Origin of the sequence: Bradyrhizobium sp. CCH5-F6 (genome assembly GCF_001556045.1) — a bacterium.
Classification (GTDB): domain Bacteria; phylum Pseudomonadota; class Alphaproteobacteria; order Rhizobiales; family Xanthobacteraceae; genus Bradyrhizobium.
In genome coordinates this window covers 1-56,147 of record NZ_LSIC01000172.1, presented here as the reverse complement: position 1 = coordinate 56,147, position 56,147 = coordinate 1, and the positions used below count along the sequence as shown (strand labels likewise).

The 56,147-nt window shown below is 62.4% G+C and carries 57 protein-coding genes (1 of these 57 running past the window's edge); 30 read left to right on the top strand and 27 right to left on the bottom strand.

All coding sequences use genetic code 11. The annotated features are described in order from the left end of the window. Nucleotides 1-9, top strand: the end of a protein-coding gene (locus AX729_RS29055) for a hypothetical protein (RefSeq protein WP_061027612.1). 372 nt of this gene lie to the left of the window's left edge; 9 of the gene's 381 nt are visible here — the last part of the coding sequence; the start codon falls outside the window, past its left edge; the stop codon is at nt 7-9. A 152-nt stretch (nt 10-161) separates the two neighbouring features. On the opposite strand, the gene AX729_RS29050 is transcribed toward AX729_RS29055, so the two are convergent. The 3 genes from AX729_RS29050 to AX729_RS29040 form a co-directional block, all read right to left on the bottom strand. Then, a complete protein-coding gene (locus AX729_RS29050; protein ID WP_061027611.1) occupies nt 162-1,268 on the bottom strand; it encodes an RHE_PE00001 family protein in 1,107 nt (368 codons plus the stop codon). 396 nt (nt 1,269-1,664) lie between these two features. Next, the gene (locus AX729_RS29045; RefSeq protein ID WP_061027610.1) at nt 1,665-2,090 is read right to left on the bottom strand and encodes a type II toxin-antitoxin system VapC family toxin; all 426 of its coding nucleotides are present in this window, start codon (nt 2,088-2,090) and stop codon (nt 1,665-1,667) included. Then, entirely contained in the window at nt 2,087-2,344 is a 258-nt protein-coding gene (locus tag AX729_RS29040) for a FitA-like ribbon-helix-helix domain-containing protein (protein WP_061027623.1), read from the bottom strand. The genes AX729_RS29045 and AX729_RS29040 overlap by 4 nt, the downstream gene beginning before the upstream one ends. Nucleotides 2,345-2,582: 238 nt before the next feature. Here AX729_RS29040 and AX729_RS29035 point away from each other — a divergent pair, with 238 nt between their 5' ends. Continuing rightward, nucleotides 2,583-3,497, top strand: coding sequence for a recombinase family protein (locus AX729_RS29035; RefSeq protein ID WP_061027609.1), 915 nt, complete (start codon nt 2,583-2,585; stop codon nt 3,495-3,497). Between the two features lie 252 nt (nt 3,498-3,749). Here AX729_RS29035 and AX729_RS29030 read toward each other — a convergent pair whose 3' ends face one another. The 4 genes from AX729_RS29030 to repA all read right to left on the bottom strand — a co-directional run bounded on the left by AX729_RS29030 (nt 3,750) and on the right by repA (nt 8,647). Then, nucleotides 3,750-4,664, bottom strand: a complete 915-nt coding sequence (locus AX729_RS29030; RefSeq protein ID WP_061027608.1) for a DUF3991 and toprim domain-containing protein — start codon at nt 4,662-4,664, stop codon at nt 3,750-3,752. 192 nt (nt 4,665-4,856) lie between these two features. Continuing rightward, a complete protein-coding gene (gene repC, locus AX729_RS29025; RefSeq protein ID WP_245325440.1) occupies nt 4,857-6,128 on the bottom strand; it encodes a plasmid replication protein RepC in 1,272 nt (423 codons plus the stop codon). A 249-nt stretch (nt 6,129-6,377) separates the two neighbouring features. After that, nucleotides 6,378-7,427, bottom strand: a complete 1,050-nt coding sequence (gene repB, locus AX729_RS29020) for a plasmid partitioning protein RepB (protein ID WP_245325439.1) — start codon at nt 7,425-7,427, stop codon at nt 6,378-6,380. Further along, nucleotides 7,424-8,647 (bottom strand): plasmid partitioning protein RepA, encoded by a 1,224-nt coding sequence (repA, locus tag AX729_RS29015; protein ID WP_061027622.1) that lies wholly within the window; start codon nt 8,645-8,647, stop codon nt 7,424-7,426. Before repA ends, repB begins: the two co-directional genes overlap by 4 nt. A gap of 387 nt (nt 8,648-9,034) precedes the next feature. On the opposite strand from repA, the gene traI reads away from it, so the two are divergent. The 13 genes from traI to AX729_RS28955 all read left to right on the top strand — a co-directional run bounded on the left by traI (nt 9,035) and on the right by AX729_RS28955 (nt 19,964). Next, on the top strand, nt 9,035-9,658 hold the full coding sequence (gene traI / locus AX729_RS29010) for an acyl-homoserine-lactone synthase (protein WP_061027605.1): 624 nt from the start codon (nt 9,035-9,037) through the stop codon (nt 9,656-9,658). A 15-nt stretch (nt 9,659-9,673) separates the two neighbouring features. Then, nucleotides 9,674-10,642 carry a P-type conjugative transfer ATPase TrbB gene (gene trbB, locus AX729_RS29005; protein ID WP_061027604.1) on the top strand — a complete coding sequence of 323 codons (969 nt, stop codon included), beginning with the start codon at nt 9,674-9,676 and terminating at the stop codon, nt 10,640-10,642. After that, nucleotides 10,632-11,021: a TrbC/VirB2 family protein gene (locus tag AX729_RS29000; protein WP_061027603.1), complete on the top strand. Its 390-nt coding sequence runs from the start codon at nt 10,632-10,634 to the stop codon at nt 11,019-11,021. The genes trbB and AX729_RS29000 overlap by 11 nt, the downstream gene beginning before the upstream one ends. Next, nucleotides 11,014-11,313: a conjugal transfer protein TrbD gene (locus tag AX729_RS28995; protein ID WP_061027602.1), complete on the top strand. Its 300-nt coding sequence runs from the start codon at nt 11,014-11,016 to the stop codon at nt 11,311-11,313. The genes AX729_RS29000 and AX729_RS28995 overlap by 8 nt, the downstream gene beginning before the upstream one ends. 8 nt (nt 11,314-11,321) lie before the next feature. Then, nucleotides 11,322-13,781: a conjugal transfer protein TrbE gene (locus AX729_RS28990; protein WP_061027601.1), complete on the top strand. Its 2,460-nt coding sequence runs from the start codon at nt 11,322-11,324 to the stop codon at nt 13,779-13,781. Continuing rightward, nucleotides 13,747-14,562, top strand: a complete 816-nt coding sequence (gene trbJ, locus AX729_RS28985; RefSeq protein WP_061027600.1) for a P-type conjugative transfer protein TrbJ — start codon at nt 13,747-13,749, stop codon at nt 14,560-14,562. Before AX729_RS28990 ends, trbJ begins: the two co-directional genes overlap by 35 nt. Continuing rightward, complete coding sequence (gene trbK, locus AX729_RS38300; RefSeq protein ID WP_063817302.1) at nt 14,556-14,732, top strand: entry exclusion protein TrbK; 177 nt, start codon at nt 14,556-14,558, stop codon at nt 14,730-14,732. Before trbJ ends, trbK begins: the two co-directional genes overlap by 7 nt. Beyond that, nucleotides 14,726-15,901: a P-type conjugative transfer protein TrbL gene (gene trbL / locus AX729_RS28980; protein ID WP_082750792.1), complete on the top strand. Its 1,176-nt coding sequence runs from the start codon at nt 14,726-14,728 to the stop codon at nt 15,899-15,901. Before trbK ends, trbL begins: the two co-directional genes overlap by 7 nt. A gap of 14 nt (nt 15,902-15,915) precedes the next feature. Continuing rightward, nucleotides 15,916-16,581: a conjugal transfer protein TrbF gene (gene trbF, locus AX729_RS28975; protein WP_245325438.1), complete on the top strand. Its 666-nt coding sequence runs from the start codon at nt 15,916-15,918 to the stop codon at nt 16,579-16,581. Between the two features lie 17 nt (nt 16,582-16,598). Continuing rightward, nucleotides 16,599-17,429 carry a P-type conjugative transfer protein TrbG gene (trbG, locus tag AX729_RS28970; protein WP_082750791.1) on the top strand — a complete coding sequence of 277 codons (831 nt, stop codon included), beginning with the start codon at nt 16,599-16,601 and terminating at the stop codon, nt 17,427-17,429. A gap of 34 nt (nt 17,430-17,463) precedes the next feature. Further along, nucleotides 17,464-17,895 (top strand): conjugal transfer protein TrbH, encoded by a 432-nt coding sequence (gene trbH / locus AX729_RS28965; protein WP_061027598.1) that lies wholly within the window; start codon nt 17,464-17,466, stop codon nt 17,893-17,895. An 11-nt stretch (nt 17,896-17,906) separates the two neighbouring features. Next, entirely contained in the window at nt 17,907-19,211 is a 1,305-nt protein-coding gene (gene trbI, locus AX729_RS28960; protein ID WP_061027597.1) for an IncP-type conjugal transfer protein TrbI, read from the top strand. A 117-nt stretch (nt 19,212-19,328) separates the two neighbouring features. Then, complete coding sequence (locus tag AX729_RS28955) at nt 19,329-19,964, top strand: response regulator transcription factor (protein WP_061027596.1); 636 nt, start codon at nt 19,329-19,331, stop codon at nt 19,962-19,964. A 10-nt stretch (nt 19,965-19,974) separates the two neighbouring features. Here the strand turns inward: AX729_RS28955 and AX729_RS28950 are convergent, their stop codons facing one another. Then, entirely contained in the window at nt 19,975-21,762 is a 1,788-nt protein-coding gene (locus tag AX729_RS28950) for an ATP-binding protein (RefSeq protein ID WP_197433697.1), read from the bottom strand. 1,143 nt (nt 21,763-22,905) lie between these two features. Here AX729_RS28950 and AX729_RS28945 point away from each other — a divergent pair. The 3 genes from AX729_RS28945 to AX729_RS28935 are packed head-to-tail and all read left to right on the top strand — an operon-like array spanning nt 22,906 to nt 27,634. Further along, on the top strand, nt 22,906-23,463 hold the full coding sequence (locus tag AX729_RS28945) for a MotA/TolQ/ExbB proton channel family protein (RefSeq protein ID WP_197433696.1): 558 nt from the start codon (nt 22,906-22,908) through the stop codon (nt 23,461-23,463). Continuing rightward, nucleotides 23,460-25,244: a hypothetical protein gene (locus tag AX729_RS28940; protein WP_061027594.1), complete on the top strand. Its 1,785-nt coding sequence runs from the start codon at nt 23,460-23,462 to the stop codon at nt 25,242-25,244. Before AX729_RS28945 ends, AX729_RS28940 begins: the two co-directional genes overlap by 4 nt. Continuing rightward, nucleotides 25,241-27,634, top strand: a complete 2,394-nt coding sequence (locus tag AX729_RS28935; RefSeq protein ID WP_082770561.1) for a PDZ domain-containing protein — start codon at nt 25,241-25,243, stop codon at nt 27,632-27,634. Before AX729_RS28940 ends, AX729_RS28935 begins: the two co-directional genes overlap by 4 nt. An 8-nt stretch (nt 27,635-27,642) precedes the next feature. Here AX729_RS28935 and AX729_RS28930 read toward each other — a convergent pair whose 3' ends face one another. The 11 genes from AX729_RS28930 to AX729_RS28885 form a co-directional block, all read right to left on the bottom strand. Further along, the gene (locus tag AX729_RS28930) at nt 27,643-28,848 is read right to left on the bottom strand and encodes a hypothetical protein (RefSeq protein ID WP_061027592.1); all 1,206 of its coding nucleotides are present in this window, start codon (nt 28,846-28,848) and stop codon (nt 27,643-27,645) included. A 5-nt stretch (nt 28,849-28,853) separates the two neighbouring features. Further along, a complete protein-coding gene (locus AX729_RS40095; protein ID WP_156449114.1) occupies nt 28,854-29,048 on the bottom strand; it encodes a hypothetical protein in 195 nt (64 codons plus the stop codon). A gap of 1 nt (nt 29,049) precedes the next feature. Continuing rightward, nucleotides 29,050-30,147 carry a hypothetical protein gene (locus tag AX729_RS28925; protein ID WP_061027591.1) on the bottom strand — a complete coding sequence of 366 codons (1,098 nt, stop codon included), beginning with the start codon at nt 30,145-30,147 and terminating at the stop codon, nt 29,050-29,052. 136 nt (nt 30,148-30,283) lie between these two features. Next, complete coding sequence (locus AX729_RS28920; RefSeq protein ID WP_061027590.1) at nt 30,284-30,850, bottom strand: hypothetical protein; 567 nt, start codon at nt 30,848-30,850, stop codon at nt 30,284-30,286. A 29-nt stretch (nt 30,851-30,879) separates the two neighbouring features. After that, on the bottom strand, nt 30,880-31,182 hold the full coding sequence (locus tag AX729_RS28915) for a hypothetical protein (protein ID WP_061027589.1): 303 nt from the start codon (nt 31,180-31,182) through the stop codon (nt 30,880-30,882). A gap of 3 nt (nt 31,183-31,185) precedes the next feature. Continuing rightward, nucleotides 31,186-33,420 (bottom strand): hypothetical protein, encoded by a 2,235-nt coding sequence (locus AX729_RS28910; protein WP_061027588.1) that lies wholly within the window; start codon nt 33,418-33,420, stop codon nt 31,186-31,188. A 103-nt stretch (nt 33,421-33,523) separates the two neighbouring features. Then, the gene (locus tag AX729_RS28905; RefSeq protein ID WP_061027587.1) at nt 33,524-34,192 is read right to left on the bottom strand and encodes a hypothetical protein; all 669 of its coding nucleotides are present in this window, start codon (nt 34,190-34,192) and stop codon (nt 33,524-33,526) included. A 133-nt stretch (nt 34,193-34,325) separates the two neighbouring features. Next, nucleotides 34,326-34,787: a M23 family metallopeptidase gene (locus tag AX729_RS28900; RefSeq protein ID WP_061027586.1), complete on the bottom strand. Its 462-nt coding sequence runs from the start codon at nt 34,785-34,787 to the stop codon at nt 34,326-34,328. Beyond that, nucleotides 34,784-35,212, bottom strand: coding sequence for a hypothetical protein (locus tag AX729_RS28895; RefSeq protein WP_061027585.1), 429 nt, complete (start codon nt 35,210-35,212; stop codon nt 34,784-34,786). Before AX729_RS28895 ends, AX729_RS28900 begins: the two co-directional genes overlap by 4 nt. 111 nt (nt 35,213-35,323) lie before the next feature. Then, nucleotides 35,324-35,845: a DUF4189 domain-containing protein gene (locus AX729_RS28890; RefSeq protein ID WP_061027584.1), complete on the bottom strand. Its 522-nt coding sequence runs from the start codon at nt 35,843-35,845 to the stop codon at nt 35,324-35,326. A 123-nt stretch (nt 35,846-35,968) separates the two neighbouring features. Then, nucleotides 35,969-36,739 (bottom strand): hypothetical protein, encoded by a 771-nt coding sequence (locus AX729_RS28885; protein ID WP_061027583.1) that lies wholly within the window; start codon nt 36,737-36,739, stop codon nt 35,969-35,971. 68 nt (nt 36,740-36,807) lie between these two features. Between AX729_RS28885 and AX729_RS28880 the strand changes: the two genes are divergently transcribed. From AX729_RS28880 to AX729_RS28870, 3 genes are all read left to right on the top strand, one after another. After that, nucleotides 36,808-37,182, top strand: coding sequence for a helix-turn-helix domain-containing protein (locus tag AX729_RS28880; protein WP_061027582.1), 375 nt, complete (start codon nt 36,808-36,810; stop codon nt 37,180-37,182). 44 nt (nt 37,183-37,226) lie between these two features. Further along, on the top strand, nt 37,227-38,705 hold the full coding sequence (locus AX729_RS28875; protein ID WP_061027581.1) for a VIT domain-containing protein: 1,479 nt from the start codon (nt 37,227-37,229) through the stop codon (nt 38,703-38,705). Nucleotides 38,706-38,890: 185 nt separating this feature from the next. Then, nucleotides 38,891-39,262, top strand: coding sequence for a hypothetical protein (locus AX729_RS28870; protein WP_061027580.1), 372 nt, complete (start codon nt 38,891-38,893; stop codon nt 39,260-39,262). Between the two features lie 337 nt (nt 39,263-39,599). Here AX729_RS28870 and AX729_RS28865 read toward each other — a convergent pair whose 3' ends face one another. From AX729_RS28865 to AX729_RS28855, 3 genes are all read right to left on the bottom strand, one after another. After that, nucleotides 39,600-39,923, bottom strand: a complete 324-nt coding sequence (locus tag AX729_RS28865; protein WP_061027579.1) for a hypothetical protein — start codon at nt 39,921-39,923, stop codon at nt 39,600-39,602. A 603-nt stretch (nt 39,924-40,526) separates the two neighbouring features. Further along, on the bottom strand, nt 40,527-41,270 hold the full coding sequence (locus AX729_RS28860) for a hypothetical protein (RefSeq protein WP_156451634.1): 744 nt from the start codon (nt 41,268-41,270) through the stop codon (nt 40,527-40,529). 14 nt (nt 41,271-41,284) lie between these two features. Continuing rightward, nucleotides 41,285-41,752, bottom strand: a complete 468-nt coding sequence (locus AX729_RS28855) for a hypothetical protein (protein ID WP_061027577.1) — start codon at nt 41,750-41,752, stop codon at nt 41,285-41,287. 889 nt (nt 41,753-42,641) lie between these two features. Between AX729_RS28855 and traR the strand changes: the two genes are divergently transcribed. Then, on the top strand, nt 42,642-43,382 hold the full coding sequence (gene traR, locus AX729_RS28850; RefSeq protein WP_245325437.1) for an autoinducer-binding transcriptional regulator TraR: 741 nt from the start codon (nt 42,642-42,644) through the stop codon (nt 43,380-43,382). Nucleotides 43,383-43,389: 7 nt separating this feature from the next. On the opposite strand, the gene AX729_RS28845 is transcribed toward traR, so the two are convergent. Further along, on the bottom strand, nt 43,390-43,704 hold the full coding sequence (locus AX729_RS28845) for a transcriptional repressor TraM (protein ID WP_063817304.1): 315 nt from the start codon (nt 43,702-43,704) through the stop codon (nt 43,390-43,392). 391 nt (nt 43,705-44,095) lie between these two features. Here AX729_RS28845 and AX729_RS28840 point away from each other — a divergent pair, with 391 nt between their 5' ends. From AX729_RS28840 to AX729_RS28830, 3 genes are all read left to right on the top strand, one after another. After that, nucleotides 44,096-44,329 (top strand): helix-turn-helix domain-containing protein, encoded by a 234-nt coding sequence (locus AX729_RS28840; protein ID WP_061027574.1) that lies wholly within the window; start codon nt 44,096-44,098, stop codon nt 44,327-44,329. Continuing rightward, nucleotides 44,326-45,585: a type II toxin-antitoxin system HipA family toxin gene (locus AX729_RS28835; protein WP_061027573.1), complete on the top strand. Its 1,260-nt coding sequence runs from the start codon at nt 44,326-44,328 to the stop codon at nt 45,583-45,585. The genes AX729_RS28840 and AX729_RS28835 overlap by 4 nt, the downstream gene beginning before the upstream one ends. A 191-nt stretch (nt 45,586-45,776) precedes the next feature. Then, nucleotides 45,777-46,031, top strand: coding sequence for a type II toxin-antitoxin system Phd/YefM family antitoxin (locus tag AX729_RS28830; protein ID WP_061027572.1), 255 nt, complete (start codon nt 45,777-45,779; stop codon nt 46,029-46,031). A gap of 475 nt (nt 46,032-46,506) precedes the next feature. Here the strand turns inward: AX729_RS28830 and AX729_RS28825 are convergent, their stop codons facing one another. The 4 genes from AX729_RS28825 to traA form a co-directional block, all read right to left on the bottom strand. Further along, nucleotides 46,507-47,130 carry a TraH family protein gene (locus tag AX729_RS28825; protein ID WP_061027571.1) on the bottom strand — a complete coding sequence of 208 codons (624 nt, stop codon included), beginning with the start codon at nt 47,128-47,130 and terminating at the stop codon, nt 46,507-46,509. 14 nt (nt 47,131-47,144) lie between these two features. Next, nucleotides 47,145-48,377: a conjugal transfer protein TraB gene (locus AX729_RS28820; RefSeq protein WP_082750797.1), complete on the bottom strand. Its 1,233-nt coding sequence runs from the start codon at nt 48,375-48,377 to the stop codon at nt 47,145-47,147. Next, nucleotides 48,298-48,786, bottom strand: coding sequence for a conjugative transfer signal peptidase TraF (gene traF, locus AX729_RS28815; RefSeq protein ID WP_061027570.1), 489 nt, complete (start codon nt 48,784-48,786; stop codon nt 48,298-48,300). The genes AX729_RS28820 and traF overlap by 80 nt, the downstream gene beginning before the upstream one ends. Nucleotides 48,787-48,893: 107 nt before the next feature. Continuing rightward, the gene (gene traA, locus AX729_RS28810; protein ID WP_061027569.1) at nt 48,894-52,487 is read right to left on the bottom strand and encodes a Ti-type conjugative transfer relaxase TraA; all 3,594 of its coding nucleotides are present in this window, start codon (nt 52,485-52,487) and stop codon (nt 48,894-48,896) included. A gap of 277 nt (nt 52,488-52,764) precedes the next feature. Here traA and traC point away from each other — a divergent pair, with 277 nt between their 5' ends. From traC to AX729_RS28785, 5 genes are all read left to right on the top strand, one after another. Next, nucleotides 52,765-53,064, top strand: coding sequence for a conjugal transfer protein TraC (traC, locus tag AX729_RS28805; protein WP_061027616.1), 300 nt, complete (start codon nt 52,765-52,767; stop codon nt 53,062-53,064). A 4-nt stretch (nt 53,065-53,068) separates the two neighbouring features. Further along, nucleotides 53,069-53,284 (top strand): type IV conjugative transfer system coupling protein TraD, encoded by a 216-nt coding sequence (gene traD / locus AX729_RS28800; RefSeq protein ID WP_061027568.1) that lies wholly within the window; start codon nt 53,069-53,071, stop codon nt 53,282-53,284. Further along, the gene (gene traG, locus AX729_RS28795; protein ID WP_061027567.1) at nt 53,271-55,193 is read left to right on the top strand and encodes a Ti-type conjugative transfer system protein TraG; all 1,923 of its coding nucleotides are present in this window, start codon (nt 53,271-53,273) and stop codon (nt 55,191-55,193) included. Before traD ends, traG begins: the two co-directional genes overlap by 14 nt. Further along, nucleotides 55,193-55,711, top strand: coding sequence for a thermonuclease family protein (locus AX729_RS28790; protein WP_197433695.1), 519 nt, complete (start codon nt 55,193-55,195; stop codon nt 55,709-55,711). Before traG ends, AX729_RS28790 begins: the two co-directional genes overlap by 1 nt. Nucleotides 55,712-55,866: 155 nt before the next feature. After that, nucleotides 55,867-56,127 carry a WGR domain-containing protein gene (locus tag AX729_RS28785; RefSeq protein ID WP_061027566.1) on the top strand — a complete coding sequence of 87 codons (261 nt, stop codon included), beginning with the start codon at nt 55,867-55,869 and terminating at the stop codon, nt 56,125-56,127. The last annotated feature ends 20 nt before the right edge of the window (nt 56,128-56,147 follow it).

Sequence of the window (56,147 nt, the reverse complement as noted above, 5' to 3'; positions counted from 1 at the left end):
AGCCCCTGACGTTCGCCCACGCGCTTGAAAAAGATGCGTCAAAGCCCAGCAGACCCAGAAGTCCTTTAACGACGCTTAAATGCAACATATGAAATAAGTGAATTATATGAAAGTCACCGGAACAACGGCGCCCCAGCCGTGCCTCCAACGACCTCCTCCATTTAGATGACGCCCCAGGCCCGATAGCGGCCCCTCCCCGTCATTTCCCGCACGCCAAGTTCCCCAATCAAATTCAGGGCACCCCGCGTCGTTACCCGTGCTGCCTTGGCGATCATCGGTGCCGAGACGATCGGGTGGGTCAGCACGAGATCCATGACGGCAGGCAAGCTGCTGCTGGATCGGCGGCCGCGCAGTTTGCGTTCCATCTGATCGCGGGCCTGAGAGAGCCGATAGACCTCCTTCATCCCGAAGTCTGCCGCCGCAGCCATCGCTTCGAGAAAAGCAGACAATCGCGTCGATCGGGCGTGGGCGCGCCGTCGCTCTCGCGGCACGGCCTTCAATCCGATGTTGAAGGTCGGAACATGCGACGTGACCTTGCGCCGCGCCCGGAGATAGGCGCTCACGAGCTGACCTCCCAGGCCGTGCTGCCGCTGTATCGGCTCAAGCGTTTCCCAGGCATCGAAGAGAACAGCCGCCGCGAGCGCCGGCGGCAACATCTCGACCTGCTTCATGACCTTCCTGAATTCCGTCAGTCGCTCCTGCTCATCCCAATCCGAATCCCGGATCACAAGGTCGCCGACGACGAGTGACGATCGGACCACAGGGGCAGCCGACCTTTCCGCTTCAAGCCCATCGATGACGCGCCGTGAACGGTCGAGGATGGCATCAATGGCCGCGAACTCGCTGGCAAGCTGATCGTCATCATCGTGCATCTCGATCTCCACCTCGCGGTGGGCATCCTCATCGAGAGGAGATGCGATCGGCGCGACGCCGGCCAGGGTCGCGATCCCTGCCTCGCTGAGCGCCCAATCCGGGTCCGCTCCGGCAATCCGCCGCCGAGCACGCAATATCGCGTGGGCAAGCGTAAGCTCATGAGTGGGAGTTCGAATGTCCATATTGGCGTCGTGGAGAACCAGGTCCTCGACGTGAACAAGCTGACCCGAGATCCACATGCTGGCGGCAGAGTCGAAGAAATGCCCGCGCTGGACGACCCCTGCCCCGACCGTGCTCCGGTGCACAATTTCGTCAAGGCGAGCCAACTGATCCTCGGCTCGCACGAGGGCCGGAAGCAGGCTCTGGATAGCCAAATCGCCGATATCATAACTCATTGGTATTTCGCTATTTTATTCCTTATACGGAAGCTATCATGCCTTTTGCTTCCGTCATACACCTATCTTTCTCGCGCGCGCGTACAATAGAGTGTCGAACTGCCGCCGTGATTGAACAGGCTGGTCGCAAGCGAACACTAGAGCGGCGAAAGATGCTGATTTCGTGGGACTTTTCTCGCGGTCGAACGCACTGAAAGTCCCCTAGGGACGTTTACAAACGATCGTTTGCTAGTAACTTCTGCATTTGAACAGACCGGCTTCCGGGAAGGAAAAATGCGGAACTCCGGCCAATGGATCAGCGCAAAAGCCCGACACAGGCACCCACATTCGCCCGAGATGCTGGCCAATCAGCGTCGATCGACCGATGTGCTACGCGCCGGCCTGGTCCGAGCGCCATCATCGCGTCGGGTCCCAAGGATTGATAACGTTAAGACCAGCAGCCACGAACGGACTGATGTCGCGTGTAGCGACCATCAAGGCGTGCGCGACCGCTGTGGCAGCGATGTAGCCGTCCGCTTTGCCGATGGCTTTACCAGCTTCCTTTGCCCGCGCCATCAACTCAGCGTACGCGCGCGAGGCTTCGAGATCAAAGGACAAGATGCGACCTGAGAAAGCTGGCAAGACCTCCTTCTCGAGGCGATCCCGGTAGATCGTACGCCGCTTGCCTTCCGGCATTGCCGCCAGGCCAAAACGAATCTCGGCTATCGTAATCGTGGACAGATAGAGGGTTTCAACCATCTGCGCATCGATCCAGGACAGCACGTTAGGATCTGGCTCGGCCTTCCACAGCTCGGAAATTACATTGGTATCGAGAACGATCATTCAAAGCTCATCGGCTCGGCCGGTGTTCTGTCGCGAAGCTGGTTGAACCCCTCCGCCTCGGCGTCGCTCAACCCCCCCGCTTCGCGAGCAATGGAGGCCAGCAGAGAACCGAGCTTCAGTCGCCCTTCGGGCTTGGCGGCTTGTTCGAGGATGCTACGGATCTCAGCTTCAGCGCTGCGGCCGTGCATCGCGGCTCGCACCCGGATCGCGCGATGCACCTCCTCTGGAACGTTTCGGATTGTAATAGATGCCATTGCTTCGTGGCTCCAGTTCTGCTTGCGTTGATTGCAATATAACATCATGCTATCAACGCAACAACGGCTGGCCGCGCCGAATTTTGGAAGGCCGCATCCCTGCCAAGGTGGCCGCGTGCGGCACGAATGAAATTTTTTGGGGCGACATGTCGATATTTCGCGATTTCATCGACCAATCCACGGCCTATGTCGTCGCTATCGACAGGTCGGCCCGTCGAGAGATAACGGGACAGTTGGTATGAGCAAGTCGCACCAACGCAGATTAATCGGCTACGCTCGCGTTTCGACCGACGAACAGGCCACCGAAGCGCAAGAAATCGAGTTGCGAGCTGTCGGCTGCGACACCATCGTACGCGAGCATGGTTCCGGTGCCTCTCGCGCCCGCCCTGCCCTCACGAAACTCCTCCGCGAGATTGCCGCCGGCGACACACTTGTAGTCGTTCGGCTTGATCGCCTCGCCCGTTCCGTCAGCCACCTTCTCGATGTAATCGAGGATCTCAGCGCCAAAGGCGCACATTTCCGCTCTCTGCGCGACCCGATCGACACCTCCACGCCGCAGGGCATGTTTTCGCTTCAGGTTCTCGGCGCCGTCGCCCAGCTCGAACGCGCACTGATCTCCGAACGCACCAAGGCCGGGATCGCGGCCGCCCGAGAAAAGGGAAAGCTGCCAGGTAATCCCGGCATGCGAGATCGTCGGCCGGACGCGCTGGCGAAAACTGCCGCAGCTAGGCAGGCGGCCTATGGCACGAGCGTCCAGGCCACGATGAACGACTGGCTTCCTACGGTTCGGCGGATGCGTCCCGACCATCCATGGGACGATATCGTCCGCGTACTGAACCAGAAGGGAGCACGGTGGACCGAGGCTCGATTGCGCCGGGCGGTCCGATGGCTCGTCAGGGAACATCTCGCCGATGCGAGCTTGCTGAAGAAGTCCCCTCCCCGCCTCCCGGAAGATCGGCTGATGACCTTGGTCGCCGGCATCGCGGCATCCAACCCGGAACATTCGGTACGCGATATCGCCGTACAGCTCGAGCGCCTACATGAGCGGACCCCGCGCGGCGGCTCCAAATGGTCGCCGTCCTCGGTGAAGAATCTGCTCGATCGCGCCCAAAGAGTGGGACTCCTTGTTCGCGAGAGTTCTGCGACGGCGTGATCCGGCGCGGGGCGCTCTCGCTCTGGGCCGGGGCATGGATAGTGAGGCCGCTAGAGCCGTCACCGTAAATGGTCAAGACCCTGACACGAGGCGGCCGATCGCAATGACGCCGCAGTTCCTCGACTCGATCGAGAGCCGCGGCGATCGCACTCCCGACAGATGTCCGGTTTTCGCATCTTCCCAATCCGTCTTCACACTTCGGAATTGGTATCCTAGTCGCCTCATGGCACCGAGTCGTCACGAGAGCTTGATTCAATCGTTCGACGTCTGCCCAGCGCGCGATTGCTGAATGTACTCATTCCAGTCCTCGGCCTCCGGCCAGAGCCGGAGATATTGCGCCCCCGCTTCGGCTGCGATGTGCCGGAGGCGCTCCGCATAAGTATCCCCCTGGTCGTTGCCATCCGAAGCCGCGACGATCTGTGCGCCCGGTCGGGAGGCGAATGCTCTGATCTGGCTTTCCGTCGATGGCGCCCAACCGCCCCCCGTGCTGGCGTAGGTGCTATCGGCTCGGTGTTCTTCCAAAGCCGCAAGGCTCATCGCGTCGATAGCCGCTTCGGTGACGCAAAGGCGAAGCGCCTTGTCACTTCCAATTGAGAAAAGCGCTTTCGCGCCACCGCGTGCGAACCCACGCCAATTTGGACCGCGCTCCTCCCAGCCCACAACAATGCCGGAGGCGTCGAAATGCCCCGCCCAAATGGATCCCATAGGGCCTTCACGGAGTCGGCCGGCAGCGACTGCTGCTGACACAATCGCTTCGGGGATGGCTCGAGTGAGGGTCAAATAGGACCACGCCGGAGAGCCCGGTCGCGGGAGCGCGCGATCCGACCATCGACTGGTGATGGCCTCGGGCGAATATTGTTTCGACTTTCGCTGCCAGGCCGGAGCTGATGGCTCAAAGCCGACCAGCTCAGCAACTGCCTTTGCAGCGGAAGCGAAGTCCGGCGAGCCGAGACGCTGGGCAAGAGAAAACACGTCGCCCTTGGCTTCCGAAGTCGGGTCAAACCACCCTCTTCCTTGATGGACGACTATGATGATTTCGCCTTCACCGCGCCGATATTTGATAGCTTTTGGCGTACTCTCCCGCAGATCGACCTTCCACCCATTCGTTTCGAGAAGCGCTGGGCACGGGACGGTGGCTTTGAGCTTATCGATGTCATAGCGGGGCATGCCGTACCCCTGAAATTATGCCGAGCTTCGCGGACCTTGCCATTTGAGGGATTACAGTTGTTACCCCTTTCTGCCAACCACTTGAAATAACGGTTATTTCTATCTCCCGCGGGCGCTCAGCCGTCGGCGAAGTTCCGCCATATACCATACCCGGTAGCGGAAGAGTAACAACTGTAACCCTCGACGCCTCTCTCATTGCGCGCCCCCCGCTCCTCGCTTGAAGGCGCCATCGGCCAGTCCGAACAAGCTCTTTTCCAGGTGCAACTGGCCCTCCACAGCGCGATCGATCATTGCCCGGAAGTAGCCGCCGGGACTCGATATCTGATCCGGCAATCGAGCCGACTTTTCGAGCACGGTGGCGAGGATTGCGGCTGCGGCGTATCGCCCAACCCTGCCTGCGCCATCCACCCATCCCGCCTCCGAGAGACCGATCATTACCCGCATCACCGGCGCGGCTGCGGCGAGTTCGGGCCAACTTCTGAATTCTTTTCCCGCCATCTCACAGGCCTGCGGGCACGCGGCGCGCAGCAATCCAACCGAAACCGACGCCAGCACGGAAGATTGAATTTCATCGACCGAACCGGTCCGATTTCGTCCGGTCGAAGCGTGCGCCTCCAGCCGAATCAGCTCAGACTTTTTTTCGGTTGAAGCATCGACCGCGTAGCGGTCGTAAGCTGAGTGGGAAATTTCTCGCTCGTCAGAGCGAGGCCGCTTTTCCTTACTTTCAAAAGAGTTTTGAGGGGTTGTATTAATATTAGGAGTGACCCTCATGTCACCCTCGGCTGACATATCATGCTGCACATATTCGTCGGTGACTTCAGCCACAATCCCGATGTGCACTTCCTCTAGCGCCTTGGCCTCTTCTTCCAGGTCGAGGCCAAGTCCCTTTACGCGCTCAAGCTCTTCCGACCACCTCACAGCATGCTCTGGATAAGCCTCGCATGCGTCCACAATCGCACGAGAGAGTCGCGTGACAGCCCTGCGCGCCTCCTGCTCGCTGTTTAGCCGCGCCTGGAACTCGTTAACGAGGGCCTTCAGCTCATTGATGCGAACCCGGGCCGGCGTGAAGTCCAGCCCATAGCCCTTGGAAATATCTCCATCCTTGCCGCGATAGACGAAGCGCCGGCCGGTCGGGCTGTCACGATAAGCCACGATACCGGCCTCGACGAGCCGCCGAATGCAACGCGTAACCTGGCGCTCCGATCGGCAGGTGTATTCCGCGAGCTTGGCGTTAGAGATCGCGACGATCGGACGGTTGGCGCCCTTCCAATCGTCCGCCCGGGATAGCCCGATCAGGATGTCCATGATGTGATAGGTCGAGCCGTCTATTCCCAAGATAGGCGCAGCCTTTTTGAGAATGATAGCGACCTCTGCCTTCGAGGTTTCAGGAATGTCGTTGGCCATCGCAAGGCGGGCGCTTGCAAGGATTCCCGGCGTGATGCGTCTGAACGACGCGATTTCCATAGATTGGGCCATAACCAGCCGTTCCGCGACCTTTCGGTTGCGGCTCCCATCACTTGAGTGAAAGACAGGCCAGCAAATCGGCGCACAACATCATTCCCGGACTGGAAACCGGGGCTTGATTGTGCAAGCACTCCATCATAGAATCAGTTTGTCACTGCTGATGCCGATGGAGCGAACCGCTCTGTTAGCCAGGGATCCAAGGGCTTGCCGATTGCAGTCGGCGAGCCCTTTTCCTGTCTAGGTGTCAGGTCATGACTTCGCCCCTTGTTCTGAACGTTTGAACTCATCCACCAGCCCCGGCAGTCGCTCGAGTAACCAAGCTGACAATCCGGGGGCGGCAGCGTCTGGAATTGAGAACTGCGTGGACTTCGGCGTCTTCTTCGTCGTGACGATGAGACCGTCACCGAGATCGACTTCCTGGACCGCCCGCTCCTTCGCCGGCATCGGCCGATCGAGCGTTCGAAGCACAGCAGCCAATCTGTCGTCAGAGCCAAGTGCCTGCCACTTCTCGGACCCCACCAAACCATTGATGGCTGAATTCAGATCGGGCGGGAGCTTCTGATCCTTGAAGAACGAGCCGAGCTTATCCCATTTCGGCCGACCCGCCGACTTGGCTGGTCCGATCTTACGGACCAACGCCTCGGGAATGGCACTCGCGGTCGTCGTCAGGATCGAAATGTAGGGCAGGGCCTTTTCTTCGCTCCGACCGAGCGCTCTGGCGATGACTTCTCGCGAGAACCCACGCCTCTTAAGATCGTTGGCATATAAAGCCTGCTCGATGAACGAAGGATTTTCCCGCTCGGCGTTCTCGATCCCTTGCGCAACGACAAGTTCCTCGTCCGTAAGCGGCGTGACAATCGCCCGAACAGGAATTCCAAGGATCTGGCATGCGCGATGGCGTCTGTGCCCGTAGGCGACCTGGTAGCGCCCAGGGCGATCCGACAATGGCCGGACGAGGATAGGAAGCTTCTGACCTTCCCTGCGGATGCCTTCAACGAAATCAAGGAACTCTGGATCCTCATCAAATTCCATGCGATCACGCACAAAGGCTGGGTCGACATTCGCCGGATCGAGTTCAACAGCAACCTCGGCCGACTGAAGCTGAGCGCGCAACCGTTCGTTCTCTGCCTCGACCGCCGAGAAAGTCTGCTGCATCGACTTGACCGCCCCCGACATACCGGGGGCGTGGGTCCGCGACTTGTCGGCGACCGGGGAGAGGATATGCTTCTCAAGCTCGGCGCGATCGACATTGCCGAACAGGTTCTTCATCCGGTTAGATCGGTCCTTTGCGTTCGTCATGGCCGCCCCCACACATGTTTGAGGTGGTTCAGGACCTCCTGATTTACCGCATCGACGGATTCAAGCGCGCGACTGAGAGTGTCCCGCCCAACCGCGCCTCTCGCCATTTCGTAGAGGCTCTTCTTCTCAAGCCCGGCGTTCGCGATCGCGGTCGTTTCGACCACGACCGGCGCCAGCACATCCGCGCCAAAGAGCGATCGGAGGAGCGCTACGATGTTCACCTGCGGAACGTCGTGAGGATCGTGCCGCGTCAACACGTATCGGATGAAATCGTGCTTAAGGTCGCCACCGTTCTCCTGGATGACATGGAGGATGTCGCTCGTCATCTTGAGAAACTGATTCATGCTCGACACGTCGAGCATAGCCGGATGAACCGTTACGAGGAGAGCCGTAGCCGCGTAAAGCGCGCCAAGCGTCAGATATCCAAGCTGCGGAGGAGCGTCGATCAACACGACGTCATAGTCGCTTTCGACACTGTTGATCACGGAACGTAGCCGGCGAAAGAACATGCCTTCACCCCGGCCTTCGCCACGAGCGATAGCCTGCGGCGTCTCATGCTCGTATTCCATGAGCTCAAGATTGCCCGGAACGAGGTCGATGCCGTCGAAATAGGTCTTTCGGATGACTTCGCGGAGCGAAACACGCAGGTTGTCGTCGTAGCGGATTGCTCCATAGACGGTCTGATTCTCGTCAACGTCCAATTCCGGCTGGAACCCGAACATTGTCGAAAGAGAAGCCTGCGGATCAAGATCGATCGCGAGAACGCGCAGTCCCTGAAGTGCAAGAAAATGCGCGAGATGGACCGTTGTCGTCGTCTTTGCTGAACCACCCTTGAAATTGGCCACGGCGACGATCTGCAATTTTTCGCCGGGCCGCCGGCGCGGCAGGAAGTTCAATGCTTCTTTCGGGCGCTTCTGTGCGAGATGCGCCCGAATCTCGTTGATTTGCGTAAGCGTATAGGCGCGGCGACGATTGTCCTTGCCATGAAGCTCGGGCGCCACGCTCTCGCCGTCCAGCGACATTTGCCTCAAGGTCGACTCTGCGATCCCGACCATTGCGGCGGCCTCGCGCGAGGTAAAAGTCTTCAGCGACTTTTTCGCTTCGGGAGGGTACATCTGTGATCGCAGGGACTGGAGCTGCGCCGCGAGCAGATGCGAGTGCCGCGTGATCTTGGCGATCGACTCCTCGCTATCGGATTTATAGGCTCTCACTGCGGTCATATCGCTCTCGACGGAAAATTCCTGATAATCGCTGAAAAAACGTCGGATGACGATTACGCGATTCCTGTGGTCGGTCAAATCCTATTTGGTTAACAGATACTTAACGACGTGCTCGTACGGCAGGATCGACTCCGCCCGTCTGCGGCGTTTAGCGCATTGCAATCAATGCCATAGCTTCACGGCGAACCGAGCAACCGGCACCGAGAGCACTCATATTTTTATTAGGGTAAGACGATCACTATTCGCCGCCCGGCGACGACCTTTTGGGCTCTCACGACACCGACTCACCCTCGATTCCGAGAATCTCACTCATAATTTCGCTAGTCGCAGCCGCCATCGGATGGTGGCTTTTAGTTCTCCGACCTTCACGGATTCGGAGCAATACGCATGCGGGCCATCGCCGTCTCATCCAAAACGAATAGTAATTCGGCCGCACTTCTCGATTCGATGCACAGACTTCGCGCCCGCGTTTTCGGCGAGCGCATGAAGTGGGATGTCGTCGTCAAGGATGGCCGCGAGGCGGACGAGTTCGATGCTTGCCGACCGACTTATGTGCTCGCGCTTTCCGATAGCAACCAGGTCACCGGTTGCGCGCGACTGCTGCCGGCGACCGGACCGACGCTGCTGTCGGTGTTGTTTCCCGAACTCGTCGAATCGGGAGCGTTCAACCCGCACGCAGCGATGATCGAGAGCTCGCGCTTCTGCGTCGACACATCCATCGACACCGGGAGGGCAGGGCAGGCGCTTCACGACGCCACCTGGACCATGTTCGCCGCGATCATCGAATGGTCGATGGCGAACGGCTACCGCGAACTCATCACCGTTACCGATGTCCGCATCGAGCGCATCCTGCGCCGGGCCGGCTGGCCGATGACGCGGATCGGCGTACCCAAGCCGATCGGTGACACGACTGCCGTGGTCGGCGTGCTTCCCACGGACGAAGCCAGCTTCGAGCGCGTACGCCCGGACAGCTATTTCTCCTCGATCAACCCGCTCCCGCAGGCGGCTTGAGGGGGACCTCACGCGATGACGCAATTGCTCTCGCATCCACGTCTGATCCGCAAGCTGCAGGAAGCTCTCGGCGACCAGCTTTGTGTCGCGCTCGAAGACGCTTCCGTGGTCGAGATCATGCTCAACCCGGACGGCCGGCTCTACATTGAGCGCCTCGGTCACGGCATGGCCGCGGCCGGAGAGATGAGCAGCGCCGCGGCGGAGATCGTCATCGGCAGCGTCGCCCATGCTCTCAATTCAGAGGCCGACGGCGAGCAGCCGATTATCTCCGGGGAGCTTCCGATCGGCGGGCACCGCTTCGAGGGGTTGTTGCCTCCCATCGTGAAGGCGCCGACCTTCACCATCCGCCGACGCGCGTCACGGCTGATCCCGCTCGACGACTATGTGAAAACGCGTGTGATGACCGAACGCCAGGCGGATATTATCCGCAACGGCGTCGCCTCGCGCCTCAACATCGTCATCTCCGGCGGAACGGGTTCGGGCAAAACGACGCTTGCAAACGCAATCATCGCCGAAATCAGCGAAACGGCGCCCGACGATCGCGTCCTGATTCTTGAGGACACCGCCGAGATCCAGTGCCCGGCGGAAAACGCTGTCGCGCTCCACACGTCCGACACCGTCGACATGGCGCGGCTCCTGAAGAGCACCATGCGCCTCCGGCCCGATCGCATCATCGTCGGCGAGGTCCGCGACGGTGCGGCGCTCACTCTCCTAAAGGCGTGGAACACCGGCCATCCCGGAGGAGTCGCCACGGTCCACGCCAACACCGCAGAATCGGCGTTGCGCCGGCTCGAGCAACTGACCGCCGAAGCCAGCCAACAGCCGATGCGCGAGGTAATCGGCGAAGCCGTCGACTTGATCGTCTCGATTGAGCGCACCGCGAGGGGCCGTGCGCTGCGCGACATTCTCCATGTGAACGGCTTCGTCAACGGCCGCTACCAGACCGAATCTTACCTGCCGAAAGAGGAAGCCCATGTCGCATGAACGCCTTGCCACCCGCCTGGTTCTGGGGGTCGTGCTCGGCCTCCTGATCGCTCACCCGGCGCTCGCCTCATCAGGCGGGAGCCTGCCTTGGGAAAGTCCGCTCGAGCAGATCCAAAAATCCATCACCGGCCCGGTCGCCGGCTTCATCGCGCTCGCGGCCGTCGCGGTCGCCGGCGGCATGCTGATCTTCGGCGGCGAGCTCAATGATTTCGCGCGGCGACTGATGTATGTCGTGCTCGTCGCCGGCATCCTTCTCGGCGCAACGCAGATCGTCGCCCTGTTCGGCTCGACCGGCGCGTCGATTGGCACGGTAGCGTCAGCATCAAATAGTGCTCCCGTTCCGCCCGGAAGCAGGACAGGGGAGGGGGCTCATGGCTGAAGCCGGGTCCACGCTCGCACGCTCGCGCATCCATCGCGCACTCTCACGCCCCAACCTGCTGATGGGCGCCGACCGCGAGCTCGTCCTGCTGACGGGTCTTGCGGCGATCATTCTGATCTTCGTGGTTCTGACCTGGTATGCGGCGCTGTTCGGCGTGCTGATGTGGACGTTCACGGTCGGGCTCTTGCGGATGATGGCGAAGGCCGATCCCGCGATGCGGCGCGTCTACATCCGGCATATCGGCTACCGCCAGCACTATCGCCCGACTTCGTCACCCTGGCGGCGTTTCTGAGGTCCAGTATGGTTGCTCTGCGTTCCTTTCGCCATTCCGGTCCGTCTTTCGCCGATCTCGTGCCCTATGCCGGCCTGGTCGATGACGGCGTCGTCCTGCTCAAGGACGGCTCGCTCATGGCCGGCTGGTATTTCGCCGGCCCCGACAGCGAGAGTTCGACCGACGCCGAACGCAACGACGTCGCCCGTCAGATCAACGCCATCCTGGCCCGGCTCGGCTCCGGCTGGATGATCCAGGTCGAGGCGTTGCGCATTCCGACGACGCACTATCCCGCAAGGCAGGCAGGGCATTTTCCTGATGCGGTCACGCGCGCGATCGACGAGGAGCGCCGTTCGCATTTCGAGCGGGAGAAAGGCCACTACGAGAGCCGGCACGCGCTCATCCTGACGTGGCGTCCGCCGGAGCGACACAAGTCCGGTCTCGCCAAATACATCTATTCCGACAAGGATAGCCGCACAGCGAGTTTCGCCGACACCGCGCTCGGCAATTTCAGGGCATCGGTCCGCGAGATCGAGCAATATCTGTCGAACCTCCTGTCGATCCAGCGCATGCGAACACGCGAAACAACCGAGCGCGGTGGAGAGCGTGTCGCCCGCTACGACGAACTCTTCCAGTTCGTCCGCTTCTGCATCACCGGGGAAAACCATCCGGTCCGGCTGCCCGATGTCCCGATGTACCTCGATTGGCTCGTCACCGCCGAATATGAGCACGGGCTGACGCCAACGGTCGACGGGCGTTTCGTTGGCGTCGTGGCCATCGACGGCCTGCCAGCCGAGAGCTGGCCGGGCATCCTGAACATCCTCGACCAGATGCCGCTGACCTATCGCTGGTCGTCACGCTTCATGTTCCTCGACGAGATCGAGGCGCGCGAACGCCTCGAGCGCACCCGCAAGAAGTGGCAGCAGAAGGTCAGGCCCTTCTTCGACCAGCTCTTCCAGACCCAGTCGCGCTCGGTCGACCAGGACGCGATGGCGATGGTCGCTGAGACGCAGGATGCGATCGCCGAGGCGGCGTCGCAACTCGTCGCCTATGGCTATTATACCCCGGTCATCGTGCTTCAGGAGCGCGATGCGGATCGGCTACGCGAGAAATGCGAGGGCATTCGCCGCGTCATCCAGGCGGAAGGTTTCGGCGCGCGCATCGAGACGCTCAACGCGACGGAGGCGTTCCTCGGCTCGTTGCCTGGCAACTGGTATGCGAACATCCGCGAACCGCTGATCCATACCCGCAATCTCGCCGATCTGCTGCCGCTCAATTCGGTGTGGTCAGGAAGCCCGGTGGCGCCATGCCCGTTCTATCCGAAGGGCTCGCCGCCGCTGATGCAGGTCGCCTCCGGCTCCACGCCATTCCGGCTGAACCTCCACGTCGACGATGTCGGGCACAGCCTGATCTTCGGGCCGACAGGGTCGGGCAAATCAACGCTGCTGGCGCTGATCGCGGCGCAATTCCGCCGCTACAAGGACGCGCAGATCTTCGCCTTTGACAAAGGCCGCTCTCTGATGCCGCTGACACTTGCGGCCGGCGGCGATCACTACGAGATCGGCGGCGGGGCAGGGGAGGGACCTCAGCTCGCTTTCTGCCCGCTCGCGGAGCTCGGCACCGACGCCGACCGCGCCTGGGCGTCGGAATGGATCGAGACGCTTGTCGTCCTGCAGGGCGTCACCGTCACTCCGGATCATCGCAACGCCATCTCACGGCAGGTTTCGCTGATGTCCGCAGCGCCCGGACGCTCGCTGTCGGATTTCGTGTCGGGGGTTCAGATGCGCGAGATCAAGGACGCGCTGCACCACTACACAGTCGACGGGCCGATGGGGCATTTGCTCGATGCCGAGCGCGACGGTCTCGTGCTCGGCGGTTTCCAGACCTTCGAGATCGAAGAGCTGATGAACATGGGCGAGCGCAGCCTCGTGCCTGTCCTCACCTATCTCTTCCGGAGGATCGAGAAGCGCCTGACCGGCGCGCCGAGCCTGATCATGCTCGATGAAGCGTGGCTGATGCTCGGCCATCCCGTCTTCCGCGACAAGATCCGCGAATGGCTGAAGGTGCTGCGCAAGGCCAATTGCGCGGTCGTGCTTGCCACGCAGTCGATCTCGGATGCCGAGCGTTCCGGCATCATCGATGTGCTGAAGGAATCCTGCCCGACCAAGATCTGCTTGCCGAACGGCGCGGCACGCGAGCCGGGAACCCGCGAGTTCTATGAGCGCCTGGGATTCAATGAGCGGCAGGTCGAGATCGTCTCGAACGCGATCCCGAAGCGCGAATATTACGTCACCTCGCCCGATGGCCGGCGCCTCTTTGATATGGCGCTCGGGCCCGTTGCTCTCTCCTTCGTCGGGGCGGCCGGCCGCGACGATCTCAAACGCATCACCGCACTCAAGGCGGAACACGGCCCCGTATGGCCGGCACATTGGCTCCAGACAAGGGGGATCGCGCATGCCGAAACGCTACTCGCCGATGACCAGGTTTGAATTTCTGCGCGGCGCGGCGGCCGCGGCGATCACGCTGCCGTTCATGACCAGGAGCGCATTCGCAGGTGGCGGTCTGACCGGGGGCGCCACCGAGTACACCCAGATGCTCAACAATGGCGAACTTATCTCGCTGGTCGGCAAGTCGGCCGAGCAGGTGAACAACCAGATCACGCAGATCACCCAGCTCGCGGAACAGATTCAGAACCAACTTAAAATCTACACCAACATGCTGCAAAACACCGCACAGTTGCCGAGCCATATCTGGGGGCAGATTCAGAGCGATCTCAATCAGCTCCGCAACATCGTCAGCCAAGGACAGGGCATCGCCTTCTCGATGGGCAATATCGACGATGTGCTGAAGCAGCGCTTCCAGAGCTACAGCGACTTCAAGACCAGCCTGCCGAACAATGCCAGTTTCTCGTCGAGCTATCAGACGTGGTCCTCGACCAATCGCGACACGATCGGCGGCACGCTGCGCGCCGCGGGACTGACCGCCGATCAATTCTCAAGCGAAGAATCGACGATGTCACAGCTTCGCTCCCAGTCGGAAAGCGCCGACGGCCAGATGAAGGCCCTGCAGGTCGGCCACCAGATCGCGGCGCAGGAAGTCGCGCAGATGCAGAAGCTGCGCGGGCTCGTCTCGCAGCAGATGACCATGATGGCGACCTGGTATCAGTCCGAGCAATCGGAAAAAGACCTATCGCAGGCGCGGCGGCAGGAATTCTTCAATTCGACGGCGCCGTCGACGTCCGGAGGACAGGAGATGCGGCCGAGATGGTGAGGCGCCCCGCCCTGATTATTGCGATCTGCGTCGGCGCGGCGGCAGTCCTCGGCATCTGGGTTTTCGTCGTCAGCCCGTCGAGCGAGGAACGTGCACGCGCGACGGAGTTTTTCGAGACGCCGCAGAAATACGACATGAAGAACGGTCAGGAGATGCGCCCGCGATGGTAGCTTCCTTTCGCCCCTCGAAAATCCTGACCGTCGCCGCCGTCGCGGGATTGGTTCTGTGGACGATCCATCCGGCCGTGGCCGCTGACGGCAGCGTACTGACCACGGTGGAGAATCAGGTCGTCACAGCCGCGAAAGGCTGGGAAACAACGGTCACGAACGCCGCGAAATCGCTGTTCTGGATTCTGGCCGGCATTGAGGTCGGTATCGCCGCGGTCTGGCTCGCCATTCAGGCGGCGAGCATCGAAGCCTGGTTCGCCGAGCTGGTGCGCCGGATCATGTTCATCGGCTTCTTCGCCTTTGTCCTGACCCAGGGGCCGAGTTTCGCCAAAGCGGTCGTGGACAGCCTGTTCGAGATCGGTGGCGGCTCCGGCTCGGCCTCGCCGGCGAACGTCTTCAATGCCGGCCTGACGGTCGCTTCCGCCATGTCGCAGAAGATCTCCTTCGGCGTGTTTCAGGATAACGCGCTGGCGCTGTCGGCCTCGCTCGCCATGATCGTCAGTGTCATCGCCTTCTCGCTGGTTGCGGCGATCTTCCTCGCGGTGCTCGTCGAGATGTATGTCGGGCTTCTGGCCGGCATGATCATGCTCGGCCTCGGCGGCTCGTCCTTCACCAAGGACTTCGCGATCCGCTATCTCGTATACGCCTTCTCCGTCGGCATGAAGCTCATGTCGCTGGTGATGATCGCCAAGATCGGCTCCGACGTGCTGATCGGGCTCGCGCAGGACAGCACGGTCGGCGACCAATATCAGACCGCGCTCGCGGTAGCCGGAATCGCCGTCGTTATCTTCATCCTCGCAATGTACGTGCCGACCATCGTCCAGGGCGTCGTTCAAGGCGCATCGGTCAGCGGCGGCATGGAGGTGATCCGTCACGGATCGCAGGCTGCGAGTTTCGCGGCCGGCGGCGTGGCGCTCGGCGTCGGCGGGGCGAGCGCCGGCGCGGCCGCCTTCAGCGCGGCGCGCGCAGGCGGTTCGTCGTTCGGCGGCGCCGCAATGGCAGGACTGCGCGGCGCGGCGTCTGCCGGCGGCGCGCTCGCCTCGGCCGCCCGCGACAAGGCGATCGGCGCACCCGGCGCCTATGCCGGTTCCCTGCTCGGCCTCGCCAACGCCAAACTCGACAAGGGGAGTAGCGGCTCGCCAACCCCGCCACCCGAGAAACACGACAAATGACGGACGAAACGCGCTTGGCCTCTTCAACAAGATCACCTGAAAATCCCTACATCGCCGCCCGCCAGGAATGGACTGAGCGTTATGGCTCCTACATCCGCGCCGCAACGGCGTGGCGCATTGTCGGCATCACGAGCCTTGGATTGGCGCTGATCAGCACGAGCTACGCGCTCTATCAGAGCACGCAGGTCAAGCTCGTCCCCTACATCGTCGAGGTCGACAAGCTGGGCTCGGCAGTCAATGCGGGCTTTCCAGCGCAGATCGAATATGCCGATCCCCGCGTCGTGCGCGCGACGCTCGCGGGCTTCATCACGAACTTCCGCTCGGTGACGCCGGATACCGTCGTACAAAAACAATACATCGACCGCGTCTACGCGATGCTGCGCACCACGGACCCCGCGACCGAGAAGGTCAACGCCTGGTTCCGCTCGAGCTCGCCCTTTGAAAAAGCCAAGACCGCGACCGTCGCGATCGAGGTCAACAACGTCGTGCCGCTCTCGCCGCAATCGTTCCAGATCGACTGGACCGAATATGAGCGCGACCGGAAGGGCAAGGAAGTGGCGTCCCGACGCTTCCGGGGCGTGGCAAGCGTCGTGCTGATCCCGCCACAGGATGAGGCCGTGATCCGCCTCAATCCGATCGGGCTCTACATCAAGGACTTCGACTGGACCGCACAGATCTGAAAGGCGCGCCCGTACCCATGACTGCAACAAGATCAAAATTCCGGGCTGTCCTTCTGATCGCGACCGCCCTTGTATCCGTCACCGGCCTTCGTCCGAGCGCCGCCCAGAGCCTGACCGGCAAGGAGGTGAAGGGCATGGACATTTCCGGCCAGTGGCGCGGCCGGGCCGGGCTCGTGACGCGCGGCGCTGACGGCAAGGTGATCTTCCTCTACGGCGAGGTTCAGCCTTCCGTGGTCTGCTCGCCGCTTCAGGTCTGCGACATCGAACTCGATGGCGGCGAAATCGTGCGCGACGTTCTCGTCGGCGACACGGTGCGCTGGAAGGTCGAGCCCGCGACCTCCGGCGCGACCGGAGGCCAGGCGATCCACCTCATCGTCAAGCCGACCGAGTCCGGCCTCGTCACCTCCATGGTGGTGACGACCTCACGGCGCACCTACCACATCCAGCTCAAGTCACACCCGACGCAATACATGGCCCGGGTCGGCTTTGAATATCCGGAGGATGTGTCCTCGCGCCTCGCAGACCTGAACGCACGGATCGAAGCCGGCGGGATCGGCGGCGTCCCGGCCGAGCAGTTGAACTTCAGCTATTCGGTTTCCGGCAGCGCCGGCTGGCGGCCGACCCGCGTCTATAGCGACGGCACGAAAACCTACATCCAGTTTCCGGCGTCAGTCGCCTCGCGCGACGCGCCGGTCCTGTTCGTCGTCTCGGGCGGCCAGAACCGCATCGTCAATTACAGGATGAAGAGCAACGTGATGATCGTCGACTATGCAATCGACAAGGCGATCCTGATTTCCGGCGTCGGCTTCTGGCATCAAGAGAAAATCACCATCCAGAGGGGAGGGTGACGCCGTGGCCAGTGCTTTCCTCTTCCCCTTCCGGATGCCCGCAGCCGCAGCCATCCTCGCCGCCCTCCTTCTTTCCGGATGCTCGACCATCGGGACCGACGGCCTTGTGGCGAGCACCGCGCCGGCCGAGCTGTCGGGGCCGGCCGCCTCGGCGGTCGCGGCCGATCTCGTGCCGCGTCTTGCCGAACAGATCGGCCAGGGCAAGGCGACGATCGTTCTGAAGCCGGACGGGTCCGCCTTCGGCTCGGCTCTTGAAGCTTCCCTGCGTGGCTGGGGCTACGCGGTGACGACGGACCAGGGCACGAAAGATCCAAACGCCATTCGCCTTGCCTATGTTCTCGGCTCGGTGGACGGGCAGATCCTTGCTCGCCTGTCGACCGGATCGATCGAGATCGGGCGCGTCTATTCCACGACGGCCGCCGGCGCACAGCCGGCAAGCCCGCTCTCCGTCATGAAGCGCGGTTGAGGGGAGGGGACATGACGCAATCCCTGCAACTCGGCGGCGGCCCAAGCGGTTCGGGACCGACGCAGAACATTCGGCGTCTCAACCGGCTTCCGATCATCGCCGCCGTCGTGTTCGGCGTGCTGTTTCTCGCCGTGATCTTTTACGGGCTGATGTCGCGAGGACTCATCTTCGGTTCGAAGCCCGATACGAACGTGTCGGGCGGCGCACCAGCGACGACCTTCGCCGACCAGATGAAACGCGGCGTCGCGGACGGCATCATTGGCGACGGCCAGCAGCCGCAGCCGATGCCTGCGCCGGTCAGCGAACCGCAGCCCGCGCCGCAGAATCCTTTCGTCGCGCAGCCGGCGGCGGCTGAACCGAGGGGAAGCTCACTCGAATCCGAGGAAGCGTGGCGGGCGCGCCTCGCCCGGGAAGGGCAGGAGCAAATGTTGAGAGAGCGGCAGCGCCAGCGGATGGCGCGATTGCAGGCCGTCAGCATTGCGCTCGACTCGCCGCTCGCCATCGACACGCAGAAGATCAAGGCGGCAGCCGCCACCTCTTCGGCGACGACGCCCTCGGCCGGCGCGATAGCGGCATCGCCATCGTCCTCGGCAAGCGATCTCTATAGCCAGGCGCTTCAAGCCGGCCTCAATGGACAAAACCTCGATCCCAACGGGCAGACCAAGAAGGAATCCTTTTTCAATTCCGACCTGGCGAAGCTCGGATACCTTCCGAACCAGGTCGTCGCTCCACGCTCGTATTTCGAGCTGAAGCGCGGGTCGGTCATTCCGGCCACGCTGATCACCGGCATCAATTCCGATCTTCCCGGTCGTATCACCGCCCAGGTGAGCCAGAACGTCTACGATAGCGCCACCGGCTATCGTCTGCTCATTCCGCAGGGCACGAAACTGATGGGCCGTTACGACAGCAAGGTCTCCTTTGGCCAAAGCCGCGTTCTCGTCGTATGGACCGATATCATCTTCCCGAACAGCTCGACGCTCCAGATCGGCGGCATGGCTGGAACGGACGCCGAAGGCTATGGCGGGTTCAACGACCAGGTCGACAACCACTACTTCAAGACGTTCGGCTCGGCGATCCTGCTCGCGATCATCGGCACGGGCATGGATATGGCGATTCCACAGAATTCGACATTAGCGAACCAGACAACGGCGTCGGACGCGGCACGTCGGAATTTCGCGGAGACTTTCGGGCGCATCGCTGAGCGCACGATCAATAAGAACCTCGACGTGCAGCCGACACTCGAAATCCGGCCGGGCTATCAGTTCAACGTTCTCGTCGACCAGGATATCGTATTCCCGGGCGCATATAAGGGTTGAGGTCAGCGCGACACCGGAAAGAAGAAGGAACTGGTTGGCTTTCGGGCCAGGTCCGAGACCTTAGTCGCTGGACCTTCAGCCCCTTGCAGTCTTAAGCTTTCGTGGAATACTGGATAAATGAAATTCTTGATCGTAGATGATCATCCAGTCTTGCGCGAGGGCATTGCAGCACTGCTGCGCCAAGCCGGATCGGATGTGGACATCGTCCAGGCGGGGGATGCAGCGGAAGGTTTGCGGCTGGCTGAAGCGCACGCCGACTTCGATGCTGTCATTCTTGATATGATGTTGCCCGGCATGGATGGAGTGACCGCGCTCGGAAAGTTCGGACTGGTGCGGCCGGAGCTCCCGGTGATTGTCCTGTCGTCCTCCGAGGATCCTGCCGATGCGCGACGCGCTCTGGCGCATGGGGCCCTCGGCTATGTGCCGAAGTCGGCGAGCCAGCATACGTTGCTCGCAGCCATCCGGCTCGTGATGAACGGCGAAGTTTACGTACCGCCTCTCATCCTCAGCGCCCTGACAGCGACGCAGCCCATGTCGCCCGGACATCAAACAATAGCGGGAGTCATTTTGTCGGATCGTCAGCTGGAAGTGCTGCGGCGGCTAAGTATGGGCCAACCGAACAAGATTATTGCCTACGAACTCAATCTCTCGGAGAAGACCGTCAAGGCGCATGTGACGGCAATTTTCAGGATGCTGAATGCTGTGAATCGCACCCAGGCTGCGGCCGCGGCACGTCAAGCCGGGCTCATCTGACCCAAAGCCATCAGTCGTCGTCCTCGGATTTCTGCGCATGCGCGATCAGGTTGAGCATAGCCGCACGTAACCGGCTGTTCGGTACCGGTTTGTGCAATAGCAGGAGATTGCTTGCTTCTGCTTCAGCAAGGCGGTCGGGCGCCGTGTCTCCGGTAACCAGCAATGCCGGGATCGTTACATTGTATTCTGATCGTAGGTTTTCGATTGCCGCTATACCGGTCTCACCATCGCGCAGACGATAGTCCGAGATGATCAGGTCGGGACGTGTGGGGCGAGACGCAAGTAGCTCGATCGCCTCTATTCCAGAACTGGCCGTGACCACTTCGTAACCCCACCCAGCAAGGAGTTGCTCCATCGCCTCGCGGATCGGCGCTTCATCGTCGATCACAACCACAAAAGCCGGTATGAAGGCGCCAGGCGGATCCTGGCGCGTGCCATCTGTGAGAGCAGCCTCGTTGGCACATGGGACCGAGACTTCAAAACAGGAGCCGCGACCGGGACAAGAACGCAAGCCAAGCGGTGCCTTCAGCACGTTGCAGATGCGGCGAACGATAGCAAGCCCAAGACCCAGCCCTTTCGTTCGGTCGCGCTCCGGGTTTCCAACCTGCACATACTCCTGGAAGATGCGATCCATATCCTCCGGAGCAATGCCGATCCCCGTATCCCAAATCTGAATTGCAAGGCGATCCGCTCGCCGCCGGCAGCCGACAAGGATACCTCCACGCAACGTATAGCGGACTGCGTTTGAGACGAGGTTGCGCAGCACGCGTTCGAGCAGGATCGGGTCCGTGTCAACTGCGATCGGGCAAGGCCGGCATCTTAGGCGCAGACCCTTGGCCTCAGCTTCGACGGCAAGATCTTTACAGAGTCGATCAAGATAAGGCCCAATCCGGAAGGCTTGGTTCCGAACTTCGACGACGCCAGCATCGAGACGTGAAATGTCAAGAATCGCAGTGAAGAGGCCGTCCATTGCCGCTGCCGAATCCTCGATCCGATCCACCAGGACGTAAGCTTCTTCAGGGAGATCAATACGGCGTAGAGCCCCTGCGAACAGACCAAGGGCATGCACAGGTTGGCGCAGATCATGGCTCGCCGCGGCAAGGAAACTCGACTTGGCTCGGCTGGCGGCTTCGGCGATCTCTTTCTGGCGGCGCAGATCGGCCGCAAGAGCTTCTGTCTGTAAGCGCAACCGAATGGCTTCGGAAAAGGCCCGATTGCTTAAGATTCCGAGCAAGACCATGGCAACGACGAAGATCAGCATCAGCGCGCTGCTAGCCTGCTCGACGGCGGTGTCCTCACGAAGACTCGTCAAGGCATAAGGGAGAGTTGCTGGAAGGAAAAGAGCGAAATAGGCGGGTAGATACGGGCTGAAGGCGGGGATCGCGCCGGCCGTGACTCCGATGGTGACGGCAACGGCGAGGAAGCGGACATCAAAGGCAGCGTCGGGCGTGAGGACCACGGATGCAAGTCCCCAGGCGACGCCCTCCGCCAAAGCGAAAAGAGTGAATACGAGTGGCCAGACCTTTTCTGCCCGCGTGGCAGGCGGTGATCTGCGATAAGCTAACGCCAGGGTCACATGACATATGGCGCAGACGACAATGGCAGTTGCCCATCCTCCTGCTGCGGTGGGGCCAGCCTCGCCAAGACGAACGAGAAATACGGCCAGAACAACAGCCGCAAGAGCAGCAGCGATAACGCCGGGAATAACCGCACGGAAAATAGCATCAACCTGCTCGCGCCGCAGCCTTTCCTCGGTTGGCGTAAGCCGCATCCATCGATATGGGACCAGCATCGGCATTTTCAATTCCCGCCCTCCCATCGGCGAACGTCATCGGGCGTCGCGGTATCGTTGTCAGCTCTGACTCGTTGTATGATGGCCTCACCCCATCCCAGCGATTGCGCAACGCAAAGGCTATGGGCGGGAGATTGCCGATGATCTACCGTTAAGGAGACCGCCGGCACCAGTGTCATTGTGATATCCTGTAGAAGTCTGCTGCGGCGCCAGCCATGTGCTGCCCGTCAGAGTCTGCCCGGCAACCCGTCAGATATTTCAACGGCCATCGCATTGGGCCGCTATCGCTCATAGTCCTCGGCATCGTTGCCGATCGCAAACATTGCGCGGGACTCTCCGAGCGGCCCGCCTGCCTTCCTGCATACAATCATCCGTATCGCCTCCAATATGGACACCCTTTCCTTTTAACAAAAAACATGTAACAAACAATCCGCGCCGGACACTGATAAAGGTCTTAAGACCTTTGGTCCGCGCCCGAGACCAATAACTATTTGCCCATTGTCGAGTGGAAACCGAGAATAGGGGTGGATTCTGTAGTGGCAGGGGAATTCGGTGGCCATTGAAGTGGTCTTGGCCGGCGGCCCTCCATGCAAGCGACTGGTGGAAAGAGCCGATGCCTCTTACCGTTGAAGAGACCCGATCCGCACAAATTGCTACCGTTCTCGGTGGCTCTGAACACTTCTGCTCTTGCAAACCAACCAACGACTTAGAACGCTCGGCACGACGCACTGCAATGAGAGGCGGTTATTACAATGTCGCGACGAGCAAATTTGGAGAGTCAGACAATTTCAGAGCCGAGGATACGCGAACTCAATTCGCGGTATCGTAATAGCGGGAGACCAGACGTTGTTGGCAGAAAATGCACCTTCACCGATCACCGGATTGCAGATATCGCCTGACCCGCTTTCCCCTCTTTCCAATCCAGCATGGCCCGCAATCCCTTCCCGCCGACGCATAAGGACGACCGCGATAGTTGTTGCGGCTATCATTATCACGTTATTGACTCTCGTCCTGCCGTATAATTCGCCTGGCTCCGCTCTTTTACTTGATCGACAACTGTACAGTATCTTTCCATACCCGTTCACAATTCAGAATATCATATATCTCTTGCTCGCTTGGTCCCTGGCTGACCTCTATGTCAGATGGCGAATGACGAAGCGGGAATACGCCTTTCTGAATGCCGGTTTCCTGCCCGAAGATTCCATAACGATGCTGGAATTGCATGAACTCGGACCGATCCGTGCCCGGGTGGCGCCGCTCCATGACGCAGAAAGCGGCTTCTTACCGACGCTCATGGACATGACGATCCTGCAGCTTCAGGCGAGCAAGTCGGTCGATCAATCCATGACGCTTCTGACCAATGCTCTCAGTTTGATGGGGGACCGCGTCGAACTGCGCTACCAAATGCTCCGCTACATGGCTTGGTTGATCCCGACCATAGGTTTTCTTGGTACCGTGATCGGCCTGTCACTGGCGCTTCACCTGATTGACCCGAAGAACATGGATCTCGGGCGTGTGGTGGGTGGTTTGTCTGTCTCATTTTACACGACGTTAATCGCGCTCCTGGCCAGCGCATTGCTCGCCTTCGCGCAGCACGGCGTGCAGGAACAGGAGGAGTTGGCCCTCAACGCGGCCGGTCAGTACTGCCTCGCCAACCTGATCAACCGCGTCTACATCGATCAGGAGAAACCGGGCGGAGCGTCATGAAACGTCGCAGGCACCAGTCCGACACCAGCGAAGTGGCGTTGATGGCGGTGATGACGAAGGCGATGGGCGCCTTCCTCATCCTCATGGTGTTCGCCATGCAGTATTACATCCCCGACTTCACCGCCGAGCAGATCGCCGCCATCGTCAACCGGTCCATCGGCAGCGTGCGCAAGGACCTCGCCGGCGCGGTGGACCGCATAAAGAAGGGCGACTTCACCAAGCAAGATCTGGAGGCACTGCAGCGCGAGATTGAGGTGGCGCTCGCCAAGCTCTCGCAGGCGGAAAGCGACATCACGCGACTGCAAACGCGACTCGATCAATCCGTCTCGCAGCTCAGACGGGTCGAAGGCGAACGCGCACGTCTTGAGGCGGAAGCGCAGGAACTGAAAGCTGAAATCGCTCGCCTGCGCGCATTCGATCCCGCCAAGATGCAGGCGGCAATCGAACGCCTCACCGGAGAACTCTCCGACAAGCTCGCTGAGGTCGAGGCTTTAAAGAATCAACTGCATAAGCTTTCCGGTGCCCGAGCACTCTCCATCCACATGCAGTATCAAAATTGTGGTGATGAAATCATCGCGTTGGCGGTCGCGCGGCAAGACGGGCGAGATGGGAAGTCAACTTCCTTGATACCAGTCGATGGTTCGACAGCGTACACGCCAGTCGGAAGGTCGTTTACACCGACTCCCGAGGGCACGAACACCTATTTCACCTTTCTCGCCGATCCTGTTTATGGAGAAGAGGTATCGCAGGTCTGGCTCGCCCACAGAGCCTTGCCTGGCGATACCTATGCAATCTATCTGAACGACCTCAACCGCGCCATGGAGCAGCGGGCCAATACTCAGGGCCCAAGCATCGAGGAAAGCTCCTGTCGTGTTCGCTTGTCGATCTACGATGGCAAAACAAACTTGAACCTCGACCAATCAATCGGTGCGACGAATCCCTTTGCCTTCGGGAAGGCTGTTCGTGTGACGCAGGACGCTCTTGTGCCCGTCAACACCTCTTCATCGGAAGCGCAGTGGTTTCAGCGTAATCTATTGGAAGCTCCGTGCAAGGCGCTGACATGCGATCCTAATTCGCAGGAGGCTCGGAAGACGGTGTTCGGACTGCTCGAAGGTATATATCAATACCGCCTGTCCAGGACTCCAACGCCCCGGATCCAGGTGGATCCCAATGCGGTCAATCAGATCATCGACGATCTGAAAACCGGATTTTTGTCCGGCCGATTCACGCAGAATTCGCTATCTCGCTTTGCTGCGCTCGCTATCGCGCCGCCCGCCGGTTCGGTGACATCAGGGGCCGCTCCAGGTGCTGACATTATCGCTGAAACCAGAAAAAGACTCGCAGATACGGACATTCCGTCATCGCTTCAACGCGAATTCCTGACTCGCGCAAGTCAGGGATGGTGGAGTAGCGATGAATTTGAAAGACGGATCCAGAGCGTCGCGAAGACAACCGCCCCGGCACCTTCCCCCGCTGGCCCGACATCCGTGGAGAATCCTGGGCGCGTGATCGCGCTTCTCAGGACACTGACGGATACCGGTTTCATGACGCCCGATGTGGCCGCGCGATGGAGCGTCCTGGTGAAGCAGATGCCGCCATCGCCCCCCGCGGCCAGTGTACCGACAGGTCTGAACCGCAACGAGATCATCGCGCAGATGACCAATAAAGGCTTCCCGCCGGAATTTGCCTCATTCGTCGCCGGCCGCATGATGTCCGGCGCGATCAAGCTGGACGACTACATATATGCCATGAAGGTCACAAAAGGAAACACACCCCGATGAGCCGGCGGATGGTTCGATGCCTCCAGGGGCATCCTTTCGATGCAAGCGCCAACGAGGTCTGTCCGATCTGCGCTGCGCGGGAGGCCAAGGGCAGCGTGACGCCCGCCAAGGGGCCGGCAAGCGGCGGCCTCCACGGCGAGCAGGCTCCGCCGCCTCCCGCACCCTGGCAAAAGAGTCCGCTCGTGTGGACAGTCGCCGGCATCGTCGTGCTCGGAGCGATCGTTTACGTTTTGCAGCCGAAAGCCGTGCCACCGGCGGCGCCAGAATTGCAGAAGCAAGCTTCCACCGACCGGTCGGCTCCCCCGCCCGAAGCGACACCGGCGCCGCAATCAACCCCACGCCCGGTACCTGTTTCGCCGGCGAACCCGGCTCCCGTGGTCGTCCCCACCCAAGCATCCACGCCGCTGGAGCGTGTCGAGGCAATGGTGGCTGCAATGAAGGCGCTGCGTGCGGCGCCGCTGCCTGCCGGCTTTTCAGCCTGGACGGGCGGACGCGCGCCTGTTGCCGCCGATCTTCCCGACGGCGCAAAGACCCTTCTGCAGATCGGTGGCATCGGCAAGGATGCCTTGGGCACCTATCTGCGCATGGAGGCATCCCGCACTTCCATACCCACAACAAAGGTCAAGCTGCTTGAACAGGCCTTTGTTCTTGGCGAGGCACCCGCTGCGGCACTCGAGATCGCAGAAATCCTCAAAATATCGGACCCGGCGCGGGCTTTCGCCTTCGCACGCGAGGCCGGTGACAGGGCCAACCCCGCCGCATTTCCGCTTCCCGATGCCGTCCGCCAGCGCTTCTACGAGCGCTCCAACGCGAGCGTGAAGGACGCGGGCGCCGGGCTCGACACCTCAGCACTTCCTGAACCGACCGACGTGCTCTGTGGCCGTGTGCGCAATGGCGATACCGCCGCCATCACGGAAGCCGGGACGCGGGGCAGCAAGGGTGATCTTGAGGCGGCTGGCTGCTTCACAGCGGCTTTGCTCGTGGACTTCAGCAATCTGCCGCAAAGCGGCGTGCCAGCAACGCCAGCACGCCCCAATGCCGCGCTGGCGCGGGAGGTCATTTCCCGGCTGACGCCGTCCTCGGACCGGCAGCCAGGTTTTATCGATGCCATGGCGGGAGATTTCGCCCTGGGGGCCAACGGCGGCGACGTCAACCCGGTGGAGGCGGCCATCTGGTTCCTGCGCGCAGCGAGCCTCGCACCCGATGTCTCGCTCCCGAGCAACGAGGCGCCAGCGGTCGCGCGTTATGCAGAAGCGATGGCGACGCTGCGTCCGCCAACAAGCGACGCGGTAGCCGTGGTTCTGGATCCGTTGCGCGCCGCGATCATCGAGCCCGCCCCCGCGCCGAAAACGGCCAAGCGGCTGGATATCGGCATTGCCGCATTTCCTGTGCCGTCCAAGCTCGCGTCCGACAACGGATTGACCACCGGGCAGGGCGCGCTGGTCGGCCGTTTTGTCAGAGGCAGCACAGCTGAAGCCCAAGGACTGCTCGTAGGAGACATCGTGACGGCGGTGAATGGCAGGCCGGTTGAAAACGCAGACAATCTATCGACACTCGTCGAGCAAACCACAAACGGAAAGCCGGTCTTAGACTTCATCCGTAACGGGCAGCGTCGGACGCTGCAGATCCTTGCCGCAGCTGTACAGGTCGCGCCGTCAGGGCCCGCCCAGCCTGCGCCGCCTGCTCAAGCACGGAATAAGCCTGTCGCGCCTGGATCGGCCGACCCCGTCTGCTGGTCCGACACCCTGTCGCTGGCTGAGAAGCGCAGTCGTGGTTGCCTCACTGCCGAGGCGAAAACGGGGCCGGGGTCCAGTCTCGCAGTGCTCGACGATCTGCCGTATCTGCGCATCAGCTGCTGCGACGGGCTCACGCCGCGTTTCACCGAAGTGCAGCTTCCCGGCGATCCGCCCGAGGATCTCGCCCGGCGTTGGGTGGCCTGGATGCCCGATCGCTCCATTCTGCTGGTCGATGGCTACACAAGCGCCGCAGCCGCGCAGCAGGCGGCGAGCTATGCGCAATCCACTGCCGACCCTGCCGCGAGATCCGCGTCGAGCGTGCGCTATCAACGAGCCCTGATTGCATTGGATGATCATACGCTACCGGCCCAGGCAAAAATTGATTCCACCATCGTCACTGTTGAATCTGGAAAGTATCCTCTGCCGAGCGGCAGCGGCAATCTCCAGCTCTATACACGGTGCTTCTTCATGATGGTGAGTCGCCCCTATGTGTTGTGCAACGCTCATCTGCCGGGCACTGTCGCCGTCGTCACCTATGTGCGTCAGACGAAGGCAACCGACAGCAAGGTTACGTCAGGACCAATGCAGCTTCTCAGCGCTCTCCTGGCAGAGGGAATGATTAATGGCAGCCTGCCTGCCTCGCCGCCGCCCTGATAGCGCGCCTACGGGTAGCTGTGGTCGAGAGCCTTGGCCTGCTCCCGGAACCAGGCCTCGAATGCCTTGCGTATCTTCGGATCCAGCTTTCCCGTCAGCCCGTCCAGAACACCCCTGAAGAGGGACTCGGCAGGATCACCGGCGGGAGTGATCACCCAAGCAGCAAAGGCGAAGATGGCAGCGTCCTCGTTGCGATAGCCGGAGCTCTCACCGCCCTGAAGGACAGAGTCCGCGAAAGCGGCCATCGACATCGGATTGCCGCGCACCGCTGCCTCGATCAGGAAATCGCTGCTGTCCTTGGTGCTGAAAGCAATCGCAGCGTCCGCAAAGCGTCTGGTGCCGAAGGCGAGCAGCGCCGTCGCGTCGCCGCCTTCCGCACGGACTGTCAGCGTTTCGATATCCTGCGAGCGTTGTGCGGGCGTCCCGATTGGTGGCGACGCACTGAGGCGGTTGACTATGCTGCTCGTCGTCTCGGGCAGCGCAGCGAGGTCAACACCCGCCTTTTGGAGAATGGCCGTGGCTCTGGTCTCGCCGGCCTTGGCTCGATCGACGATCGACAGGGCACGCCCATCGCCAAGAGAATAGGCTCTGGCGTAGATCGCCGCGGCATTCTTGCTGCCGGTGGTCGTCGGCAATGTCGCGCCATTACCCGAGATGAGCCGCTCATAGGTTCGCGGCTGCACGTCCAGGAGAGCCCCCGCCGCCGAGGAGACGCCGGCATGCGCGGCGAGGTCATTCCAGTCCTGTGCGAGTGCGGGCTCCGGCTTGAGCCGACTGGGATCGAGATCGAGCACCGTCGCAAGCGCGGCGCCGCAAACGTGGCAGCCGAGCGTATAGCCGGCCTCGAATGAAAGGGCAGCGCGATCGAGATCGCGGCGGTTTACGGCCGCGAGGCCACCGAGATAGAGCATGAGGCCGCCGGTGTAGTTAAGTGGGTCGGGCATGGCGCCGATCACTGCGGAAGCCCTTTTGTCGAACTGTTTTTTCGCCCACGCCGCTGCGGGCATCTTCGCCTGCCGCCAGGTCGGCTGAAGGTCGTGGAACGTATCGAGCGAGGCGAAGATACGGCGGACGCGTTGTTCGGGCGTCAAGGCGACGGTTGCCTGCGTCTGCAGTTCGGGCGAGCCCGTGTCATCTGCGGACGCCGAAGCGGCGGGGAAGGCGACGACGATAAGCGCCGCAATCAGGGCGGCAGTCGGCAATGTTTTCTTCATGGCAGTCAGCCCTTTGTTGTTAACTGGTGGATGCCCAAATCCAGCTTCATTGCGCGCCGGTCGCTCGATTGAACCAAGAGATCAATGCTTCGATCAGCTGCCGTACAGACGGCGATGTTCCACATCTTCGATCTTAAGTGGCCGCCCGTCACGCCGGGAGCGCCCGTGGAATTGCTGTAGAAACGGCGGTCGCTTTTCATCTCACTTCGCGCCGCGCCACGCTTGCCAGGCATCGGCGAGGGCTGGATGAAGGGTGCGACCGTCCCCGGACTTTGCCGACGCCGGCAAACACAGCAGGTTCCGCTCACCAATATCGACCCTGAACGCGTCTTCGCCGGCGACCGGTGGCTCGATACGCCGAACCTCCGGCCAGGCGACGCGGCGGCTGCGGCCGTCGAGATCGCCGAAGAGATCGCCTGCCGCATTCGGCAGGGCGGTGGTGGTGAAGCCGTCCGCCTCGATCGTCGCGACCGGCCACGAAATTGCCCGGCCACGAGCCTGCCACCCCCTGATGGCGGCGAAGACGATCGCCAAGGCGGCGCAAGCGATGAAGATACTCCAGCCGAGCAGTCCGAGGAACGCCCCGACGTTCAGATCAACTCCCTTCACCGTCGCTGCCGTGGCGGCCAACAGAAGGATGAAGACGGCAGCGCCCGCGAGCAGCACCCCGCCGCCGAGCGCACGCCAGATCGACGGCGCTGTTCTGACGACCGGAACGAAGAACGTCCCTGTGGCTGCCTGGGCGGCCGACGAAAATCCGGCCAGATAGCGTTCCCGGGCAGCGAGGGTTGTGGCGTGCGCAAGCTCGCCCGACTCGCCGCGCGCCTGCTCGGGGATTTCATAGACGGTCTTCTGAGCTCCGTCTTTCTCCGCCACCGTGACAGGAAACAGGCCTGTCCCGCCTACCGGCCCGATCGCTGCGACGTCGCGCCAGGGAACGAAGCGCTGCCGCCGCCCCAGAGACGCGAGACCGGCATAGGGATAGGGATCGATGAAGATCCCGCCGGGCGTGACGACAAGCGGAGTGATCCGACGTGCGGCGGCATCGGGATCTCGCCCGGCCCACCATGCGCTGAGATGCATCGCGGTGAAGGCGAGGCCGGCCGCGAGCATGCCCAGCCCTCCGATACCGCCGAAGAGCAGCGGGATGGCGTTCGACAGTGTCACCGGTCTGGTCACGAGCTGCAGCAGGCAGAGAATGGAGCCCGCGAGGGAGCAAATACCCAGGATGGAAAACACACCGATCGGGCTGCGAAAGGTCTTGCCTTCGACGCTGAAAGCGATGCTTGGTTCGTCCATGTATTCCCCCGCATTCGTCAGGCGCCGGGCAAGACAGCACTCCGTGCGCCTCGGTTTCGAAATTGTCCATGGTCGGCTCCGCCGGAAAGCGGGACCGACCGATCCTCGCAGCGCAAACGCCGCCGCCTCTCGTCATTCAGCCCGCCGGAACCTCCGAGCAGGCCGGCCGCCGGATCTTGCCGTAACGTCCCAGCGCCCCCAGCAGCGACATCTCCTGCCCCCGGCTGGACCAGCCTCCATCCTTGAACTCAAGCGTCACCGTGTAGACCGGCCCCGCCGGCTGCCACGGGCTCCAGACGCCCTTGGTGCCGTCCCTGCCGACCGAGATCTGGCGCGCCGCGGCGGCGCTGTAGGCCAGGCTTCCACGCCAGCCGATGCCGTTGCGCCGGTCGATATCGGTCGTTGTCTCGCGTCCTTCGAGATGCATGTCGGCATAGGCAACGTAGATCGTGTGCCCCTGGGCGCGGCCGGTCGGGGCCGCTCCCAAAGTCTGGGTGAAGCCGCCCGATGATGGCGGCGTGACGTCGATCGCGACGACATGATCCGTGCCGCACTTGATCCGGAACGTCTCGAACAGCGCGTTGGCCTGGCGCTGGGCTTCTAGGCGCGGCGAGGGCACGGTCTGCACCGAAGCGGCCAGGGCGGGGAGCGTGCTCAGCGCCATGACCACGGCCGCGACGGGAAGACGGATGCGAGAGAGCATGGGAACCTCCTCTTGCTGCGTGGGGCGGCTCAGCCGGTGAGCCTGGCGAGATATTTGTTCCAGAAGGCGACGAGCCGCTCCAGCCGCGCGTTCTCCTCGTCCGAGAGGATGGTGCAGGCGCGGTGCAGGCTGCGCGTCATGCCAATGGCGTAGGCGATGTTGCTCCGCTGGAAGATCTCCGGCTTGCCGACGATCTCGTCCTTCAGCTTTCCGCTGGTGATGGCGACGATCATCTGGCGGTTCTTGACGGCGATCTTCTGCTGGCTCTCCTGCGCCTGCGCACCGGTCGAGGCGAGCAGGATGAAGGCGGCGAGGGCGAGATGCTTGTTCATGGCTCATTCTCCGTCCGTTTCAGGTGATCCGATGAGACGTAGCCGCGCGTCGGCCGCCACGGTATTGCTCCGACTTGCCGACGGATGCCGGCACTCAGTGCAGCCTTCGTCGGCGCTTGCGGCAGCTTCCGTCATGACGGGGCTCGGCGCGGGCTCCAACCGGCCGTTGCGCGCGGCATAGGGGACGTCGGGCTCGATACCGTCCTGGCCGACGACGGCGTGCACCCATCGGTTCTCCGGCTCGTCCCACGCGACCAACAGCGCCCTGTCACCGCCGCTGACCCGTCCGTCCCGCGCGACAACGACCGCATAAGACCCGCCATGTGCGTCGCCTCTTTCGCTGCTGATCGCGACGCCGCGATATCCTGTGCGGGCCCTCCCGTCATACATGGCGATGGCGACGCCGCGCCTGCTGGTGATGGCGGAGGCCCCTTGCGCAATGGCAATGCCGCCGAGGCCAGCAACCGCCTGTCCTCCCTGGGGTTCGCTCCCGTCTCCGGCCTGGAGGTTCAAGGCAATTCCTTGGTCTCCCGCAAGCGCCAGGCCGTGCTCGCATATTGCGAGGCCTCGACTTCCGGCCCGCGCGACGCCCCGGCCGGCGACCCATGCCACGCCACGTTCTCCGGCATGAGCCTCGCCGTCACAGATCGCGACGCCGTCGTTTCCGACCACCGCGAGTGAGGGAGAGCACCCGCGATTCGGGTCGCCGCGCAGGACGGCTTGAGGAGCAACAGGAACAGGGATCTGAAGAGGGATCTCCTCTTCCGACCCGGACAAGACAACCCATCTCTCCCCCCAGGTTCCCATGGGCGGGACAGGTCCGCGCCGCGACGACACTCGGGCGACACCCCCGTGCCCAGCGACCGCAACATGCCCATCCAGCACGGATTCGGCGCCGACCGCGCGCAACGCCGCGACAGCACCCCGCAACGTGCCCCGGTAGAGCGCCGTCCCGTTCCGAAAACCAATCTGCTCGCCGCCACCCGGATGGGGCGCATGTTCGCCGTCGACCCGGACAAGACACCACAGCGCTCCATCGGTGAGCGCAAGCTCACCTCGCCCCCAGGGCGCTCCGAACCACCATTGGCCATCCTTTCGGCCTGCCGCCAGCTCTTCTGCCGGGATATTGGCGCAAAGAACGACGATGTCGTCTTCTCGCATCGGCTCTCGCAGGATTTCCGCTTGCGGATCATGGCTGCGGGCGGCATCCCACCACTCCACGCCAACGTCGAATGTCGGCGGGCGTGGCATCGAGGTTGCACTTCGCGGCTCCAGGCGTTTGCCGTCCCATATCGTGGAAGGCCCCATCATCCCATCAATCTGCCGGAACTGGCCATTCGCATAGCGATAAAGTCCGGGCTCGACGCCGCCTGACAAGGAAGAGAATACCGTAAACTCGTCCTCGTCCGAATCCTCGCGGAAGATCAGTGTCGCTTGCTTGCCCAGATGGATGTCGGCATTGGTCCCCAACGCCGTTGCGATCATGATGGCGTTTTCGCCGATGTCCAGGTCCTCCACGGCATACTGCGCCACGCCGATCCCGTCACGCCTGACCTCGAGGAAGCAACAACCCCTCGTCGAGACCGCGATGCCCCCCCTCACGTTTCCCCCAGATCCACAGGAGATGGCGGCGCCGCCATACCCGGCATCGACAGTGCTGAACCTGCTGAAAGAAGTGGCGATCGCCACACCGTAATTTCCGGCCCGCGCCGTGCCGCCCCCCTCGACAACCGACATCCCCCCTTCGCCGGAGAGCGCCGTACCCCGCACACCGGCGATTGCCACACCGGCAATTGCCAAGCCCGCATAATTTACCAAGTAGCGAGGTATGACCTGGTCCGTCGCCAGGTCCGTCATCCCAACTTCGGCGAGGCCGCAGAAACCGGCACGGGCAAGGCCTCCATGACCCGCGGTCGCTGTACCGAAATCTCCGGCCAAGGCAACGCCGGAGCGATCCTGTATCGCCGACAGTGGCGTCTTCAGGGACGCATCGTTCCCTCCTGCCGCAAAAACACTCAGCGCCGCCATCCGCGCGCCGCAGAACAGCACGAAACCCGAGGCGAAACTCAACAGGCCGGGGATCGCCACCCCGTCCATACCGACGGTCGGTTCGCACGGGTCCTCAGCATCGATCTCGACCACAGCCCACACCGGGAAGTCGAGGTGAGCCAGCGCGTGTGGTCCACTGAGGTCCAGAAGGCCTGTGAAGCGGAGCGGTGTCGCGAACGTGCCATCCATTTCATAGGACCATTGGATCCTCTCGAAACGTCCGTATGCCGGGAGGCCCAGTTGTTCCCCATCACTGTCCTGACAGGCGCCGCAGAGCACCCGGTAGGGGCCTTTATGAGGGCTTCTCATCAGATCCGACTCCAGTTTTGTCCCCATTTGAGCGCGCGGCGCGATACGCCCCCAGGCGCTCGCGGAGACGCCCGGCGATGCTGTTGTAACGATCCTGCCCGTCCCAGAAGACGAGACGGCCGCGTTCGTGGATCGGGCTCTTCAGCTCGATGACAAAGAAGAGCTTGCCTTCGAAGGCCGGCAGATCCATCGAGCGCAGCTCCTGCACCTGCGCCCAGGGGACATGCACGGTCGTGATGTCGCCCTCCCGGTAGCCGACGCCCTCTTCCGTCAACTCGCGGATGACGACGAGGTCCCGGCCGAGGCTCCGCAGCGGCCTCTCGTCCCGGAGAGCGGCAATGGCTTCCTGCAGCGTACCGAATGCGAATCCGGCGATCGCGATCGTCACGAGCGTGCCCATCGGGATCGGACCGAAGGCGACGAGTTCTTCCCGCAATGACCGGGTTCCGAGCCCGGCCCACCATTTGCGGATCGTCGGGAACCCGTTTTCGGGCACGAACACGAAAATGACGTAAATCGCCAAGACTGTGGCGAAGGTGCCGAGGGCGAAGAATATCGCGAATTTCAGCGGCTTGGAGGGCCGCTTGAGTGAACCGTCGAAAGCATCCCTGAAGGTCTCGCCGGTAGCCGGGGCACTCTGTTCGCTCATCATCCCGCATCCTTCGCCAAGCTGGTCTTTTCGATGGTGACGGAAGTCTTCATCATGGCCCCCTCTTGCCAAAACGTGGCGCAAAGACACGCGTGTGGACACGCTTCGCGTGAGATTTCCTGCCGGCATTCTTCAGTCATGGCGCACCTTCGAGCCAGCGCTTCGGATCGACCCAATGTCCCTCCCGCCGCATGGTCAGCGTAAGTGGGGCCGGCATCGTTTCGCCAAGCCAAGCACCGGCGGCAACGCACGCGCCAAAACGGAGGGCCGAGGCCAATAGCGGCCCATAACGCAACTCGGTTCCGTCGCTATGCCGGATCCAGATAAAACCACCACCGTCCGGTGCTGCTTCGAACTTGATAAGGCGTCCCCCCTGCATCGCCCTCACAGCGAGGCCTGCTCGCGTGCTGAAAACAAGAGCCGGGTGCAACACGGCTTTCCCGAGGATAGGGTGCATACGGTAGCCGAAAGGTCGTTGGATGGCTGCGTCCACTGGAGACGCCTTGGTGGACACTGCAGGACATTCGCGGGCGAATGCCCCGAAGGGCTGTATGATCAACGAACCGAGCAGCACGGCCAGGATGTGGTAAAATCTCACGATCCCCCCTCTTCGATTCGGTAAAGCTCCATATCGATTGTATCGCTGTCTCCGAGAATGCTCTGAAGGCAGGGGACAGGGTTGCTACCCGAACTGCTGGCACAGGCGAGCCGGTGGCTCGGCGCGTTGTTGGTGCAGGCGCTGAAATCGACCTCGACATAGGTCGGACCATGTGTCGTCTTGTAGGAGACGCGGGCGCAGGTCGCGACTTCACCATAAAACTGGCTTTCGCGGACGCGGCCGTAGCCGTCCCGGCCCAGGCAGAGGATTTCCGCAGCGTTGGTGCGTTCGGGCTTTTCGCCCTTGGACAGGACCATCCAGCAACCGCCGGCGGCGAGAGGCGGCCGCTGTTCAGCGCCAGCACATAGCGCTGGAATGACGAAAGCCGAGGCGATGAGTACGAAATAGGCCCAATGATTCCGCATCAAATGCTCCTGTTGCATGGATATGCTGGTCGCACGGTGTCCAGCCGGCTCAAGCGGACCGGCCGGGGAATTGCCGGGCGTCGCCGTCGCTCGCGCGACCGCGCTCCAGCTTTACAGTGAGCAGAACGCCTCTCTCACCGTGCAGCGGCCCTTAGCGTCCTGCTCGCACTCCGCCAGCGTTACTTGGCGTGCGGCCGCGAGCGACCCGCGCCAATCCGTCCACCAATTGCCATCGCTCGTGGTCACGAGGGCGGCGCAAGCATTGAAGAACCAGAGCCGCACCCGGCAGCCCGGCAGTCCCCCGGCCATACAAAATCGCACCGCAGCGGCCTCCGCGCGGGCACGGGATTCGTAGCCGTAAGCCTTTCCCCATCGCAGGGCGCCCTTGTCGCTGTCTGAGATCGCGATGGCGCCGTAGCTGGACCGGCTGGCACCGCTGCCTGGTGCTGGTCCAAAGGGCGAGAGTCCGTCATTCGATCCGGCGCAGGACCTGTAGCACTGGTTGTCGATGCCGTTGCACATCATCGAGCACTCGTTGTTCTGAGCTGCGGCCGGAAAGGATAGAAGCAACGCCGCACTAAAACACAGCGCCGACAGAATACCGGCGAGACTGAGATAATCAGATTTCGACATTTTCGTTCTCGATTGTGTCAGTAAATATTGACCCCTTCAAAGTGACATTCTTTAGTCTAAGCCTATCTCCCGCATTCGGGCGGTAAATCGGGACTTTGGTCCCGAGACTTTGGTCCCGAGATTCTACGGCGTTGGGAGACGAAGTCGGTTGTAGATGGCGACCAGTCGGCTATGGGTCGCCCGGTCGAATGCCGGATCGCTATCGTTGCGCCGAGAGTATGTTCCCGTCAGCAGAATCGGAATGCCTGGCAGACTGACCGAGCAGGTCGCATTGCGATCTTTAGCTATAGGCTTTGCGATGCAGGCAATCGTTGGATTGCCGCCTGCTGTACTGGTCCGTGCTGTTTCGCCCGTCGATAATCCGACGATATCGGTGATTATCTGACCAGCTGTGTTGGCTCCATCCTGGTCCGGGGCACCCCGTTGAACAATCGGCTTTTTCAGCACGTAGAGTGTTACGGGGCGATCGCCTGCGAAAGAGATCGTTGCGCGCGCAACATACGGCGCGCCCGCTGGGGGATCTATATTGACTTCATATTGCGTAACTTTCTCCGCACCGTCTCCACTTCCGATCGGCGGCAGAAGCTTCGCCACCCCGCCCGCAGCCTGAATACGTTCGGGAGTCGGCGCGGGTGCGGGCTCGGAGCTTGTAGTCAGTTGCAGCGCTTCGTTTGCGATTTCATTGACCCGGTCGAATGCGCTGCCCGTCTTGCTTCCCACGCCCGCGGCCGTCGCCCAGCCCGACAGGGGAGGCTTCGTGCTCGCGTCTTCCGCCTTCGCTTCCATAGCCCCAGCAAGGGACAGGGCCGTCACCACCATGAGAACTCGATGCATCGCCGCACTCCTGCTTTTCATTTCTTTTAACATAAAGTTTGTAAAAAGCAAGAGCGCCATCTAACGTGGACGAAAGGGGTGGCAGGGAGGGCAATTGCTAATGACAGAATATATGTTAAAAGCATCTCATGAAGCTTGATCAACTCGCAACCATCACCGACGCGACAGTTCGGCAAATTCGCTTTCTGATCGCGGAGGGCTTTGTGCCGTCACCTGATGGAGGGCGGACCTATGCCAGCTATGACGACAAACATGTCCGTGCGATCCGACGATTCCAGCGCCTCAAGGCGCTCGGGTTTCCCAATGCCGCGATCCGCATCCTGCTGGATGCGCGGGAGGGCGTGCCGATCCCGGTTGTCGAGGGCGTCACCCTCATCGTCGCGTCGGAACTGATTGGCGGCGATCTGGATGTTGGGCCGATCGTCGAGCGCGCGGGTGCCCGGTTGCGCGAGGCGTTGGGCAAGGTGAGGCCAAAGGCGTCCAAAAAACGTGCCGCTGGTTGATATAGGCAAATGGAGTGCGGATCGCGTGGAAAAGAAGGGCTGACATGACGGAGCCGCTGATTGATCCGCTGATGCCTTTTTTTCGGCCTGCCGCAGCGCCGCCCCCGCCTCTTCTGCTGTCGCGCACCGACATCCATCTGTGGCTGACGCCACCCATGGCCCGGCTGCGCATCCATCGCGCCTTCGACAATCAGGAGGGCGTGCCGATCGAGGCCGTCCTCACCATGCCGCCCGCGCTCGATGGCGAAGTCGTGCATGGCGTAGCGGTCACCATCGGCGGGCAGACATGGACGGCGCATGCTCGCGCCCATCGCCGTGGCGAAGGGGAATATGATGGAGCTGCCATCGACGGTAATCGCGCCGTCTTCCTTGAGGAAACAAAGCACGGTTGGCGCGTGCTATCGATCGCAGGTATTCGGCCCGGCGAGCGCGCGTCAATCGACTGCGACAGCGTCGTCGGTCTCGAAGTTGGCGAACAGGAATTTCTATTGCGTCCCGGTATGGACCGGGATCGCTCTGTTACCCGATTGCCTGACCATCAGGTGCCACGTCGGACAGACATTCACCACCCCGCAACGCTGACCATTTGGGCGACCGAGGAGTTCGGCGTTCATATGATGGGTCAGGATGTGCCTATCGGGATACCCATGCCGATTGATGGCGCGCCTCTGGCCCTTCGTATCAGGGTGCCGGCTACCGTACCGCGTACAACATCGACGCAGCCGGCCGACATTGCGGCCGAGACAGCCCTTCATGCGGCGAGGCAGATCAGCACCCTTCTTGCCAATCCCGCTGTGGTAGACCGGCAGGCGATCCGCGCGCTGGCGATTTCCGCCAATCTGCTGACAGCTGAGACAAGCCTCGTCTTCGTAGGCCCTGAAGGCGAGGCGAGCGGTGTCTTGCCGACCATGCGCAAGGTGGCGCTCGTCGACCGGCCGCGTTCGCCGGGCGAGCCGATGGTGCCAGCCGCTCCAACCGTCATTCCCGAAGCGTCGCCGCCCGCTCCATATCCGCCGGAGGTCCCGCCCGAGGTCCCGCCGGTCGTGCCGGGACGAGCCCGATTTCGCCTTCCACGCTTTCGGCTTCCGTCGTCGGGTGGCGGTCTCACGTCGCCAAGCGCCCCGCCGCCTTGGAACGTTCGGTTTTCTAATTGGCTACGCCACGTTGTGCGCCGCCGGCCGAAACCGCCGCCGCTCCCCGAACTCGGCGCGCGCCTGGTTGCCGCAGCGCCTCTGGTGTTCTGGCGACAGGATGGCGCGCTCGCTCTGCGCTCCGGGGACGCGAGCCATCTGCCCGAGGCCGTCGCCACACTGGTACGGGAGATCGCCGTCGTCCCGGAGGTCAGCGCAACGGGTCGGGCTTTGCAATTGGCCCCCGAACAACTTGCCATCGGTTTGCTAGCCATGGCAGCAAGCAAACATGCGGGAACACCGCCCGGCCTGCTCGGCTATCTGTTCCCAGACGGTCCTGATACGCCGCCGCCGCCTGTTAGCAGGCTAGCCCGCCGAATGGGGATTGCATGAAGGGATACCGCTCAGGACTCGTGATTGTCTTCCCCATCGCGATCGCTATGGCGGCCTCGCCGGCAGAAACGCGAGAGCGGGGTCCCCTCCTCGCACCTTGGGGCGATCCAGGTATCCGCTTCACACCCGATCAACAGCGCGGTCCCTGGGCGCGTCGATGGGTTGGGGGGAAAGGGGCGGTCAGGATGATGCTCACGATCTACCGCTCGCCCGACGACGCCGAGCGCGTTGCAAATCTTGCGCGTGGACTGGGCGAGAGTCCGGCAGATGATGACGATGCAGCCTTCCTCCACACGTTCCTTCCGAACCGATGGCCGGTCAGGGGGCGCGCGCCTCAGACCATCGCCTACAGCGCCATTGCACGCGGCCTGTGTGTCGACTTCTATATCGGGCGCAAGAGGACAGTGCGCTACAGCCTGTGCAGTGCCAGCCGTCCGAATAGCGCGGCAGTGGCCACGGTCCTGACGCCGAAAGGCGAGGACGGCGCAACAATGGCAGCACTTTTATTGGCACGCTATGCCGCGCGCCACCCCGTGCGTGTGGCCGAGCCGGATTGAGGTCGGCAGCCGAAAGCATTCGCCGCCCCGCTTACTCGACGTAGAGGCCTCCGCCTTTACAAGGGATTCGCTGTGCTTTCGTGCCACTTGCCCAATGAACCGGCCAGTCCCAGCTTCCTGCAATCGACTCGCCCAAAGCCGGGCCTGCCCGTCAAGGCCGCAGCGCTCGCGGCGGGCGGAGCGGCGCTTCTCGCGCTGGCTGGCTATTTCATGTTCGCTGAACCGCGTGTGATCTCCGATACGGCGATTGCTGAGACCGATGCGGATTCTGCTGCCTGCGATAAATCAAACCGTCCCATCGGCGAATGGGCGGCGGGCGCGAACCCGCCGCCGTCCTTCAACGCCTCCCGGAAGACGCTGCGGATCGGCCTGCCGAGGGTCGGCTCGCCTTGCGGAGGTCGTCTTCCAGTAGCACGCGCCCCGCCAGCCGGGCGTCGCCGAGATCGAGATCGATCACGAGGCTGCCGCCGGCGGTAATGCGCGACGAAAAGACCACCGGCTGGGAGCGAAAGCTGAACTGCTGGCAGGCGATCTCGAGCGATTTACCATTCTTCAGCACTTCGCGTAGAGCAAGGGCAGGCACGCGATCTGCATGGCCTCCGAGCGTCTTGCGGAGCGCCAGTGAGGTATGAATCGAGATAGGAAGATTATGTGCGGTCATGAGCGTTCTCCATGGTCAGCCGACATCACCCGCACGATTGCGGATTGGTCGGATGGAGGAGAAAACTTGCTCAAGTCATAAGCCGCCTATAGCCCACAAATGCTCGCAAGACAACTGGAAAAGTGCAAGAATACCGGTCTGCCGGCGTCCATTTTCAAGGATTTTGGAGACTTTCGAGAGTAATTCCGGGAAATTGATTTTCGTGTTAGGATCTGCGTTCCCAAAACATGGCCGGCGACGTCAGGTCTCCACCGGCGGACCTACCTGTTGAAGATACCCGATCGCGGCGGGATGGCCTTAGGCGGCGAGGATTGGTCCGCTGGGCCAAGGCGGAGCCCGACGCCGCTTCGGCCGATTTCCGGAAGACGCTCGAACTCGCTCCGCCTGACAATATCAGGCAACACTGCGAAACGTCGCTCAAGGAGATCGGACAGGGCAAGACGCGATTCGAGCCGGCGGACTGGAAGGCCTCCGCCAGGTAGCCTGCGACTTTCCAGGCGCCAAACCGTCTTCCAGCCAGCCTTGTGATGACCGCGAGCGTCCACAGGACAGCAAATAAAACGATCAGCTTCCGGATATCAGCGCTTTGTTACAAAACACGTCTCATTGCGCGTCCGCCGCACCCTTTGATCGTCCCGAGAGCCATGAGCAAACGGTGGCGGCAATAGCCCCGTAAATCGCGTAAATCAAAACCGCCCCGCCGCCTAGGCTGAACAAGAAGAGGCCGACCAGCGCGCTTATGACGAAGCCTATTCCCGCAGTCTGAATGATGCGCCCGGCAAAGGTCGTTATGGCCGCAAGACGCGAATCAACCAGTCCTGTAAGGGCGGCGGGAATGAGCCCCACCTTATAGGAATAAGCGAACATGACGCCGAGAAACATCGGCGGCTCCCACGGTCTGACGCCGATGACTATCGCCGTGCCGAGCGCCAGAAGGAAGCCCACGGCGGGGCCAACGATCAGGAAGATAAGTGCGCGTTTCATTTCGATTGACCGCAATCCGGATCGCACTTTCGGCAACTCTTTGGATCCTCCCGAGAGCCGTGAGCAAATGACGGCGGCAATGGCTGCGTAAATCGCGAAAATCAAAACCGCCCCGACGTCGTGTCTGAGCAGGAAGAGGCCGATCAGCGCGCTTATGATGAAGGCGGCTCCGGCGGTCTGAAGGATGCGCCAGGCAAACGTCGTTCTGGCTGCAAGACGCCAATCGATCAACCCTGCAAGGACTGCCGGAACGATTCCCATCTGACAGGAATGGTCGAACATGACGCCAAGATACCAGCCCAGCACCGCGAGCGTCACGACGAGTCCGCAAAAAGCTCCAAGAGTTTCTTGTGCAGTATTCATCCAGTATCACTCCATCAAATAGGCAGGCCCCGACGCTGGATTTCCTGTTTCAGCACCGCTTCGGACTCTGTCAAAACCAGCGGATTCAGAACTTCATTCCATTGGGCAAGCAATTCCTCGTTGGTCATGACGGAGAACAACGCCGGAAGGTTTGGCGGATTATGAAGAGGCATAAACCCGATAGGGGTTGCAAACTCACCGCCACCATCGTCGAAGAGCGTCTGGGCTAGGCCCCCAGTCAACATGCACCGATGTGGGCCCTCATTCGCAACAACGCCGTGGTGCAAAACCGGCCCCTCCAGGAAGACGACGCCGGCCAGCGGCCATATCTCGGCAGCTTCGCAAACACCGGGGTCGATATGCCGAGGGATCAAAAGGTCCAGCCCGTTCCAGTCTGACCAGAACAGGCCAACGGCCGCACCGGCACCTTTGACGCGTACGAAATAGAGCTTCGTTTGATCCGATGGTATGTCGTCGTCCATCGCAACTCCCCAGCAGCGAAATCTCTTTTAACAAATTTTGTGTAAAAAGAAAGACTGGCAATTTGGGCGCCCGCAAGAAAGGCGACTTTGACAAGGGGAGCGGTAGCGCGGATTGCGGGGGCGAAGATTTTGTTTGTAAAAGCCTGATCAGCGGCCGTCAGGACTGCCGTCAACAAAACAATCGATAGCGCAATGCCGCACCCGGATGAACCCAGCGCGGCGGACCATGCCGTCGGCGCCCAGTTTCAGCAGGATGGTGCAACCACTTATCGCGAGGACCCAAATGGTCCGCTCGGTGGCCGTTGCAAGGTGGACAGCATTCGCAGGTTCACATTCGTAAGCCAGAGTCCAGCGAGCAAACCATGTCGGAAGCCGCGACGTCGCGCAAAGGCCCGTGTCGCGTCAGAAACCAGGACCCAAAATCCCTGTTTTCCGCAATTTGAAAAGGTGCTGCACAATGATGCAGGCATTTTGGTCATGCTCTACAGTCAACACCCATAGCCCGCGATCACGTATACGCCTCCTGAGAGTATCTCAAGCCAGTCAACGGCGACAAGGGACCGTAGGTCTCGCGACAAAAGTCTCGACGAAACCATTATCGCACGGACCTTCGGCTGATTGACCCCCACCAGCCGAATGATAATTGGTCTGGATTGCCTCACTCGAAGCACCATGGGTTTCGATCGCTCTATGGCCAGCTATGTATCGAGGAGGAGTATCGGCGCTGGCTTGCCGCAAACATCTTGCGCACCGAACCCCTCGCGTCAGCGCACAAACCAGCCGTCGGCTCTGCGCCATGCCGATGGAACCGCTGGCATGGATAACCCGGCAGCCGAGCCGAAATCGCTTGTCAACCAATACCAGGAGTGAGCGCAGGCCAGGGCTCCTGATGAACAGTTTTGCGTCGAAACTTGGAGAAATAGCATTGAAGGCATGGTTTCAGCGGCTGACAGATCTCACTTCAATTGCTCGCACGGAAGACATGCTCAAGGATGCGCTTCCCGACTTCGCCGCAGAGCTTGGATTTGACAACTATGCCTATCTCTATATTCACCCGTCCCGAACCTACGCTGTCTCGAACTATCCGAAGGAGTGGCAAAGGCGCTATTTCGAGGCTCGCTACACCTCGATCGATCCGGTCGTGAGAACTGCCGCGACGACGTTGCGTGCATTTGTCTGGAGCGGAGAGCACAGGCAGCGCTCAGAATCGAAAGAGATCCGCCGCTTCTATTCCGAAGCCGGCGACCACGGAATCCGTTCGGGCATCAGCATCCCCGTCCGCACGGCCCGCCGGCATATGTCGATGCTGACGCTCGCATCGAGCAGGCCCACGCTCACGCTGGAACACGACATTGACCAAATCGCGGCTGTCACTGCCGTCGCCTTCCTGCACGCCAAGATCGAGCAGCACAGCACAACTCCGACGGCGCAGTTGAGCCTCAGCCTGACACCCCGGCAAGCCAACTGCCTCAAATGGTCTGCGGAGGGAAAATCGATGAAGGCAATCGCGACGATCGAGAACATGTCGTTCGCGACCGTCAACTTTCACCTCAACAACGCCCGTAAAAATCTCGATGCCGTAAGCCTCGCGCAGGCCACAGCGCTCGCGACAAAGCTCGGCCTGATCTGAACGGCGATCAGTCGGCCGGCGTCTCCGGCACATGCCCGAGCACATCGAGCAGCGTCGACAGCACGGTCTGCTGCGCGTGGACGTCGATCATCGCCCTGACATAGGCAAGCATGGCGGCGTTGGGCGCGCCCTCCGGCGCGGGATGTTGACTGGCTTCCGCGTGTCGCATCTCGGCGACCTCACGGAGGTACCGATGTTTTCGGATCGCCTCGATAACGATTGGCTCCAGAGCGCTTTTCGGCAGCCCTCCGGTCAGCCCTATGATGGGCCTCAGAACTATCTTCGCCTGCGGCTCTGCCTGATCGTCCCCCGAATGTATCATCATCTCAGATCTGCGTCGTGCGTCCGCGGTCCGCCCCCGCTGACAGAATCCTGTGACCCCAAGCCGGGGGGTAGAAAACCGTGTCCACACGGCCCCATGACCTTTAGCACCGAGGCGCCTGGACATACGTCACAGGCCCCCGGCCAAATGGTCAGAGGATGTGGTGCCGTTGCGGCCGGCACCAACCGGTAGACAGGGGCTTCTACTCCCCGGGACGGCGCGTACCGTCTTGATTCGCTTATAAGGCCACGGCCTCTCCAACGCCAGAGCTAACGTCCCGATCGGGATGAATTTCGCCACTTTTTGCTCATGCGGATCAAATCATCCCGATCAGTTCTTTTCGTTGCGCAGGCCGCGAGCGAGTGCCATAATCATCCCGATAGGGACGATCATGCAGGCGACTGGAATCAAGGATAGTAGGAGCCTCGGGGCAATCATCCGGGAGGAACGCAAAGCCCAAAGGCTGACACAGGAACAACTCGCCGGCCTCACGGGCGTCGGCGTCCGGTTCGTGCGCGAACTCGAAGCCGGCAAGGAAAGCTGTCAGATGGGCCGCGCCCTCCAGGTCGTGGCCGCCCTCGGCCTCAACCTGTCGGCGGGCCGGCGCGGGGACGCGGCTTCATGAGCCGTTTGCTCGACGTCTATTTCCGCGACGCGAAAGCTGGAACCCTGAAGCAGGACGATAGCGGAGCCCTGGGTTTTGCCTATGACGCGGGCTATCTCGCAGGGCCGGAGCCGCAGGCGATCTCCTTCTCCATGCCGCCCCGGGAAGATCAATATGGCGATCGCGTCGTTCGACCGTTCTTTTCCGGTCTCTTGCCGGACGAGGGCGCGCGTCAACGTCTCGCCAGCGCGCTTGGCGTTTCCGCCGGTAACACATTCGGTCTGCTCGAAATCATCGGCGGCGAGTGCGCCGGCGCCCTGTCGCTCTATCTTCCCGGCCAGATGCCACCGCCTCCAGGCGATGACGGCATCGAGATCCTCGATGACAGACGATTGCGGGAGATTCTCGGCAAGTTGCGCGAACGGCCGCTTCTGGGGGGCGAGGACGGCGTGCGCCTGTCGCTTGCCGGCGCGCAGGACAAGCTCGCGGTCGTCATCGAAGGCGAGGCCATCGGCCTTGCGAAGGGCGGCCGGCCCACGACGCACATCCTGAAGCCCGTCATTCCGTCGCTGAACGGCGTCGTCGAGAATGAGTTGTTTTGCATGCGCCTTGCCGCGCGCACGGGGATTCCGGTCCCGAAGACCGCGATGCGGCGTGCGGACGACATTCCGCTTCTGCTGGTCGAGCGCTACGACCGCATCCGGGGAAAGGACGGAGTGGTCGCACGGCTGCATCAGGAGGACTTCTGCCAGGCTCTGAGCGTGCCCCCGGAGCTGAAATACGAAGACGAAGGCGGCCTTGGCGCGAAACGCTCCCTGGAGCTGATCGACGCCGCCTGCGCGCGCCCGGCCGCCGACCGCCTCCGTTTCATCCGCATGCTGGTCTTTCATTATCTCGTCGGCAACGCGGACGCCCATGCGAAGAACTACGCGCTGCTTTACAGAACGAAAGTCCCGGATGTCGCCCCGCTCTACGACGTCGTATGCACGGCCGCCTATCCAAGGCTCGCCAGGAAGCTGGCAATGGCTATCGGCGGGCGCTCCGTTCCCGACACGATCCAGTTGCAGCATTGGCTGACGCTCGTCCCGGAGACGCGCGGCGCCGAGCGGCTCCTGATCCGCGATCTCGCCGATGTGGCCGGGCACATAGAACAGGAGGCGGACGCGTTGCTCGCCGAGCTCAATGACGAAGGCATCGATCACGCAATTCTCGGAACCGTTCGCGGCATCATCGCGACGCGCGCCACTCACCTTCTCAGGATCGTCGAAAAGGAATGAATTGCCTGGGATCGTCTCCTCGCACGATCCCGCCGATGCCCGGCGGATCGATGTCGTACCGCACAGTCGAGGTTTGCAGAAGCCAGGGAATCTCTTCGGCGACCAATCCCATTCACCGGGAGAAAAGCATTGCCTCACATTGAGATTTTGCGCGAATTGCGTAAATTGCGCGAAATCGAAAGGATACGCTCATGCCGCATGTTCGGGCCGTCCCTGCCAGCGATTTCTCGCGGAATTTTGGAAAGTATCAGGACGAGGCGATCAAAACCGGCATCATCAACGTAACCAGCCATGGTCGCGTTGTTGGAGCCTACCTCTCGGCGACCGAGCTGGAGCATTTCGAGCGCCTCAAGCGAAGGGAACGTGAGGTCCTGAAGATCGGCGAACTCGACGATGAAACGCTCGCTGCGATCGAAGCTGCCGAGTATGGCTCCGAGCCCAGGTGAGTATCCCGACGCCGAAGCCCGGCCTCGTCATCCGCTACAGCTTTCTGTGGAGCTCGGAACGCGAGCGGGGTTCTGTCGAAGGGGCGAAGGATCGACGCTGCGCAATCGTAGTGGTGGTCCCTCACGGCGACGACGAACAGATTCGCACTGTCGTCGCACCCATCACGCATAGTCCGCCCGAAGATCCCCACACATCGCTGGAAATACCGGCCGCTGTGTGCCGGAGTCTGGGACTGGATGGCGTGCGGCATTGGGTGCGGTTCGACGAACTGAACCGCTTCACGTGGCCTGGCTATGATGTCAGGCCCCGACCGGATGGGTCTTATCAATAGGGATGCTGCCGCGCGCCCTGTTTGAGAAGCTCCGCAATGGAATTATCGAGGCACAGAAAGCCCGATGTGGTCGCGTTGTTCCCCGCGATGATTAGGGTTGCGCGAGAAACGCCTGTCATCCCGTAGGCGCAAGCAGCAATCAATCACGGCGAGCTCGACCGGTTGGCGCCGATGCCCGACAGATCGATGCGGATGCCCGACTTATTGGGATCGCCGCTCGTCGGCTCCTGCGGCTGAGATGACCGCCCGGCCTCGGCCGGTTGAGGCATTTCCTTTTCCTCCTTGACCTCCGGCGGTTTCGGGCCGCCCGGATCGGGCGCGGTGAACACCGATGTTCCCTCGAACCGGCCACGCTTCCAGGCATCGATGGCATCGTCGAGAACCTGCGGCATGACCTCCTCGGCCGTCGGCCGGCCATACCATTTCCAGACGATCCGCCAGACCTTGCCGAACAGGGCGGTGCCCATCCGGATGTTCTTGCAGGAATCGAAAAGATCGGCCGACAGCTCGGACGGGTCGTTGACGCCGACGCCGGCGGGAAACTGCGTGACGCCGACGCGCACGACGGCATGGCCGACCTGGCTGCGAACGAGCTCGAGCGCTTCTTCTGGCGTCTTGACCGGCGGCACGAGGATGATGCGATTGCCGCTGCGGACGATCACGGCGAGCGGATCGGGCGATCCCGCCGCCTTGATGAACGTCTCGATGATCGCGGGCTTCAGGGAAGGGTCGGCGCATTTCTGGATAAGGTCGGCATCGAGGGCCATGGGCGGATTCCTGCTTAACGGTTGAAGGCGGTGACGAGGGGAAGGTCGAACAGCCGCGCCCAGGCTTCGGTTGCCGCGCGCTGAATCGCCGCAACGGATGTGCCGGCGGCCCACCATCCGTTGGCGATGGCGACGATCGTGTCCGGCCGATGCAGCATGGATTGCAGGACAGGCCAGACCAGAAGCTGCTCATAGCAGATGAGCGGCACAACCCGGCGGCCGGCAACCTCGACGACGGGATCGGCGAAGAAGGTCGCCCCCGCGCCGCCGCTTTCTCCGAGCCATGCCCGCCAGGGCTGCCACATCGACACCGGCACGGACATTCGCGAGCGATAGAGGACGGAAGCGCCGCGCGCGCCGGCCGACACCATGACATTGTCGTAGCCTGCCGGATCGATGTCAGCCCCACCGGCAACCACGGTGACGTCGCGACCGGCAAGCGCATCGGTCCAGAAGCGTTCGACGGTCGGTGTCAGCAGGCCCAGTGTGCTTTCGGGGAGAACAACGACCTTCGCACCCGCGCGTTCTCGCTCGAGCACCAGCTCAACAAGGGCGTGGTGCTGATCGAGGGCGTTGCCCTGTCCGAGCGAGGCGCTCAGCGATGTATCGATGCCCTGCCATTGATCCGGCGGGGACGGGAAGGTCCAGGACATCGCCGACCAGAGCCAGGCGCATGCAAGGACGAAGGTCGCGACAGGCCACAGGCGCATCGTCATGGCGGCGAGGCCACCCACCGCTGCTCCCAGCCCCCACCATCCCCAACCGGGAAAAAGGACGCCGGCGGCCGTGATCGGATGCGCCCATCCGACGATGCCGAAGGGCGGGATCGCCATCAGCGCGACGGCGATCAGATACCGGATGGCGATCCAACGCCGGCGTCGGCTCCACAGCGCGGCATGGACTGCCACGAAGCTGATGGAGGCGGCAAACCAGAGCAGGATGCCGGCCCAGACCGTCGTGCCGAAGAAGGTGGCGACGCTCTGCGGCAGACCGCGCGAGGCGGCCAGGAAATATCCCGCCGACACCGCCGCGGCCGTGATGCGGCTTTTCGATCCCGCCCAAAGCGCCGGAAACAGCATCGCGAGGGGCAGGGCGAGCACATGGCCGCTCCAACCGATGCAACCGACGACAGCGGCCGCAGCGACGAGAAGAAGGACGAGGAAACGATCAGGGATCGAAAACGAGGACCGGCCGCGCCAGGCCGAGAAGACCGGCCTCCGGAACCGGCCCGAAATACCGGGAATCATAGGAACCTGCGAAAGATGCGTGAAGGAAGATAAAGCCGGGCGGAACGAAGACGCCCGACCAAGGTGAGAGAGACCGGCCCGCGCCGTCGATGACGCTGAGACCGGAGCGGGGCAGCGGCATGCCATCGATCTCGACGCCCGCGCCGATGACGACAACGGCGCCGGAACGCGCGACGATCGTCTTGATGAGCGGGGCCGAGCCGCCGTCACACGGCCCGCGCCGGAAATATCCGCGCTCGAGGCCGAAGTCGGAAACCGGCCCGGGCGGTGGGCAGATGAAGACGAGATCGCCGACAGCGGCCGGCCGATCGAGCGGCGCGATCCGCCAGAGCCCGAGCGGCTCGCTCGGCGTCAGATTGAGGCGCAGGCCGCCGAGCCAGGCGATGCCGGCAACCGCCGCCATCATCATGCTCGCCCCCACCAGAACCGCAACGACCTGCCGTTGCCGCCCAGCCCTTTTCCTTCCGGTTGCCACTCCCTGTGCCGGCGATCCAGCTTCGCGCCCGACGGTCGACGTCATTGCAGCGTCAGCTCCTTCGTCTGCGTCTGGCGGACGATCTCGGCCTCTTTGAGGGCGGCGGCCGTGCGTTGCTGTGCGGCGAGCTGCTGCGCGGTCCGCAGATCCGGCCAGGCCGCTTTCAGATCCTCTTTCTGCGCGGCGTTCATGCCGTCCGAAAGTGTCTTGAACACCTTGCCGTCCGCTTCCCTGGCAGCGATGCCGGTGAGGCTGCGCTCGCCGAAACGCTCGGAGACGGCGTGAGCAAATCCTTCGAGCTCCGCCTCGACCATCTTGTCCTCGAGGGCGAACTCAAGCGCCGACGGGAGATCGTTGCGGTCGATGGCGTCGCGAATACGTTCGAGCGTCTGTTTCGCCGATGGCGATAGCGCCGGAATATCGACCGCGACCTTCAGCCTGGTGGCGCGCTCCTCCGCTTCGTAGCGGTGCTCAGCCTCGCTGCGCAGGCGCAGATAGCGTTCGAGATCGCGGGCAAGCGCCTGTGCGTTCTTGCCGGCCAGCTCGCGCTCTTGCTTGTCGGCGCGGCTGGCGAGAAGACCCGTCTTTCCCTTCAGGGCGCCAAAGCTGTCCGGCTTTTCCGAAAGTTTCGACAGGGTAGTCGCGGCGGCTTGCCTGTCCTTCAGCATGGCATCGACATCGACCTTGCGGAAGGACGATTCCGGATCGGAGAAGACGAGGCGAAAGCGCGTGGAAACGTCCTCCCACTGCTTCTTCAGGGCGGGATCGGCAACGAGCTTGTCCTCGACAATCTGGCCGATTGATTTGGCGAATGTGGTGATGCCGGCGACCATCGGCTTTGCCTCCCTGACGACATTGGACATGACGATGTTGGGCGCGGTCTGTTTCGGGCGAAGGCCGAGGCCGATCCGGGCGCCGACAGCGGCAAGGCGCGCGCCGAGATCGGCGAGCTTTTGCTTCTGCCGGACGGTCCAGCGCAGTCTGTCCGCGACCAGCGTGCGGGCCACGCGCATGAGATGAAGACCGCGCGTTTCGGAAAAGCGCAGCGCGGCGCGATAGGAGGATGCACGCTCGTAGTCGAGCGTCGTTTCCTTCGAGCCGTCGCGCGACAGACGCTCGCTCAGCCTTTGCATCGCGAGGTGCCGGATCGGCACGACCTGCCAGCTATTGCGCTTGGCCGTGGTCCCATCCGGCAACGTGACCGACTGCGCGCCCTTGTGCTCGAGGCCGATGCGATCGCCGATCTCGGGATTGGCATCCTTCATCGCGCGGGCAAGGTCGACGCCCCAGATCGTGCGCTGCTCGCCCTCACGGTCGGATAGCGTGACGAAGTAACTGTCGCGGTTCTCCGGCCTGTTCTCGAAAGGCGCTTCGCCATGATCGACCAGGACGCCGCTGGCCCGATTAGTGAACTCCGCCATGCCGACATAGAGCTCGGCCGTCTCGCGATGGCGTGTCATGGCGACATAGGTCAGATGTCGGTCCAGCGTGCTGGATGCCAGCACCTTCACGCGATCGACGGTCGCGCCCTGCGACTTGTGGACCGTCGTTGCATAGCCGTGGTCGACATTGGCATAGAGATGCTGTTCGATCGTGACCCGGCGGCGGCCTTCGCCTTCGCCGATCTCGGCGACGATCCGGCCGGCCGCGGCTTCGACGACATTCGCGAGCATGCCGTTCTTCACGCCGAGCGATCCCTCATTCTTGAGGAACACGATGCGGTCGCCGGCGGCGAACTGGCGGATGCCGTCCTCCGTTCGGAACGCAAAGCCCTCGCCGACCAGATCGCGTTCGACGAGTTTGGCACGCGCCATCTGGTTGAGTTCCCGCACGTCGCGGCGGCGATGGGCGAGGATGAGGCTGGACTTCGCGGGATCGTAATCCCGGTTCCAGTCCTCGATCAGCGCGCCGATCGCCTCGGCCCGCGTCCATTCAGTTCGCACCATGCCGGCGTCTTCATAGGCGTCGAGGGCGCGCGCCACGTTTCCACGCGCAAGATCCAGCGAGGCGTCGCGCATCCACTGCTCGCGCTGACGGTAGACGGTTTCGAGTTCGGCATAGCCGATGCGGTCGGCAATCGCGCGAAAGGCGGCGCCCGCCTCGATCGGCTGAAGCTGATCGGGGTCGCCGACCAGGACCAGCTTGGCGCCGGCCTTCGTCACCGTTTCGACGAACAGCGCCATCTGGCGCGATGACACCATGCCGGCCTCGTCGAGCACGAATACGGTCTTGTCGTCGAGCTGGTCGCGGCCCTTGCTCCAGACGAGCTCCCAGGACGCCAGCGTGCGGGACGCGATGCCGGCTTCCTTCTCCAGCCCCTCGGCCGCCTTGCCCGCAAGGGCTGCGCCGACCACGCGGTAGCCGGCCGTTTCCCACACCTCCCGCGCGGCCTTCATCATGGTGGTCTTGCCGGCGCCGGCGCGGCCGACGACCGCCGCGATCCTCGCCTCGCCGGCGACATGCGCGATCGCGACACGCTGCTCGTCCGAGAGCCGGGAATGGCGCTCGAAGGCCGCCGTCAGCATCCGCTCCCCGACGTCATGCGAGGAGCGGCCGGCGAGCCAGATCGCCTGACGCGCCATTCCGGCTTCGAGCGCAATCAGCTCGCGCGTGGTGTATTTCGCGGGCTCGCGGGCGCCCGACGCTAGAGCGATATGCTCGCGTTCCAGACGCAGGACGTCGGGGTCCTGGAGGATCCGCGCCATCAGATCCTGGAAGGTCGCGGCATCGTCGACATAACGATGCAGCACCTTGGCGATGTCGCGCTCGGTGAAGACGCTCATCTCGCGCGTTACGAGATCGAGGACGATCTCCGGACGTCGCAAGATCCGCTCGCGGTTCTCGGCCTTGCGCTCCTTGAACAGCGCAATGCGTTCGAGCTTTTCCGACGAGCCTGCCTTCTTCTCCTTCCGGTTGATCGCATTGGTCGCGACGCCGATGTGAGTGGTGGGCACGAGATCGATGCCGCGCTCGGCATAGGAGCGGCCATCGACGCGGATATCGAGTCCGGCGAGCGCCAGATGCTTGTTCTGGAGCGACAGCCACCCTTCACGCTGCTCGAGGAAATCGACCTTGTCGCCCGACCAGAGCCGGTAGACGATCTTGCCGGCTTCGGTGCGCAGCGGCGCGCCGTCCTCGCCGATGAGCGGCACCTTCTTCGCGCCGAAACCGGACTCCACCAGAGGCCGCAGCGTGGTCATCAGATGGATGTGTGGATTGCCGGGTTCGTCGTGGAACACCCAATCCGCCACCTGCCCGCGGGCGAGCACCTGGGTTGCAACGAACTCTTTGACCAGCGCGATATTGCGGTGGACGTCGAGCTCGACCGGCAGGGCGATGATGAATTCCTTGGCGAGCTGCGCGTCGGAGCGCTTCTCGAACGCCTCGACCGCGTTCCAGAACGCTTCGGCGGCGCCTGCCACCGAGCGATCGGCGATCATGGCCTTCGCCCATTCCGGCGCGTCGGGCGGCAAAAGGAACTCTTCGTGCCGCAGGCCGCGCTTGGCCGAATAGTCGACCGTCCGCCCCTCCGCCTGATGCTCCATCCTCGCGCAGTGCCGATACGCGGCCGACAGCACGGCGCTGCGGCCGGAGCCGCGCGAGATGAGCTGGGGCGTGAAATGCGTGATGGCCAAGGCGGCGCGATCTCCCGGTCGAGGACGAAACAGGCATGTTCATCGGGAGCGGCGGCGGGGCGCCGCCAGACCGGGACAACCCCGGCCGGTGGCCGAGCAGGGCGTCGCGACAGCGACGTATTACTGCGCCCTTGGACCGCTCCTTCGGAACGGTCGGGATGATTTCAGGCGGCGTCGGCCTTGCCGACTAGCTTTTTTATTAGTCGCCCCATCGGCCGACATCCGGGATTCTCCATGCAGACCAGCAACGCTCACCGGCATGGAGGCTCAACCGGAAATGAAGAAACCTTCCTCGAAAATCCGCGAAGAAATCGCCCGCCTGCAGGAACAGTTGAAATCCGCCGAGACACGCGAGGCCGAACGGATCGGGCGCATTGCGCTCCGGGCCGGGCTCGGCGAAATCGCGGTCGAGGAGAGCGATTTGCAGGCGGCCTTCGAGGAACTCGCGGCAAAATTTCGCGGGAAGGGCGGAAAGGCGACCGGAAGAAAAGGCGGAGCCGATACCGGCGGCGAGAATGGCGGCGCCGGCGCGAAGGTCGCGACTGGCGCGGCTGCGGATGGCGCTGGCGAGGTGTGAACGCATGCGCCAGGCGTCATCGACCGAAGCCCGCAGACAAGACACGCGCGAGAAGATCGAGCTCGGCGGCCTGATCGCGAAGGCGGGTCTTCGCTATGAGAAGCGCGCGGTCCTCCTCGGCGCGCTGATCGAACTCGGCCGCAGGCTGAAGAACGACGAAACGGAACGGGCGCGGCTCGCCGCGATCGGCGCGGAGGCGTTCGGCCGTGACGGCGAATAGGCTCCTGCTGCTGATCGTGCCGATGGCGCTGATGCTCGGTGCCATCTTCGGGCTGAACGGCGTCGGACAGAGCCTTGCCGTTCTCGGCAAGACGGAGGCGCAGCGCCTCCTCTACGTCCGCGCCGGGGTCGCGATGCCCTATATCGTGACAGCGGGAATCGGCGTCATCTTCCTGTTCGCGACCGCCGGCTCCGCGCATATCCGCGCGACCGCGTGGAGCGTCATCGCCGGATGCGTGTCGGCGATTTCCATCGCCATCGCACGCGAGGCGATGCGCCTGTCCGCGCTTCCCGCAAGCGCCACGTCCGGCCGCTCGCCGCTGGCGCAGATCGATCCGGCGATCATGGTGGGAGCCGGCATCGTGCTGATGGCCGGCATCTTCGCGCTGCGCGTCGCGGTGAAGGGCAATGCGGCCTTTGCCGCGCCGGCCCCGAAGCGCGTTCGCGGCCGGCGCGCGCTGCACGGCGATGCTGACTGGATGCCGATGCCGGAGGCCGCAAAGCTCTTCGGCGAGGCCGGCGGCATCGTCCTTGGCGAGCGCTATCGCGTCGACAAGGACAGCGTGGCCGCCGAGCCGTTTCGCGCCGCGACCCGAGAGAGCTGGGGGCAGGGCGGCCGCGCGCCGCTGCTCTGCTTCGACACCTCCTTCGGCTCCTCGCATGGCGTCGTCTTCGCCGGCTCCGGCGGCTTCAAGACGACATCCGTGACGATCCCGACCGCGCTCAAATGGGGCGGCGCGCTTGTCGTGCTCGACCCATCGAACGAGGTCGCGCCAATGGTGATCGACCATCGGCGCGCGGCCGGACGCACCGTGCATATTCTCGATCCGCGGGAACCGGGAAACGGCTTCAACGCGCTGGACTGGATCGGCCGCTTCGGCGGCACGAAGGAAGAAGACATCGCCGCCGTCGCCTCATGGATCATGAGCGACAGCGGCGGGGTGCGCGGCGTGCGCGACGACTTCTTCCGCGCTTCCGCCTTGCAGCTCCTGACCGCGCTCATCGCGGATGTATGCCTCTCAGGTCATACGGAAGAAAAGAGCCAGACGCTCCGCCAGGTCCGCGCCAATCTGTCCGAGCCGGAGCCAAAGCTCAGGGCGCGGTTGCAGGAGATCTACGACAACTCGACATCGCAGTTCGTGAAGGAGAACGTCGCCGTTTTCGTCAACATGACGCCGGAGACATTCAGCGGCGTCTATGCCAACGCCGTGAAGGAAACCCACTGGCTGTCCTATCCAAACTATGCCGCGCTCGTGTCCGGCTCGGCCTTCGTCAGCGACGACCTCGCCGGCGGCGACACCGACGTGTTCATCAACCTCGACCTGAAAACGCTGGAGACACATGCGGGGCTCGCCCGCGTCATCATCGGCGCCTTTATGAACGCGATTTACAATCGCAATGGCGAGGTGAAGGGACGAGCTCTGTTCCTGCTCGACGAGGTGGCGCGTCTCGGCTTCATGCGGATTCTTGAGACCGCGCGCGACGCCGGACGCAAATACGGCATCACACTGCTGTTGCTGTTTCAGAGCATCGGCCAGATGCGCGAAACCTATGGCGGTCGGGACGCCGCGAGCAAATGGTTTGAGAGCGCGAGCTGGATCTCGTTCGCGGCGGTGAACGACCCGGAAACCGCCGACTACATCTCGAAGCGCTGCGGCATGACCACGGTCGAGATCGACCAGGTCAGCCGCTCGTCGCAAGCGTCGGGTTCGTCGCGGACGCGATCGAAGCAGCTCGCCTCGCGGGCGCTGATCCAGCCGCACGAAGTGCTGCGCATGCGCGCCGACGAACAGATCGTGTTCACCGCCGGCAACGCGCCGCTGAGGAGCGGCCGCGCGATCTGGTTTCGGCGCGACGACATGAAATCATGCGTCGGGGAAAATCGGTTTCAACCGGAAGGGAAACCATGATGGGCGCGCGCGGCACGTTGGTCGGCGCGGCATTGGTGCTCGCCGTGACCGGCATCGTCTGGATCGTCAATGACGACCGTTTCGGGCGGCCGGCCGCAGTTCCGCATGAGGGCCCGTCCATAGAGGAATTCACGATCCCGCCTTTGCCGCCGATCGATACGCTCCGGGCGAGGTTTGCACTCTGCGACGGACCGATCCGCACGAACTGCGTCGTCGACGGCGACACCTTCTGGTTCAAGGGGGACAAGATCAGGATCGCCGATATAGACGCGCCGGAAATTTTCTCACCGCATTGCGAGGATGAGAAGCATGCCGGCGCAATCGCGCGGGATCGCCTTCTCGTCCTGCTGAACGCCGGTGGCTTCAGCCTGCAATCGGGATGGCGCGACGCCGATCGCTATGGCCGCAGGCTGCGCACGATCACGCGGGACTATTCCTCACTCGGCGAGATGCTCGTCGAGGAGGGCCTGGCCCGCCGCTGGAACGAGCCAGCGCGCGATTGGTGCGCGTTGGATTGAGCCGGCGCGACAGCCCGCATGTTCGTCGGTCTCGCCGGCATGGCCGGCGACGGTCGAAGGATCGTCGGCGTATCATCGCCAACATGAATCGATGAGCCACGAGCGATTCAGAAAACCAATTGGACGTCGACTCCCGGCTGGGAGATTCTGTCGCCATGATCGCACAGCCCTATCAGCTTTATGTCGAACGAACCGACACGGCGAAAAACATGGCCAGATTCTACGCCATGAGCATCGAGCCGACCCTGTTTGGCGATGTCTGCCTGACGCGCCGCTGGGGCCGGATCGGCGCGCAGGGTCAGATGATGGCGCATCATTTCCTCCGTGAGGAAGAAGCTGTCGGACTGTTCCTCGAACTGCTGCGCCAGAAGCGCAATCGCGGCTATCGCCCCACCGGAAAAGCGGCGCAGGCGTAGCCGCGCCACGGCGGGCGCCC

Bases quoted from the DNA above. Each gene is read 5' to 3' on its own strand.
- AX729_RS28880 (WP_061027582.1), top strand. From the start codon at position 36,808: ATGAAGCTTGATCAACTCGCAACCATCACCGACGCGACAGTTCGGCAA.
- repB (WP_245325439.1), bottom strand. From the start codon at position 7,427: ATGACGAACGCAAAGGACCGATCTAACCGGATGAAGAACCTGTTCGGC.
- AX729_RS28895 (WP_061027585.1), bottom strand. From the start codon at position 35,212: ATGCGGAATCATTGGGCCTATTTCGTACTCATCGCCTCGGCTTTCGTC.
- traF (WP_061027570.1), bottom strand. From the start codon at position 48,786: ATGATGATGGCGGCGGTTGCCGGCATCGCCTGGCTCGGCGGCCTGCGC.
- AX729_RS28875 (WP_061027581.1), top strand. From the start codon at position 37,227: ATGACGGAGCCGCTGATTGATCCGCTGATGCCTTTTTTTCGGCCTGCC.
- trbJ (WP_061027600.1), top strand. From the start codon at position 13,747: ATGCCGAAACGCTACTCGCCGATGACCAGGTTTGAATTTCTGCGCGGC.
- traR (WP_245325437.1), top strand. From the start codon at position 42,642: ATGAACAGTTTTGCGTCGAAACTTGGAGAAATAGCATTGAAGGCATGG.
- traI (WP_061027605.1), top strand. From the start codon at position 9,035: ATGCGGGCCATCGCCGTCTCATCCAAAACGAATAGTAATTCGGCCGCA.
- AX729_RS28950 (WP_197433697.1), bottom strand. From the start codon at position 21,762: ATGCCGATGCTGGTCCCATATCGATGGATGCGGCTTACGCCAACCGAG.
- repA (WP_061027622.1), bottom strand. From the start codon at position 8,647: ATGACCGCAGTGAGAGCCTATAAATCCGATAGCGAGGAGTCGATCGCC.
- AX729_RS28945 (WP_197433696.1), top strand. From the start codon at position 22,906: ATGACGAAGCGGGAATACGCCTTTCTGAATGCCGGTTTCCTGCCCGAA.
- AX729_RS28870 (WP_061027580.1), top strand. From the start codon at position 38,891: ATGATGCTCACGATCTACCGCTCGCCCGACGACGCCGAGCGCGTTGCA.
- AX729_RS28940 (WP_061027594.1), top strand. From the start codon at position 23,460: ATGAAACGTCGCAGGCACCAGTCCGACACCAGCGAAGTGGCGTTGATG.
- AX729_RS29035 (WP_061027609.1), top strand. From the start codon at position 2,583: ATGAGCAAGTCGCACCAACGCAGATTAATCGGCTACGCTCGCGTTTCG.
- trbB (WP_061027604.1), top strand. From the start codon at position 9,674: ATGACGCAATTGCTCTCGCATCCACGTCTGATCCGCAAGCTGCAGGAA.
- AX729_RS28825 (WP_061027571.1), bottom strand. From the start codon at position 47,130: ATGGCCCTCGATGCCGACCTTATCCAGAAATGCGCCGACCCTTCCCTG.
- traD (WP_061027568.1), top strand. From the start codon at position 53,069: ATGCGCCAGGCGTCATCGACCGAAGCCCGCAGACAAGACACGCGCGAG.
- AX729_RS28935 (WP_082770561.1), top strand. From the start codon at position 25,241: ATGAGCCGGCGGATGGTTCGATGCCTCCAGGGGCATCCTTTCGATGCA.
- AX729_RS28990 (WP_061027601.1), top strand. From the start codon at position 11,322: ATGGTTGCTCTGCGTTCCTTTCGCCATTCCGGTCCGTCTTTCGCCGAT.
- AX729_RS28890 (WP_061027584.1), bottom strand. From the start codon at position 35,845: ATGTCGAAATCTGATTATCTCAGTCTCGCCGGTATTCTGTCGGCGCTG.
- AX729_RS28930 (WP_061027592.1), bottom strand. From the start codon at position 28,848: ATGAAGAAAACATTGCCGACTGCCGCCCTGATTGCGGCGCTTATCGTC.
- AX729_RS40095 (WP_156449114.1), bottom strand. From the start codon at position 29,048: ATGAAAAGCGACCGCCGTTTCTACAGCAATTCCACGGGCGCTCCCGGC.
- trbK (WP_063817302.1), top strand. From the start codon at position 14,556: ATGGTGAGGCGCCCCGCCCTGATTATTGCGATCTGCGTCGGCGCGGCG.
- AX729_RS28830 (WP_061027572.1), top strand. From the start codon at position 45,777: ATGCCGCATGTTCGGGCCGTCCCTGCCAGCGATTTCTCGCGGAATTTT.
- AX729_RS29000 (WP_061027603.1), top strand. From the start codon at position 10,632: ATGTCGCATGAACGCCTTGCCACCCGCCTGGTTCTGGGGGTCGTGCTC.
- repC (WP_245325440.1), bottom strand. From the start codon at position 6,128: ATGGAAATCGCGTCGTTCAGACGCATCACGCCGGGAATCCTTGCAAGC.
- trbI (WP_061027597.1), top strand. From the start codon at position 17,907: ATGACGCAATCCCTGCAACTCGGCGGCGGCCCAAGCGGTTCGGGACCG.
- AX729_RS28995 (WP_061027602.1), top strand. From the start codon at position 11,014: ATGGCTGAAGCCGGGTCCACGCTCGCACGCTCGCGCATCCATCGCGCA.
- AX729_RS28885 (WP_061027583.1), bottom strand. From the start codon at position 36,739: ATGGCGCTCTTGCTTTTTACAAACTTTATGTTAAAAGAAATGAAAAGC.
- AX729_RS28820 (WP_082750797.1), bottom strand. From the start codon at position 48,377: ATGATTCCCGGTATTTCGGGCCGGTTCCGGAGGCCGGTCTTCTCGGCC.
- AX729_RS29045 (WP_061027610.1), bottom strand. From the start codon at position 2,090: ATGATCGTTCTCGATACCAATGTAATTTCCGAGCTGTGGAAGGCCGAG.
- AX729_RS28920 (WP_061027590.1), bottom strand. From the start codon at position 30,850: ATGCTCTCTCGCATCCGTCTTCCCGTCGCGGCCGTGGTCATGGCGCTG.
- AX729_RS29040 (WP_061027623.1), bottom strand. From the start codon at position 2,344: ATGGCATCTATTACAATCCGAAACGTTCCAGAGGAGGTGCATCGCGCG.
- AX729_RS28855 (WP_061027577.1), bottom strand. From the start codon at position 41,752: ATGGACGACGACATACCATCGGATCAAACGAAGCTCTATTTCGTACGC.
- AX729_RS28845 (WP_063817304.1), bottom strand. From the start codon at position 43,704: ATGATACATTCGGGGGACGATCAGGCAGAGCCGCAGGCGAAGATAGTT.
- AX729_RS28910 (WP_061027588.1), bottom strand. From the start codon at position 33,420: ATGGATGGCACGTTCGCGACACCGCTCCGCTTCACAGGCCTTCTGGAC.
- trbG (WP_082750791.1), top strand. From the start codon at position 16,599: ATGACTGCAACAAGATCAAAATTCCGGGCTGTCCTTCTGATCGCGACC.
- AX729_RS28915 (WP_061027589.1), bottom strand. From the start codon at position 31,182: ATGAACAAGCATCTCGCCCTCGCCGCCTTCATCCTGCTCGCCTCGACC.
- AX729_RS28835 (WP_061027573.1), top strand. From the start codon at position 44,326: ATGAGCCGTTTGCTCGACGTCTATTTCCGCGACGCGAAAGCTGGAACC.
- AX729_RS28840 (WP_061027574.1), top strand. From the start codon at position 44,096: ATGCAGGCGACTGGAATCAAGGATAGTAGGAGCCTCGGGGCAATCATC.
- traC (WP_061027616.1), top strand. From the start codon at position 52,765: ATGAAGAAACCTTCCTCGAAAATCCGCGAAGAAATCGCCCGCCTGCAG.
- AX729_RS28790 (WP_197433695.1), top strand. From the start codon at position 55,193: ATGGGCGCGCGCGGCACGTTGGTCGGCGCGGCATTGGTGCTCGCCGTG.
- trbL (WP_082750792.1), top strand. From the start codon at position 14,726: ATGGTAGCTTCCTTTCGCCCCTCGAAAATCCTGACCGTCGCCGCCGTC.
- AX729_RS29050 (WP_061027611.1), bottom strand. From the start codon at position 1,268: ATGAGTTATGATATCGGCGATTTGGCTATCCAGAGCCTGCTTCCGGCC.
- AX729_RS28925 (WP_061027591.1), bottom strand. From the start codon at position 30,147: ATGGACGAACCAAGCATCGCTTTCAGCGTCGAAGGCAAGACCTTTCGC.
- AX729_RS29030 (WP_061027608.1), bottom strand. From the start codon at position 4,664: ATGCCCCGCTATGACATCGATAAGCTCAAAGCCACCGTCCCGTGCCCA.
- AX729_RS28955 (WP_061027596.1), top strand. From the start codon at position 19,329: ATGAAATTCTTGATCGTAGATGATCATCCAGTCTTGCGCGAGGGCATT.
- AX729_RS28785 (WP_061027566.1), top strand. From the start codon at position 55,867: ATGATCGCACAGCCCTATCAGCTTTATGTCGAACGAACCGACACGGCG.
- AX729_RS28860 (WP_156451634.1), bottom strand. From the start codon at position 41,270: ATGAATACTGCACAAGAAACTCTTGGAGCTTTTTGCGGACTCGTCGTG.
- AX729_RS28865 (WP_061027579.1), bottom strand. From the start codon at position 39,923: ATGACCGCACATAATCTTCCTATCTCGATTCATACCTCACTGGCGCTC.
- AX729_RS28905 (WP_061027587.1), bottom strand. From the start codon at position 34,192: ATGATGAGCGAACAGAGTGCCCCGGCTACCGGCGAGACCTTCAGGGAT.
- trbH (WP_061027598.1), top strand. From the start codon at position 17,464: ATGCCCGCAGCCGCAGCCATCCTCGCCGCCCTCCTTCTTTCCGGATGC.